This is a genomic window from Acinetobacter sp. YH12098, assembly GCF_013419235.1.
Taxonomy (GTDB): Bacteria; Pseudomonadota; Gammaproteobacteria; order Pseudomonadales; family Moraxellaceae; genus Acinetobacter; species Acinetobacter amyesii.
Window position 1 is genome coordinate 1 of the sequence record NZ_VPAO01000012.1, and the last position, 57671, is coordinate 57671.

Here is a 57671-nt window from a genome sequence, read left to right on the forward strand (position 1 = left end):
CCGAGTCGTAAAGCTCAGAAAGTTGTTATTGAACAAAGAAATTTAAATCCTGTGCTTGACTCTTGTAGTTAAAAACAGGACATTTTAAATGGTTTATCGCATAGACATTTCTACTTGGGAATAACAGCTCTTTTTTATTTCTTATAATTCATATTTTTATCGTATAGCAAAAAGCCCAATCATCTCTGGTTGGGCTTTTTTAATGATTTTTCACGTTCCACGTATTACATTTGATCAATATTCCACGTTAGTGTTTAGCTTGACTAAACACTGCTATGCTCAAAAACAAATGAAACAATAGGCTTCCGCTTCCTTTTTAACAACCTTAAAATATAAAAAATCTTAGATCCCATACTTCACACGGTACGCTTCCATTTTCGCTAAAGCTTCAGTTTCACCTTTAGCCTCTAAGAAAGTCATCAAATCTTTCATGGTAATTAAGGCATGAACTGGGATTTCGAGTTCTTTTTGTACTTCTTGAATCGCAGACAAATCACCTTGTCCTTTTTCTTGACGGTCTAGCGCCACCAATACGCCCGCAATTTGCGCGCCAGCATTTTTCAAAATAGTCACCACTTCACGAATCGCTGTACCCGCAGTGATCACATCATCAATAATCCAGACTTTTTTACCTTCAACAGACGCACCAACCAATACACCGCCTTCGCCATGGTCTTTCGCTTCTTTACGGTTAAAGCCCCAAGGTACGCTCACACCATGGTTCTGTGACAGTGCGACAGCCGTTGCTGCTACAAATGGAATACCTTTATAAGCTGGGCCAAAGACCACTTCCACATTATCGCATTCTGTTAATTTAGCTGCATAGCCAGAAGCCAATAATGATAAGGCTTCGCCATCGTTTAGTAGACCTGCATTAAAAAAATAAGGACTCACACGACCCGATTTTAAAGTAAACTCACCAAATTTAAGCACACCACGTGATAATGCGAGTTCGATAAAAGCTTGTGGATTAAATGCCGCTTGCGCTGTCATGAGGTGCTCCATTTTTTTAAGTTTGAGGTTAAACCTGAGCATGATACCAAAGAGTAGCTATCCAAGTGATCAAAAAATTTTACGTGTCGTTTCAATTAATGTGAATGGTCTGCGTTCCGCTGAAAAAAAAGGTATTTTTGACTGGATGGCAACTTCAGATGCCGACGTCATCTGCATGCAAGAATCTCGTATTAACCATGAGCAATGGACCGATAAATTTAAACCTGAAGGTTGGTATACGCACCTGTTTCCTGCTGAAAAACCAGGTTATGCAGGCACTGCCATTTATAGCCGCCTACCCTTTGTATCAGTGAAAGATGGCTTAGGCTTTGAATTAGCCGATAGCCAAGGCCGCTTTATTTCTGCTGAGTTCGATTTAGGACTTGGACAAACTGCACATATTTGCTCGCTCTACCTGCCTTCTGGTTCATCGGGTGAAGAAGCTCAGGCACGTAAAGATTTATTTTTAAACGAATACAAACAAATTTTGAAGCAATGGCGTGCTGAAAATAAGTCAGTGATTGTTTGCGGTGACTACAACATCGTGCATAAACGTATTGATATTAAAAATTGGTCTGGGAACCAAAAGGCTTCAGGCTGCTTACCACATGAACGTGCATGGCTCGATCATATTTATGATGAGCTTGGCTATGTCGACACCTTCCGTGAGGTACGTAAAGAAGCCGAGCTTTACTCTTGGTGGTCTAACCGAGGACAAGCGCGTGCCAAAAATGTGGGTTGGCGTATCGACTACCATGCATGTTCACCAGACTGGAAAGAACGTACAGTCAATGCTTGGATATTTAAAGATGAATGGTTTAGCGACCACGCCCCTGTCATTATTGATTATAAAATTTAAGCTTCCAACAATTAATTTAGTGAACGATTGTTTACTCAATTAGAGCTTATTTCTCACATTACATGACGAATTTGTGGATTTATCTCATAACTTGAACATAGCATTATGGTCGCACGGCAAAGGGACATGTCAGGATGACATAAAAGGATTGGACGCCGAAGGAAGTATAAAAACAAACTAAATGATTTAGCTTGTTTTCAAGGATGTGACAATGGACGTTGGATTGAGACCCGCATGATCAGGATGATTAAATGCGGGTTTTCTCTTATCTAGTCCCCACATCTATAGACTCAAACATCCCCCAAATAAAACAGCTAAAAATTCGATCTGCACAGCATTTTCTTATTCTCGCTTTCTTTCTACTTTTGACTGTGCAACCTTAAGCTGAATTTTCTTGTTATTGCATCGCTTTCTTTTCTGAGCATCGTTTTGTTCTGTAGGCTATTCTAAAAGACCAAAATGTCGTTTTGATGACAATACCCAATATTTATTACATGCGACTTTTACAGCAAAACATTTATTTCTCAATCCACATCCAGATCGAGCTTTGAGCATTGATGAATTAGCCTGTAGGATAATGCTGAATTGTATTTTTATCTTATTGTTTGAATAATTGAGGACACCTGTTCATGCTTAAAATTTATGGCATCAAAAACTGTAATACCATGAAAAAAGCTTTCGACTTGCTCAACGAATTAGGCCTAAGCTACGAATTTCATGACTATAAAAAACAAGCGATTGATGCTGAAACCGTAAAAAAATGGCTTAATGCCAAAGGCGCTGATGTGATTCTCAACAAAAAAGGCACAACATGGAAAAAACTCAGTGAAGAAGAGCAACAGACAGCGTTAGCCAGTGAAGAAAATTTGATTCAATGTTTAATAGCGCATAGCAGCATGATTAAACGTCCTGTACTCGATACAGGTAGCGATTTATTGGTTGGCTTTGATGAAAGCGCTTACCGTGCATTGAAATAAATTTTTTTATCACACTCATGCACGGCTCTAATTCAATTGTGGCTGAAAATAGGCTATAAAAAAGCCTGACATTGTCAGGCTTTTTTTGTTTGAATCATGTCAAATTAGTTGGCACGAATCCATGTTTGATTACGACCTAAAGCAGCAACGCCAATAAAGCCGCGAAGCTCTAGTTTTTTGCCACCATCAGCCAATTGACCTTTTAACTTGTAAGTTTTACCTGATTGAGGATCCAAAATTGAACCGTCTTCATAGCTTGTACCACCTACATTTTTAAGACCTGTCACAATACGTAAGCCTTTTAATGATTTGTTGTGATATGGGCCTTCACATTTTTTACAAGCGTTCTCTTCACCTGGTGTCAAAACTGACTGAATGCTCGCAGAAAGCGTACCATTTTTTTGCTCAGTGAATTTTACAATCGCTTTTGGCTGCTTGGTTTTATCATCAATGGTTTTCCAAGTTGTACCATTTAGCGGATCTGCAGCATTTGCAAATGCGGCTAAACTCATCAATCCTAATGCTAGTGCAATTTTTTTCATTTTTGTTTATTTCCCTGGTCTGATATAGACGACATTAGTATCCAAAAGTCACAACAATTTATCAATTTTTGTATGTGACCGTTTAGTGTAACCTTGTAATTTGTGTTGGTAAATATGCTCACACGATTCCAAAAATAGAAAAAGATGGAAAGACAATGAAGATATCGCCACTGACGAAACAACTGATTACAGAAAGTATTTTAAAAACCACAATTCGTGGGCCGAGCCAATTCAATTTACCGCCCAATACTTTAAGGTTTGCTTTGGAACAAATGTGTCGTGCATTTCCCCAAAACCCGGATGTACAAATTCGTCCTATTCGCTTAGCCGGCTTAAAAGCCGAAGAAATCAAACCTCAACAGGCATCGACCCAACTCATTTTTCATATTCATGGGGGTGCATTTTTCTTGGGTTCGATGAACACGCATCGGGCGTTTCTGACTCAAGTTGCGGCACGCACGCAAATGCAAGTGTTACATTTGGATTATCCTTTATCCCCTGAAGCACAGTTCCCTGAAGCACTCGATGCCCTTTTTGATGTGTATGCAGTGTTATTAGATCAAGGGGTTCAAGCCAAAGATATTATTTTGTCAGGCGACTCTTGTGGTGCAAACTTGGCGCTTGCCTTAGCCCTTAAAATTCAACAGGAACAACTTCCACAAGTCAGTGGTTTGGTGTTAATGTCACCGTTTTTAGACTTGACCCTGAGCAGTGAGTCTTTGCGTTATAACCGTAAGCATGATGCGCTGTTAAGCATAGAAGCCCTCGAAACAGGTATTGATTATTATGTACCACGCTCGGTCGATCGAGCTGATCCATTGGTTTCGCCTTTTTTTGCAGAGCTCAAAGGACTACCTCCGATTCATATTCAAGTGGGTTCTAAAGAAATTTTATTGGATGATGCGCAGCGTTTTAAAGTCAAAGCAGAAGAAGCCGGCCTAGATGTCGAATTCAAGTTGTACACTGGCATGTGGCATAACTTCCAAATGTTTAGCCCATGGTTTGAAGAAGGACAGCGTGCGCTGAGTGATTTAGCCGATTTTGCACACCGACTGGATCAGGACTAATCCCTGAAAACTAACTCCCTAAGAACCGATCGAAATCACCATAAAAAAAGGTCAGCATATGCTGACCTAAGAGGGAAATGTCAATCTGTTAAATGGCTTGAATTTGAGCCTGAGCTGTCGCCATTGCTTGTGCTTTCATGTCAGGTCCCATATTGACACCTTCTGCACGAATCACATCAATATCACTGACACCTGTAAAATTAAACACGGCTTTTAATAAACCTTCTTGATAATCTACAGGGCTGTTATCGCCATACACACCGCCACGACTGCTGGCAATATAGACTTTTTTGTCACCTGCCAAACCCACTGGACCTTGTTCTGTATATTTAAAGGTACGACCTGCAACACTGATACGGTCAATCCATGCTTTCAAAGTTGATGGCAAACCGAAGTTATACATAGCAGCACCAACTACAATCACATCGGCATCTAAATACTGTTGTAACAACTGCTCGCCTAAAGCCGATTGTTCTGCATTTTGACCCATCAAAATTTCACTGCTGAGATGTGGAATCTGCTGTACTGCTAAATCGAGATGTTGAACCTGTGCCGCATCACCATGTTTTTGCTGTAGCTGTTGTACAATTTCAGCGCTGAGTTGACGTGAAACTGAAGCGTCGCCCATGATGCTTGAATCAATATGCAAAATTTTCATGACTAAAACCTAAAGCTGTTGTTATTAACTTGAGCCTAGTGTAATCACTTTTCATAAATAGAATAATCCCGATCCTTATGACACTATGTTTTATTTTTAGAACAATCTTTTTGAACTCGTAAAAAATTTAAAATTACTGAGCGGTTCTTGACCGTTATCAAGTGTAAATTTTCATGCTAATGTAAGCCTATAAAATGATATCTATATAAACTTTAAGAAAAAAACTGATAACTCGAACAGGGCAAAGACACAGGATGACGGTGAAATCAAGCATACGTGACATGATCCTTCGCAATAGAATCGCCCAGTATTTACTGGAAGATGAAGTGGTCATGAATTGGAGCATCCTGAAAAAGTGTATGCTCATGCTGATGCTTGGCTCAGCCATTCATCTGCTTTGGATCATTTGGAAATTTTATGTTTATGTCACGCCAGAACTTTGGCAGTGGGTTAACCTTGATCTTATCCACTCTCAATTGTGGACCAATATCGTCTTTTTTAGCTTAATGGTGCTATTGATTTGGCCTTGCTATGCTGGAAAAGAAAACCCAAAAATTCAGCTTGTTTTACCTTATCTTTCAGTCGGTTTATTCGTCATTTCTTTATGTCGTGATGGTTATTTAATTGGTGTCATGAGCCCAGCCACCATGATCTCCTATGTGAGCCTAGTGACCGTTGGATTAGTGCTATTTACACGAAAAATCGTCTATAGCATGCTGATTCCAGCCACGATTTTTTTATCCATTTGTATGTATTTAAGCATCCGCGGCATTATCCCCTATGCCCCGATTTTTCAACCTCATGCCTATGGCTATCAAAATAGTTTTTGGCTCTTCTCAATGATCTTTTTCATTGTTCCTATTTTATTAACCTGTCTGGCTTTATTTGAAATCTTACTCAGCCAATGGCGTCACCGTGAGCATTTGATTCAAAAACTCAGTCAAGTCGACCCACTGACCAATTTATTTAATCGACGCAGTATCAATCAGTGTTTGGAACAGCTCGATAGTGCTAAAACAGATACATATGCACTGGTCTTGTTGGACTTAGACCATTTCAAACGTATCAATGATGAATATGGACACGATAAAGGCGATGAAACCTTAATTCTCGTCAGCCAAGTATTAAACCAACATTTACGTGGTAGTGATGTGGTTGGGCGTTTTGGCGGGGAAGAGTTTATTTTGGTGTTAAAAAACTCTAACTTAGAACAAGCAATTTTCATTGCAGAGCGCTGTCGAAAAGCCATTGAACAGCTTGAAATTTGGGGGCATGACGGTCAGTCGATTCATGTGACAGCCAGTTTTGGCATTGCGATTTCAACGCCTGAATTAGTACCACAACAATTACTGACCCATGCAGATCAAGCGCTATATGCAGCTAAAGCTGGTGGTCGTAACATGGTCATGGCGTACACAGAACAACAAAGCTTTAGCCATTTGGTTTAAAACTTTTATCTAGGTCAGACGTGGCGTTGAGCTTTTAACGTGGATACTGTTCCATACGACGGACTGGCTGTTCCAGTTGAGCAGCCGTGATCCATGCCACCACAGAAGGATGCTGCAAAATCTTTTGCATATAACGCTGTGTGTTGTCACTCACAGGTAGCTGGAAGGTCTGTAAACGTGTCACCACGGGTGCAAAAAATGCATCGGCAATACTAAATTCACCGCATAGAAAGCTATCCACCGCAGGACGACTCGACCAAATCTGCTCGATTCGAGTCACTTCAGCACGCAATTCAGCATGTTCAGACCATAATCTCTGACCATGACGACCATAATCCGCCTGTAGATTCATACTGCATAAGCTACGCAATTGCATAAAACTACTGTGCATTTCCGCGCAAATACTACGTGCCCATGCGCGTTGCGTGGGATCTTTAGGCCACAGTGGAAGATCTTGAAACTGCTCTGCCAAATATTCACAAATTGCCAATGAGTCCCAAATCATCACACCGTCATGTTGCAGTAGGGGCACTTTACCATTGGCATGTAGGGCTAACATTTGCTGCTTGAATGCTCCGCCATCTGCTTCTTCAGAAAAAGGAATCAAGATCTCTTGAAAGGGTAAATTAAACGCGTGTAACACCAACCACGGTCGCATAGACCACGTCGAATAGTTTTTATTGGCAATATATAATTGCATCATTTTTTATTCTCCACGCGATTTAAATTTTTCCAATTGCGCTAGCAATTCTTTCTCGCTAAATGCGCCCGTCAAACGCAGTCCACGTATCTCTTGATGCGCTGTATCTAAAAATAAATAGGTCGGTGGCCCTAAAATATCCCATTGATTGAGCAGAACTTGATGGGTTGCATCATACTGACTCAAATCCAACTTAATTAAGTAATACGGTGCCAAAGCCTGTTGTACCGAAGCCGATTTTAAAACTTTATGTTCAATCGGCTGACAGGCCACACACCAATCGGCATAGACATCAATAATCGCGGATTGACCTTGGGGAATTTCACTTAATAAACGTTGAAACTCTTCCGCTGTATGTGCCACATGCCAAGCACTTTGTTTTTGATTTTCTTCGACTAAAAAACGTTGGCTGTGTTGATATTGACTGTACACAATATAAGGTACAGCTGCACAGAACACCAAGATATATAACCATTTGAGCTGAGTACTGCGCCATAAAATGCGCCAAAGCACATAAGCGCTAAACACCAGCCCCAGAGCAAGGGATAACCACTGTAACCAAGCTTCACTGATCAATGGTCGAATAAAATACAAAGCCAATGCCAACATAATGAAAGCAAAGAGCACCTTGATTTGATTCATCCACAAACCCGCTTTAGGCAATACCCGTGAGCCAAGGACACTAGCCAACAATAGCGGGGTTCCCATGCCAAAGCCGAGGGTGAATAACAATAATGCACCTTGCCACTGACTTTGGGTTTGGGAAATGAATAATAATGCGCCTGCCAACGGTGCTGTCATACAAGGACCGACTAGTAATGCTGAAATTATCCCCATGACCCCAGCGCCAACGAGACTACCGCCCTTTTGCATCGACTGCGCTTGGTCTAAGCGATTGACCCAACTGCGTGGCAATTTCAGTTCAAATAAACCAAATAAATTCAGGGCAAAAACCACAAAGAGTACGCTAAAGGCAATTAAAGTCGAGGGTTGTTGCAACCAACGCTGGAAATTCAAACCTGCAGACGATGCCACCAAGCCGAGAATGGCATACACCATCGCCATACTGGTGACAAAAGTCAGTGCAATCATCCATGCTTTTAAACCTCGGCTGTCGCGGACAATCAGTGAGGTTAAAATCGGCAGCATTGGCAATGAACATGGGGTAAAAGCCAGCAAAAAACCCAGTCCAAAAAACAGTAAAAGTCCATAAAATATAGAGCTTTGTGCTAATTTTTCAGACCACATTTGGTCACTTGCGGTATAGCGTTCAGAAGCCAATGCAGCATTATCTGCCCGCTGCTGATCTAAACGATTCGCCATAGGCTGTTCGACAGTATTTTCTGCTGCGAAGTCGAGTAAGCGTTTATTTGGACTGGCAAGATTTTGCTGTGTGACCAAGCCAGAAGCATCCGTTTCAAAGCTGATGCTCTGTGGTGGATAACACACCCGATCCTTGGCACAGCCTTGCCAACTGACTTGATAGGTCTGCAGTTTTTGAGTCGGAATTTTAAAAATCAACTGTTGGTAATACACCTGCGTATGACCATAGTTATCGTCTTTTAAATCCTCAGCAGCAGGCAAATCCAAAGCTAAAACTTGATTGCCCTGCTTCACCTCTATTTTGTGCTGATACAGATAATAATGCGCTGGAATATCCCAACTCAGCTCCGCCTGATCTGCACGCTCAGAGACGACCGAGAAAGGAAAAGCATCTTCAGCTGAAAGTAATGCATCCTGAGCAGAGACGCCCATACTGAACGACAGCACAGCCGCTGCCGCAACATAAGTCCATTGTTTCATTCAGCTGAATTCATCCTCAGTCTGTATTTATACGTTTTAAAATTTAGGGTTCTTTTAGAATAGGTAAGATACGCCTAAACCTGACTGATAATTTTTATGACCGCCAGTGAGTTCTAGACCAACGCTCGCATCAAACTGCATACGATCCGAAACGGCATATGTCAGGCCTGAAGCCAAAGACACTTCCTGATCGGTACTCTCTGCTTTGCGATAAACCAGCTCAGAAAAACCCGATAAATTACCCGCAATGTGATATTCCATTCCCGGAATAGCACTCACAGCCCAATCACCATCTTGAACTTCATAACGCATGGTCATTGAAGTCCCAATTGTATCGCTATAATCATAAGCCACGGCTGAAGTCAGACTATAAATGTCATCTTCAGCACTAAAGCCTTGATTGCCTGTTGCAATAATGGCTTCTGCAAGAATGGCCATCGATAATTTCTCATCATTCAAATCAATGGCTTTTTTCAGGCCAATGCTGACATCACCCAAACCATCATCTTCAACTGAGCGACCCGCAACTTTGGTTTTAGACCATGCAGGACCTTGCCAACCCAATTGCAATTCCAAATCTTTTGCCAAACCAGTACGGAATAACATGTCTGCATTTAAAGTGGTGTTTTTTACTTTTTCACCATTGTCATCACGACTTTCACTATAGCTCGCTGCTGGCAAACTTTGTTCCCATGCCAAACGACCTACAGGGGTAATGCCTGTGCCCATACCCGCGCCCGGACGGTCAAATGAAAAATCCGCCGCAAATGCAGACAGGCTCAAACCGGATAATGTTGCAATGCTTAAAACTTTAAATACAGTCATGTTTTTACTCACAATTATGTTAATTCTTTGCTCATTTTTGCGCCATGGCTACGCAAAAGCTCCAAGGTTTGTTTTTCTTCTTCCAATGCTTCCGACCAATTTACCGCGTCAAAATCACAGTCAAAAAATAATTCACTAATCGACGATAAAATGGTTAAACCATCGCTATCAATCATATTTGGATTCACTTTTTCATCCAATAAGCGCTGTACCGCAGGGACACATGCTGCACTCGCGGCGTCCCATAATGGACCATAAATTTCTTCAGCATCCCATAAATGCACATTGGCTTTGGCTTGAATCAGCGCTTCCAAGATTTGCATATGTACGTCTAAATGTTGTGCTTTCTGTTCTGCTGTTAAGGGTTGACCTGCTTCATATGCTTCGCAAACCATTTCCCACCATTTAAACAAACCATCAGACCATACAGAAACCGCAGGTCCTTTTTCAAAGTCGATAAAATTTGGATTAAGACCATCTGCCAACAGGCGTTGCACCTGTGCAAGATCTTGTTCTTCTAACGCTTGCACAAAAAGCTGTTGTTGCGCTGTTAACATCGGGAAAGCTCACTTCAATTTATTTTGATCTATTATGCCGAATAAAGCTGCGTTTGTTTGAATTTCATGTAAAACAAAATACAAAACACACAAAAAAAGCCCCGCAGGGCTTTTTTAAATTTTGAGACTTATTCGTCGTCTACGCTGTCATCTGCTTCAGCAAAAGCAGGTTGCGTACTGCGTGGGTTCTCTTTCTTTTCAAACACATGTTCAAGACTACGTTTAAGTCGATCAATTGCACCGTGAATAGCTGTATCTACGTTATGACCACGATGGTTAACCACGACAGGCTTCAAACCCGCTGGACGCGCTTCAATCATACATTTAATGTCATCGCTGCCGCCCTTGTCCCCATTTTCATCACTTAAATGCACCGAAAAGTGGGTAATACGTTCACTATGGCGCTGAAATTCTTCATTAAGTTCTGCACGAACGTATGTAATTAGTCGATCACTGTTTATAATGTTTTTATCTGTACGGATTTCTATGTTCATAATATCATCCTCATATCTATCTGTAATATCTATAAATATTTGTGCAAAACTTATTATCTTGGCACGTTACATTTGCTGTAAAAGTTACAGCAATGACCATCTTCAACTTTGTATGGAACGTCGTCCTCCACATTGAATGATGAACACTTTAGAGTCTGCAGATCCGTGTCCTTATACTTCGAATATCGGTCTTAAGTTAGAATTTTGCAAGTGCTATTTTGATATTTTTTTAATATCCATACAAAAAGTAAGACTTTATTGTAGATTTGCATTGTTTTAATTGATTTGGGTCATATTTTTGTGCATTTCCTCGACGCCCACCTTCTATTTGTACAATTCCATTCCAACTCAAAATCTCGCTTTTACCGTCATCGATCATTCACGGCATATTTCCCCTTCAAATTACAAAACAATTTTGCCGTTGAGTAAAATTTGGCTTTATTTTTGCTTAATAATCTGTATGCTTTCAGTGCTTCTCGGGGGAGATATTTTTTTAATGAAACTTACACAAATCGTTGCATCATGTGCATTAGCATCTGCTGCTGCTTTCACTCAAGCTTCACCTATCGTATGGCAAGATTTCAGCTTAACTGGCTTATATGGTGAAAACTATGAAGTTGGTACTGAAGACCGTACAACGATCACAGCCGAATATGCAGCTAAACTGAAATATTCAGATGTATTCTTCTTCGTTGACCAACAATTGGATGGTAACGATGATCAATCAACTTATGCAGAATTAGCGCCACGTTTAAGCTTAGGTGAAGTTTCTGGTAAAGACCTTTCTATGGGTCCAATCAAAGACGTTCTTATTGCAACGACTTGGGAACATAATGCCGGTTACGATCACCACAACTCTGAATTTAACAACTTCTTGTACGGTGTAGGTTTCTCTCTCGATATTCCATATACACAATATGCGAATGTGAACTTCTATAAAGCGGCTAACGACAAAACTAAAGATGATTATCAAATGACAATCACTTATGCAGTGCCGTTCAAATTAGGTTCAGAAGAGTTTTTAGCAGATGCCTTCCTAGACTGGTCTACTGCTGAAGCAGACCATGCAAGTGAATTAAACTGGACATCTCAGTACAAATGGAATGTGGGTAAACACATTTCACCAAAAACTAAATTATATGTTGGTATCGAACATTCAGTTTGGAACAACAAATTTGGTATTAAAGGCGTAGACCAAAACGATGTCAGTGCTTTGGTGAAATACCACTTCTAAGTTCGACTCAGAACGCGATGAAGAAAAAGCAAGGTTCATCACCTTGCTTTTTTTATGCCTAAGTTTTTAAATTGACTTTATTTTTATCAGAAATTTGCGCATGTCTTTTCTCATTCGACCTGCAATTCTACAAGACTTAGCGGCCATGCTCGCAATCTATAATCATGAAGTTCTCAACGGCTTTGCGACATGGAATGATCAAGCTTATACCCTTGACTCTTTTCAACAGAAATTGCTGGAATTCCAAAAGCAAAATTTTCCATTTGTGGTGATTGAAGATCAGGATCAACAGCAAATCGCCGGTTATGCTGACTATGGTTCTTTCCGCCATTTTGCTGGCTATCGACATACTGTTGAGCATTCTGTCTATATTGACCCAAACTATGCTCGACTGGGTCTCGGTCAGCAATTATTAGAGCACCTAATTCAGCATGCCAAAAGCCAAAGTATGCATGTGATGATTGCAGGCATTGATCACGGCAATAGCGCCTCGATTGCCCTGCACAAAAAATTAGGCTTTAAGCAAACAGGTTATATGCCTGAAGTGGGACAAAAGTTTGGTGAATGGCGTGATCTCGTCCTGATGCAACTTCAGTTATAACCCGCGTTAAGCTGTGTTTATGGTAATTTATCCAAACGAATACCATCTTGAATTACACTCAGCACCGATAAGTTATGACGCACCGCATCGCGATAAAGATCTTGTAACTGTAAAAAAAGCAGTTTTAATTCGGCCAATTTAAGCTCTTGCTCAGGTGCGGTTTCTGCAATCGTGACCAAATAACGTTTTTTGATTTCATCCACGCTTAACTGTTGTAATGCCTGATGGATTTCTGCAACGCGAACTACAGTATTGTAATGCACTGCAAGGCTCAGTCCCGGGCGTCGCTCTGACAATGGATGTTCTGCCTGAATGGCATAACTCAGTGCCGCAACTGAATCACTGTTCACGCTTAATAATGGATTCAACTCTTGCCACGCTTCCCCTAAAAAAAAGGAGTGTTGTACAAAAGGTGAATCCAAGACATCTTGAGGGGTTTCTGCTTCTAAAATCAGAGTTTCCAAATCATTCGGTGGGATCAAATATAATATCGCGTCCATATTCTTATCTCCTTGTTATGTCGTACATTTAGATTAATGTAATCCACACAAAAATAAAGCAGATATTTTGTATATTCGACTGCAGTTGATCGAATACTGATGGATGCCCATTCGCCCTTTACCAAAGTTTCAGTACTGCACTTAGCATCACTGAAGCACGACATGCTGAAGCTTCAAATCACAATGCTGAGAACAACTTAAGCTTATGGCTTAAAACAAATTTTTTTTGAAGCCCCTCGTTTTTTTAATGCCACTGCCATGACCAGCAACGATTTTTTTGATCGTAGTAAATTGAATGAAAAGAGTAACGAGCTTGATTGATACAAGCCCGCCACACATCGCAGTCAACTAAATATTAAATCGCCACCAATTCCCGAATGCCTTTTTCAGGCATTTCACTACCGACACCTTGTGCAATCACTTGCCCCCGCGCCATCACGGTATATTCATCTGCCAGTTCTTCTGCAAAATCATAAAACTGTTCAACCAAAACAATCGCCATTTCTCCGCCATCGGCTAACTGACGAATCACACGGCCAATGTCTTTAATAATCGAGGGCTGAATGCCTTCGGTCGGTTCATCTAAAATCAATACCCGTGGTTCGGAAGCGAGCGCACGGGCAATCGCCAATTGTTGCTGCTGACCACCAGATAAATCTCCACCTCGACGATGTTTCATTTCATCCAATACGGGGAAAATCTCATAGAGATGTTCTGGCACTTTTCGGGTTTTAGCGCCTTTAAATTTTGCCATCCCAATCAAAATATTTTCTTCAACGGTCAAGGTTGAAAAAATGTCCCGTCCTTGCGGTACATAAGCCAAGCCTTCACGTACACGTTGCTCTGGACTCAGTTTAGAAATGTCTTTGCCATCCAGTAAGATCTGCCCAGACTTGATCGGTAAAATGCCCATTAAACATTTTAAGAGGGTGGTTTTACCCACACCATTTCGCCCGAGCACCACTGAACATGCCCCCACGGGAGCGGCAAATGTCACATCTCTTAAAATATGACTGCCACCATAAAACTGATTGACGTCTTTGACTTCTAACATGGTCTGCTCCTTAACGTCCGAGATATTTTTCAATGACATCTTCATTGGCTTGGACTTCGGCCAATGTACCCTCTGCCAAAATCGCACCTTGCGCCAACACGGTGACTTTTTCACTGATGGTGTCAATAAAGCTCATGTCATGTTCAACCACGATAAGGGTATGGTTCTTTTTCAACTCTAAACACAGCTCTGCGGTACGCTCTGTTTCAGCATCGGTCATTCCTGCTACAGGTTCATCCAGCAAAATCAATTTTGGACGCTGCATTAGTAGCATGCCTATTTCTAACCACTGCTTTTGACCATGTGACAACAGCCCTGCCGGTTTATGGATCAATTCTTCTAAGCGGATTTGTGCTAAAGATTCGTCCAAGGCGTTTTGCGCATCTGGATCGAGTTTGCTGAAAAAACTCTTTTTCACCCGTTTATCTTTAGGTGCAGCCAATAACAGATTTTCCATCACGGTAAAATTTTCAAATACGGTTGGCTTTTGAAACTTACGACCGATTCCGGCTTCTGCTATTTGCTCCGTGCTCATTTTTGCCAAATCATAGGTTTGCCCAAAAAAAGCCGAACCTTCTGTTGGGCGAGTTTTACCCGTAATCACATCCATCAGCGTGGTTTTGCCTGCACCATTGGGACCAATGATGCAGCGCAGCTCACCTTCTTTGATATATAACGACAAATCATTTAATGCGCGGAAAGAATCAAACCAAACGCTGACTTTTTCTAAATACAGGGCAATCCCGTGACTGAAGTCCGCACCCTGCTCTTTCGGTCGTCCATAACCTTCTGCGGCATGACCGCCATGCGGTTGAACCCATTGATCATTCATTCGCTGCGCTCCTTTTTAAACCGCTCTAATAGCCCAATCACGCCATTTGGCAGGAATATCGTTACCACAATAAACAGCGCACCTAAAATCAATAGCCATACCTCTGGATAAGCCACCGTGAAATAGGTCTTCATCCCGTTGATCAAACCTGCACCCAGTATCGGGCCAATCAGCGTACCGCGCCCCCCTGCAGCCACCCACACCGCCATTTCAATCGAATTGACAGGGTTCATCTCACTCGGGTTAATAATACCGACTTGGGGTACATACAGAGCGCCTGCAATCCCTGCGATCACGGCAGACAACACCCATGCAGAGAGCTTGTACCATAAGGTGCGGTAACCTAAATATTGCAAACGGTTTTCACTGTCACGAATTGCACCAAGTACGCGACCATAGGGTTTATTCATCAGGTGACGTAAACCGACAAAACAGATAAGCAAAGTCAGTGCCGTGAGGAAACACAAGGTTGCACGCATTGGTGCAGAGGTAATATCCATACCTAAGATGGTTTTAAAACCGGTAAAGCCGTTGTTACCGCCAAAGCCTGTTTCATTGCGGAAAAACAGTAGCGCCGCAGCAAAGGTCATGGCTTGGGTAATAATTGAAAAATACACGCCTTTAATTTTTGAGCGGAAGGCAAAGAAGCCAAAAATGAAGGCAATCAGTCCTGGGACCAAAACCACCAAAGCCAATGCCCACACGATATGTTCAGTACCCATCCAGTACCACGGTAGCTCGGTCCAACTCAAAAAGCGCATAAAGTCGGGTAAGCCATCGCCTGCCGCTTCACGCATGAGATACATACCGAAGGCATAGCCGCCCAAGGCAAAGTACAGACCATGCCCTAAGCTTAAAATGCCGGCATAGCCCCAAACCAAATCTAAGGCCAATGCCACCAAGGCGAGACACATAATCTTGCCAATGAGCGTGACCCAATACGCTGATAAATGCAGTGCTGAATCGGCGGGTAATACATGTAACCAAGGTAAAATCAGTAAAATGGCAAAGCACACGGCAATCGCCATACCGCTATAGGGTTTATCCGATAATAACGAAGTGATTTTCATGCGCTTACTCCACAAAACGGCCTTTGATGGCAAACAAACCTTGTGGACGTTTTTGAATAAACAAAATCACAAGAACCAGTAGAATAATTTTCGCTAAGACTGCACCCATGCCGATTTCCAGCACTGTGCCACTGACACCTAGACCTAAAGCCGCCAATACTGCGCCCCATACTTGGCCAACACCGCCAACCACAACCACCAAGAACGCATCGATAATATAGTTTTGTCCTAGGTCAGGACCGACATTGCCGACTTGTGCTAAGGCACAGCCTGCCAGACCTGCAAGCCCCGAACCTAAACCAAAAGCCATCATGTCAATGCGGCTAGAACGGATACCTACGGCCTGTGCCATTTGACGGTTTTGCGTCACGGCACGAACAAATAAACCAAAACGGGTTTTATTCAGTAAATAAACCAGCAACAACAGTACCGCAACGGTAAAGCCAATAATGGCAATGCGGTTATAAGGCAGCATCAGGCTCGGTGTCACAGCGACCCCTCCTGACAGCCAAGAAATATTTGACACCTCAACGTTCTGCGCACCAAAAACCATGCGCACCACTTGCATTAAAATTAAGCTCACACCAAAGGTGGCTAATAGAGTTTCCAATTGACGGCCATACAAGGGACGAATAACAGTACGTTCAATCAACATGCCGATCAAAGCACTTACAATAAATGCAGCAGGAATCGCGGCAATCAAGTACCAGTCGACATAGCTACTGAGATAACTCCTAAACAGGCTTTGCACCACATAAGTGGTATAGGCCCCGATCATGATCAGTTCACCATGCGCCATGTTAATCACGCCTAGCAGACCATACGTAATGGCTAAGCCCAACGCCGCCAGTAGTAAAATACTGGCCGTGCTGAGACCTGAAAAGACATGTCCAGTCCATTCACTGGCCTGAATACGAGTTTTAATATTGCTCTTGGCTTCTGTCAGTGCGGCTTTTAACTCAGGATGCAGGTTGGCTTGTTGTAATTCCTGTTCCACCATCGCCAACACATCGGGACGGTTAGAATCTTGCAGCACTTTGGCCGCCTGTATTTTTTGTAAAACATCAGGGTTTTGATAATCCAAGCGTGCTTTGAGCTGCGCTAAACGGGCTTTAACTTTGTTATTTTTTTCATTTAAATACAATTGATTAATATTTTTAACATCCAACTCAGCCAAGTTATTTTCTAAAATATCAATTGCATCCAAACGTTGGTTTAAATCATCCGATTGCAGCTTTTCTTTCGCTTGCGCAAACGTTAAGGCTTTACGAAGGGTATTCACCAAGGTGACTTGAGATAAATCGGCAGGCCAATCCGTCACGGTTTGCAAATCAGGATAGCTCAATAATTTTTCGTCAGTTTCTAAAATATAGGTTTGACCGCTTTGACCACTATATAACTGGTCTTTTTCGACCAATGCGGCCAACTGATCTAAGGATTCAATATCGCCCGGCCATTGATTCAGTAAACTGCGGCGCTCGGTAAAACTACCGCGAACAAATTGCTGAATGGCGTCACCTTGCTGCACAGATTGCACCGTAGGCACGACATTCGCTGCAGTTTCTGCATGCACGATTTGCAGACAGAATAATTGGCTCAGGAATAGAAAAAGGATCGGGAAATTGCGTAATTTTTTCATCTTATAAGCATCCCTATTGAGTAATAGAACAACCCCATCTAGGGATCACATCAAAACATGCCCACTACACAATGGCAGTAGGCATTTGGATTGAATTATTTCGGGATGTACGGGCTCCATGGCTCTGCAGCAATGGTTTTTGCGGTTTTGTGCACCACATCAAACTGACCATCGGCACGGATCTGACCAATCATGACTGGTTTATGCAAATGATGGTTCGACGCATCCATTTGCAAGGTATAGCCCGATGGCGCTTTAAATTCTTGGCCGGCCATAGCTTCACGCACTTTATCGACATCTGTGCTTCCTGCTTTTTCTACCGCTTGTTTCCACATATTGATGCCGACATAGGTAGCCTCCATCGGGTCATTGGTCACAAATTTATCGGCATTTGGCAGTTTGTATTCCACGGCATACTGCTTCATTTTATTGGTGAATTCAGTATTCACTGGATTTTTCACCGACATGAAGTAGTTCCACGACGCCAAGTGTCCTACCAGCGGCTTGGTATCGATACCGCGTAATTCCTCTTCACCCACAGAGAACGCCATCACTGGAATATCCGCAGCTTTGATGCCTTGGTTGCCCAATTCACGATAGAACGGCACATTTGAATCGCCGTTAATGGTCGAGATCACAGCAGTCTTTTTCCCTGCCGCAAACTTCTTCACATTGCCCACAATGGTTTGATAGTTGCTATGACCAAATGGGGTATATTCTTCCATGATGTCTGCATCGGCAATGCCTTTCGACTTCAAAAATGCACGTAAGATTTTGTTGGTGGTACGTGGGTAAACATAGTCTGTGCCCAATAGTACAAAGCGTTCTGCCTTACCACCCTCTTCACTCATCAGATATTCAACAGCAGGAATCGCTTGCTGATTCGGTGCTGCACCTGTGTAGAAAATATTTTTAGACTGTTCCTGACCTTCATACTGAACAGGGTAGAACAATAAGCCATTTAATTCTTCAACCACGGGTAAAACCGACTTACGAGATACCGACGTCCAGCAACCAAAAATCACGGCTACTTTGTCTTGGGTAATCAACTGACGGGTTTTTTCCGCAAATAGTGGCCAGTCCGATGCCGGATCCACCACCACAGGTTCTAGTTTTTTGCCCAATACCCCGCCATTGGCATTAATTTCATTAATCGCCATCAAGGCCGTATCTTTTAGAGAAGTTTCTGAGATCGCCATCGTGCCTGACAGCGAATGTAAGATCCCGACTTTAATAGTATCGCCACTTGCTGCAGCGGCTTTTGGTTCTGATGTAGCGCTTTCTGTTTTTTCTTCTGCAGGTTTTGAACAGCCCGTTAAAGCAATCGCCCCAGTCATCGTTGCCGCTAAAATACTTTTAGCAAATACATTGCGTTGAAACATTATTCACACTCCCAACCTAAGCTTGTAATTCACATTTTTAAAATGCATTTGTTGTCTTTCATCACAACAGAGCAATTCAATAACTGTGCCAAGCCTTATTTTTTATTTTGATTGAGTGCTTTTATTTATTTTTAAATGTTATTTTTCACATAGTTACAATCATAAAATTTGCTTTTAATTTTTTATGGGTCGATTCAAAAATCGTAAAATCACCGCAAAGATGCATACAAACTTGTATCCAACATTTGACCTATAATTGAACAATTTTGCGACGTTTTTCAAAAAACACGGTGTTTTGGCACACAAATCATGCAGCTTTTCCTAAATTTGAAGCAAAAAAAAACCACTTGCGTGGTTTTTTTCCTTGTTGCAATTTTAAACCGCTAAATCGGCCAAATTACCCTTCTGTTCCAACCAATATTTACGGTCTGAAGAGCGCTTCTTCGCCAATAATTTGTCGAGTAAACCTGAAGTAAACTGTACGTCATCCAAGTCCAGTTGCACTAAACGACGTGTATCGGGATCCATAGTCGTTTCACGCAGCTGACTCGCGTTCATCTCGCCCAATCCTTTAAATCGTGTGATTTGAGGATTTTTGGTTTTACATTTCTTTAAGATGCTTTCTAGTTCATCTTCATCCAAGGCATAGTGCACATCTTTATTGTCATCTATACGGAACAGCGGTGGCATCGCCACAAACAGATGTCCTTCCTCAACCAAAGTATGGAAATGTTTGACGAACAATGCGCAGAGTAAAGTCGCAATGTGCAAACCATCAGAGTCCGCATCGGCCAAGATACAAATCTTGCCATAACGAAGTTCTGACAAGTCGTCACTGCCCGGATCTACACCAATCGCAATCGCAATATCATGTACTTCTTGCGATGCTAAGACCTCATCAGATGACACTTCCCAAGTATTTAAAATCTTACCGCGGATCGGCATGATCGCTTGGAAGTTCTTATCACGTGCTTGTTTGGCAGAACCACCTGCAGAATCCCCTTCCACAATAAACAGTTCTGATTCTTCGAGGGTATGGCCCACACAGTCGGCCAATTTACCTGGTAAGGCTGGACCTGAAACGATCTTTTTACGTTCAACTTTTTTCGCAGCTTTTAAACGGCGACCGGCCTTGGCAATCACCATTTCTGCCAGTTGCATAGCAATATCGGAGTTTTGATTCAGCCACAGTGCAAAGGCATCTTTGGCAATATTTAACACCACACTAGAGGCTTCACGGCTTGAAAGTCGCTCTTTAGTTTGACCCGAAAATTGCGGCTCTTGGAATTTTAAAGACAGAATAAAGTTGACGCCATCCCACACATCTTCGGCAGACAGCTTCATATTACGCGGCAACAAGTTACGTAATTCACAGAACTCACGAATCGCATCTGTCACACCCGAACGTAAACCGTTGACATGTGTACCGCCTTGCGCAGTTGGAATCAAATTGACATAACTTTCTTGAATCTGTTCGCCGCCTTCAACGTTCCAGCAAATGGCAAATTCAGCACTAGCACGTTCAGCTTCACCAGTCGCCACAAATGCAGGAACTGGAACGATGTCACGGTCTTGCAGCTCATCCATCAAATAGTCGACTAAACCATTTTCAAATTGCCATTCGATCTTTTCGTTGTTGATTTGATCGATATAAATAATCTGCAAGCCTGCCGCCAAAACAGCCTTGGCTTTTAAGTTGTGTTTTAAGGCTTTCAGCGCAAATTTAGGCGAATCAAAATATTTGGCTTCAGGCCAAAAATGCACGGTAGTACCCGTTGCACGTTTAGCGCATTTACCTTCCAACACCTCAAGCGGTGCCACAGGAACGCCATGTTCAAAGGCCATTTTATATAGATTGCCTTGACGCTGAACTTCCACTTCAACACGATCTGACAGTGCGTTCACCACCGAAATACCCACACCGTGTAAACCACCTGAAAATTGGTAGTTATCGGTACTGAACTTACCACCGGCATGTAATTTGGTCAGAATAATTTCAATCCCGCTTTGGCCATACTCAGGATGAATATCAACAGGCATACCGCGTCCATTGTCTTCTACCGACAAAGAACCATCTTTATAAACCGTCACAGTAATTTTATTGGCATGTCCTGCAAGCGCTTCATCGACGGCGTTATCTATCACTTCCTGCGCCAAATGGTTTGGTCGTGTAGTGTCTGTATACATCCCCGGACGACGACGTACCGGATCTAGGCCAGATAAAACTTCAAGTGATTGAGCCGTATATTGCGTCACGTTGCAAAATTCCCTGCTTTTTGGTTAAAACATTTCTTTAAGCGCTACAGTATATGCTTTTTTATTAAAATGCATATCTCTTGCGATCAGCCGCCATTTTCTTAAACAATTTCAACGTCAAATGATGTCGTAACTGCCCATTATTTGTATGTTAGATCTAGCTAGTCAGCATTTGTATTGGATCATTTTATTTAGGCATATTTTTGACAGCATCGGACAAAAACTGCAAGAGCATCGGTATTTTTTCTGCAAAATCATCCATGCCATGTGTTCCACCCACCTCAGTAATCAACATGGCCATGCCGGCTTGAGCCGCACTATAAAAATCAGCGGCATCTCGATAATCCAAGGTTTCATCACCTTGTTGGAGCAAGACCAACAGTTGATCTGCATTCTTAACCTTAGATACCGCCAAAGCCTGCATTTGATTGAGCTGTGCATCATCTAAGCACCATGTTTCAGTCACCTGATAGGGCAATGCCGTCTCGCCAAATAAATCACGAAATAATTGCCATGGATAGACCGCAGGATTGATGAGCACCGCAGGAATGTGATGGCGTGCCATCAACTGCGTCGCATAAAAGCCACCTAAGCTGCTGCCCACTAAAACCACATCATCTAGACCGTCAATCAGCTCTGACATCTGCTGCATCACCTGTAGCGGTGGCATATTCAAATCTGGCAAATGCACATGCACACCATTTAAGTTTGCGCAATAGCACCGCAATATCTGCCCTTTCACTGAATTTGAGTTACTTTGAAAACCATGCAAATACACAATATTCATCATTTTGATTCCAAATTGATCTTTAAATTGCCTTAAAAGTGGCATATAAGTGCTAACTACATCACATTTTATAAATTTGAATTTTTAGCAAAATTGTCAGACAAAAGGCATTCACCGACAGGTCTGTTATCGGTATTGTAAAAGCTGTTCGTGAGAATTTTATAAAATAAACAATGAAACTTCAGACTATTCCAGTAATAAATACAATCGAGGAATAGCATTGAATGTAAGGATAGGAACATTATGCCTAGCTTAACACCATTGCATGAAACCTATTGTAAATGGGATCGCACACCACCCAGTCAAGCAGATGTACTGGAAGGTTTGGCACAGCTCGTGACAATGCGTTTTAGTGATGTCGTGCATGACTTGATCAAAAACATTCAACGTGAAATTTTAATCAGTATTTTTGGAATGAGCGAACAAGGCTCGAAAGCCTTTCATAAGCAGCCGACCATTGCACGGATTTATGAATTTTCTTACAACACCTTTTTCAACTATGGCAATTATTTACTTGCACCAACGCTGCGTAGCATTATTGAAAAATTCCCACGCTTACACGACAAACCCCTCACCCCGTCTTTACATTTTTTAGTGGGCGCGCTGAATGGGGTCTTGGGCGACTATTTACTGAAATATCACAACCCGATGGCCTTACCCATGGTGGTTTACGACCATTATGGTGCGGTACAAAAAGGCGAATTAACCGGTCGTATTACCCTGTTGATTCATGGGCTCTGCATGAATCATCTGTCATGGTCGACAGCCAAATATGGCGGCATTGGTGAAAAATTACTGTCACAACGTGACCACAACACCATGCTGTATTTAAATTACAACACGGGTCGTCGTATCTCGACCAATGGTCGCAGCCTAGCCAATACATTAGAAGATTTGGTCCGTCGCAACCCCGGCATTACCAGTATCGACTTAATTGGCCATAGTATGGGAGGCTTAGTGTCCCGTAGTGCCATTTTTTATGGCAAACAAAATATGTATCAATGGATTCATCAAGTCGAAAATCTAGTCTGCTTGGGCTCACCACATCATGGTGCTGTGCTTGAACGTGTCGGATTTCATTTGCAAGATCAATTGGGCCGTTTCCCTTTGGTCAAAATCGTGGGGCATGTGGTGAATATTCGCAGTAACGGCATTTTAGATTTGCGCTATGGCAGCGTGCGTGATGATGATTGGGAACATAATGATGTCCGTATTGGACTCATGGACGACAACCGTAAACCAGCCCCGATTCCATCGCATATCAATACCTACCTCGTTGCAGGGACCATCGAATATGAACATCGTCGCAATAAAACGCGACATGTGATTGGAGATTACTTGGTCAGTGTGAAAAGTGCGTTAGGAGAACACCCAAATGCCCGGTATCAACTGAAAGTGCCAGATTCACATAAAGCAATTTTTTATGGCTTGAACCATTTTGAAATTCAGCATCATCCGCAAGTGGCTGAGCAAATCGTGCATTGGTTCTATCCAAACAATGACGATAAAGCTTGTGATCATATCTATGAATTTATGATGGACTTGGAAAGTGTGGAAGGCATTGCCCTAACCTAACGTACCCCCATTCAGACTCATAAAAAAAGCCCTCAACTGAGGGCTTTTTTATGTATCAATAAATTAAAATTTATCACGTAAACGTGGCACTGGTCTGCTTGGATATTTACGCAATAACTGCCAAAGACTGAGCAAGGTTAATACCGCAAAAAACACCAATGACCAAACCGGTAACGATTGCCCCAAGAACGCCCAATCCACTTTGGCACATTCACCAGAACCCGTCAGTACTTGCTCAAAGACCGATTTTAAAGGCAGCGTTTCTACCCAATAATCCAGTCCCGGACCACAACTCGGTACTTTATCTGGCGGTAAGTTTTGCAGCCAAATATGACGCGCAGCCACCCCAGCAGACCATAGAATTGACAGTGTCCCCAACAATGCGTAAATTCGTTTACCCCAATTCGATGCTGGATTGTGAATCAATGCAATCAATGAAATGATGCCGAGTCCAATCAAACCAATACGTTGGAATACGCACAACGGACAAGGTTCTAAGCCTTGTACATGTTCTAAAAACAGCGCAAAAGACATACCGATCACGCTGGCTAAAAACAACAAACCACTCACGAAGCGGAAACTCCATTTCATGGTAAATCCTCTTAAAATTTTTTATCTAAAGTTTTTCAAATATTCTTCAAAACTCAAGGTGCAGTCTTGCTCAAGTTGAGCCTGTTTTTCTAAAGACTGCTCAGCAACTTGTGCAAAATATGCTGCAATTTCTGGGCTCAAGACATGCTGCTCATACACTTCAGCATGTTGTAAGGCCATCAAGCTACCAAAGCCCCAAGTTCCACCTTGTTCTAAAGTATCGCTAATCATACGTGCCGACAATGTTTCATCGACTTCATCGATGCGTGATTGCATCACAGCCATTGCCTGAGTGTAAATATCTGTATTGTAAGAATCATCCAGCAATTCAGCCAACGGTTGCATCGCAGCAACATGTGTACGACACCATGTTTCAATTGGAATCGCTTGGCCTTGCTGTAAAATCACTGCGTTTGGCGCACGGCCACGGTTTACTACTTCAGCCTGATTTTTCTCAATTTCATTTTGTTCGGCATCTAACAATGCTGGGCTGTCTTGCAATAAACAGTATAAAGCCACCACTTCGAGCAAGCCTGCCGTGTCTTCATTGATCCCAATTGGGCTATAAGGATTGACGTCTACTGCGCGTAATTCTACATAACCCACACCACGATTTTGCAGGGCTTCAGATGGTGTTTCACCATCCTGTGGCACTTGTTTCGGACGAACCAAACTGTAGTATTCATTTTCAATTTGCAACACGTGGTCATTAATTTGAATCGGTTCACCCTGTTCATCATTTAAACCTAAATGACTAAATGCGGCATACGGGGTATGCACCGCTTTTTGCAAACCTTCCAAATACGCCTGAATGTCGTTGTAGTGAATCCCTAACTGTTTTTGTGCTGAATTTTGATAGCCAAAATTTCCCATACGCAGCGCCGTTGCATAGGGTAAAAATAGCGTGCCTTTTAAGAGCGGTAACAGCTGATGTTCACGTCCAGTCATAAAACATTTACACACCGACGGACTCGCCCCAACCAAAAACATCACCAATGGCGTTAAACGAATAAAATTACGGATCAGGCCGAAATAACGATGACTGCGATAATCCTGTAAGCTCAATGCCTTGAGGGCGTCGTCAGTTTCATGCTGTTGAAGTGCTTCAAAGAAATGATCTGGGAAGGATAAATTATAATGCACCCCTGAAATGGTCTGCATCCGGCGACCATAACGCACCCCTAAACCACGACGGTACAAGGTTTTAAAGCGCCCAATATTCGAGCTGCCATATTGCGCTAAACGAATACTGTCTTCGTCTTTATCCAACATGCATGGCATCGACAACGGCCAAAGTTTTTCACCATGTTCTAAATGCGTATGCGCAACAGCATGTATATCTTCCAGATAGTTCAACGCCTCTGTAATGGTTTCTTTTGGCGGCGTGATAAATTCCATTAAAGCTTCAGAATAGTCTGTCGTGATATGCGGATGAGTCAAAGCCGCACCCAAAGCTTGGGGATGGTCGGCCTGAGACAAGAAACCGTTGCTTTGCATACGCAAGCTTTCACGCTCAATACCGCGCAACATTCCTTTAATCAGCGAAGAATCTACCCAAGTCGGTAAAATGTCTTGAGAGGTCGATTCGGGTTGACTCATTGCTATCTCGCTTAAATGGAAGAAACTACTAAAATAAAATCATCAGTTTATATCAGTATAACGCGATTTGAAGTGGGCAAATGACCCACTGTATAGTTTTGAGACAAACCGTGATTTTATTTTGGCAATTTTTTATCACAAACTTACTCTATATGACATTTGAAATTTGTGATTTTATAAACAAATATATGCTAATAATGCTTAAAACTTATGAATTATCAAGATATTCTCGAATTTTGGTTTAACCCAGAAAATCAGCCTAATTGGTTCGCTAAAAGCAATAATTTTGATGTTTTAATCGAAAAAAAGTTTAAAGACATCCATCAAGCGGCCAGTCAAGCAGAACTGTGGCAATGGCGCACCACAGCCGAAGGTCGCTTGGCTGAAATTATTGTTTTAGATCAGTTTTCGCGAAATTTATTCCGTGACTCTGGCTTGGCTTTTGCCCAAGATGCACTGGCTTTGGCGCTTGCACAAGAAGCCATCGCGCAGGGTTTAGATCTACAATTAAGCCCTGAACAGCGCTCATTTTTATATATGCCCTTTATGCATAGCGAATCGACAAAAATCCATCAAAGCGCGTTAAAATTATTTGAGCAACTGGGCAATCCGATCAACTTAGAATTTGAAAAAAAGCATAAAGTGATTATCGATCGATTTGGACGTTACCCGCATCGCAATGCGGTATTGGGCAGAACATCTACAGCAGAGGAATTGGAATTTTTAACCCAGCCCAATTCTAGCTTTTAATTGACGGCTTTTGGCCAGTATCTCCCCTTGTCAAGAACCGACTGAACAGGAGTATGCGCATGAACAAACTCATTATCGCAGCAGCCATGACCGCAGCACTGGGCTTCACCGGCTGTGCAAGCACCCCATCGAAGCCTTTAACCTTCGAACAATTGGGTCGTTATACTGCAACGCCATTAAATGCTCAAAGCTATCGGATTAGCTTCCAAGCTAGACCCAATATGAGCTATGGCACTGCCGAAGAAATCACCTTGGTTAAAGCTGCTCAAACCACCCTACACAATGGCTTTCAATATTTTAAAGTCATGGATGACCCGAGTAACCGGAGTCAAAAACCGCCGCGCCAAGCAGTGATTTACCCAGACCCTATGCCTTATCCATATGGCTATTACCGTCGCCATCCCGGCTTTTGGCCAGGCCCGTTTTATGACGTTCCACAGGTGGTCACACTCGATCCAACTCAAGTTTCCTACAGTATTACTTGCTATAAAGATCGTGCCAAAGCCCCTCAGGATGCCTTTGATGCTCGCTTGATTTTGCAGTCACTCGGGGCTAAATATGGTTTAGACAGCCAAGGAAATCCTTTGCCTGTAGCTGCTGAGCCTGCCACCAAATAAGTCAACCCATAGAGACCCGATCATTGATGAACCCAATTGAACAGCCCGCTGTTTCACCCAGTCTGCAACGCAGTAAACGCTTTGCCACCATTGCTTTGGTGGTGGCTGTGCTGGCGTGGATTGCATTGATGATCGCAGCTAAATTGCTGCCCGAATACGTCTGGCTCATTCATATTTTGATGCTTTCAGCAGAAGCTGGAGTGGTTGGTGGTTTGGCAGACTGGTATGCGATAACCGTTTTATTTCGCAATCCCTTTGGTCGGATTCCGATTCCTAAATTTTTACGTGACCACACAGAAATTATTCCTCGTAATAAAGCACGCATTGCCGAGTCAATGGGCCGCTTTGTTCAGGAGAATTTTCTTTCACCACAAGTGGTTGAAAAAAGCTTAGCGGAGACGGATCTCTCTCTTGCCGTCGGGAAATGGTTGGCCAATCCGCACAATAATGCTCAAGTGACCCAAGTCATTCAGCAAACGGTACCGAAAATTTTCGAATTTGTCGGTCAGGAACAAATTGGACGATTTATCCAAAATAACAGCGTGCAATGGGTACGCAATACGCAAGTCAACCATCTTGCCAGTGAAATGCTACGGGCAGTTTTAGAAAATGACTTCCATCAAGATGTCCTGCAACGTGGACTGGATTTAGCCCATGATTGGATGCTACAACACCCTGAACAAACCCGTGATTTATCACGTCAATTGTTTAAAGAACTTGGAGTTTGGAAGCTCGCCAAAGGTGCGAGTTGGATTGGTATTGATGTACAGCAGCGCACCATTGATTCACTGGTCAGTCGTGTCGAGTCCATGCTTGCTGACCATGAACATCCGTGGCGTCGAAAAATTGAAGAAATGGCACAGCAACTCATGCATGAGTTGGCAGACAATCAAAGTGTAGCCAGCCAACGTTTGAATAGCACCAAGGACGCTTTATTAGACAGCCCACAAATGCTTAACTTTTTAAGCGGCGCTGTTGTGATTTTATGTGATGCGATTAAATCTGATCTACAAAAGCCGGACTCAGGTATTGCACAAAACCTACGCGTCGCCATTCAACAAGTGGGCGAAAATATTGTCTCTAACGTTGCTGTACGCCAATTGCTGAATGAAAAAATGAGTGATATTGCCATCAATCTCTCCGACCAATACAGTGAAAAAGTCATTCGGTTTATCAGTGAACGTATACATGAATGGGATTCACGTGAAATGATCGATAAGATCGAAAACGAAGTCGGTGGCGACTTGCATATGATTCGAGTCAATGGTGTCGTGGTCGGTGGTTTTATTGGCCTCGCACTGGGGATTATTCGTGCCTGTGTAGAATGGCTGCTCTAGCCGCCTGCAGCAGTCCTCCTCAAAGGAGATTGGCCGCAGGTTTGAGCTTTATGCGTAGAACCGTTAAACTTTGCCGATCCGAAAATTTAATAGAACAATAAAATCTATGCATTTACCTGCCATCTATACACTACCATTCATTCTAATCATCAGTAGCTTAAGCGCTTGCCAGACCATTTCCAAAACCAGTAGCACAGTCAGCGACAAAGTGATGGGCATGCTCGGTAAAGAAAAAGCCCCTGAAATCGATAAAAAAGGCACTGTCGATATCAGCAAAAGTACCCAACAACAGTTAGAAACCCTACTGACCAATATGCCGAAAAATCAGTGGGTCTATATTGAAAATGATCAACAAGGCACATCTACCCTCAAAAATAAATCGGCAGACAATTTCACCTTGAGCCTCAAATTGAATTGCAAAATCAGCACTCAGCGCCCAACTTTCAGTATAAGCAACGCGGATGGCCAAGAGATCCTAAAAGCACATGATACAAATGTGGGGCAAATTCAAATTCTGCTCGACAATAAAAACTTTGGAAATCCGTTTGAGACAGCCCATCAGCAAAAGTTCCAAAGCTTTAAAACCGCTGTCGCTCAGGCCAAAGTCATTAAAGTGTTTAATTCCTCAAAACTCTATACCTTCCAAAACAACAAAGCAGAATTACTCTCTAAAGCAGTAAGTTGTCGCGATAGCCTATAAATATTTAAAGCGAAATGCAGTAAGTCACCGTTTTACTCAACTGTGACTTACATGCAGTCTTATTTTGCAGGTGGCTGTGGCCCTGACATATCAACCAGCAGGCCTGTAAACTTTCGAACAAATGGCAATAAAATCAGTACAATGGGAAAAGCAATTGCCCATGAAATCATCCAATTATGCAGCCATAGTGTCAGAAATCCCTCAAACCACCCTAAATTTCTGAGCATATTAATAAACGAAATAATACCGCTCATCAGACAGGATAAAATAAACGGCACGATAATCAGCGCCCAGCGTGCAGCTAACTTCGGCACATTGCCAAAAATTTTAGGGGTGGGTTGTGACATGTCCATATACTCAAGCAATGATCCTGAATCTCTAAATCACTTATATCGTTTTACTTCGATATAAGCAATGCTTCACTTTTATCGAATATTTTTTATTCGCAACAAATGGGTTCACCTAAAGAGCCTGAAATTTGCTATATTTACCGTTTTTCTGCGACATTTATTTTTCGACTGATTATGAATACGGCAATACAAGCAGCGCTCGATCATGCAGTGCAATCCCTTCAAGCTGAAGGTGTACTCCCAACTGACTGGAACAATACTAGCAATTTGACCCGAACCAAAGACCGAAGCCACGGTGACTTTGCGTCAAACATTGCCATGATTGCCTCTAAAGCTGCAGGTATGAAGCCGCGTGATTTAGCCGAAAAAATTCTGGCAAATCTTCCAGAAGTCGCAGATATCAGCAAAGCAGAAATTGCAGGTCCTGGCTTTATTAACTTCTTTTTAAATGCTGACCAACGTTTTGCTGTCTTAGACCAAATTCAAGCTCAGAAAGATCAGTTCGGTCGCACACAGGCCAATGCTGAAAAACGTGTTCAAGTGGAATTCGTTTCAGCGAATCCAACGTCTAGCCTACATGTTGGTCATGGTCGTGGCGCAGCTTACGGTATGACCGTTGCCAATCTTCTTGAAGCAACAGGTGCCAAAGTTGACCGTGAATACTATGTCAACGATGCTGGTCGTCAAATGGATATCTTGGCGACATCGACTTACTTGCGTTATTTAGAATTGACCGGTCAACAACTGATCTTCCCTAAAAATGCATACCAAGGCGACTACGTTAAAGAAATCGCACAAAGCATTATCGACAAAGATGGCGATGCTTATGTACGCCCTGTTGCCGACATCTACAAAGATGTTCCTGAAGATGTGCAATATGCTGCCGAACTCGATAGCGAAGGCAATAAAGTCGTTGTTTCAGGTGATAAAGAAAAACACATTGATGGTTTGATTCATAATTCACAAAACCATTTGGCTGCGGGTTACCGTGTGTTCCATCAAGCTGCGCTGAAAGCCATTCTTGATGACATTAAAGATGACCTCGGTGAATTTGGCGTGACTTTCAATCAATGGTTCAGCGAAGCAACCTTGACTGAAAAAATTGATGAAGCATTACAAATGCTCGATCAACGTGGTTTCTTATACGAAAAAGATGGCAACATCTGGTTCAAATCAACTGAATTTGGTGATGAAAAAGACCGTGTTGTGAAACGTCGTAATGGTCAGACTACATACTTCGCATCCGACATTGCTTATCACTTAAATAAACTACAACGCGGATATACCGATATCATTGATATCTGGGGTTCAGACCACCACGGTTATATTGCACGTGTGAAAGCAGCGATTGATGCGCTTGGCTATGATTCTAAAAAATTGACGGTGCTTTTGGTTCAATTTGTGAGCCTATGGCGTGGCGGCGAGATGGTTCAAATGTCATCTCGTTCAGGTCAATTCGTGACTTTACGCGACTTACGTAAAGAAGTAGGCAACGATGCTGCTCGTTTCTACTATGTCATGCGTAAATCAGAACAACACATTGACTTCGACTTAGACCTTGCTGTGTCTCAAAGCAAAGACAATGCGGTGTACTACATCCAATACGCACACGCACGTATCTGCCGTATGCTCGAAAAAGCCGCTGCGACAGACGTTCAATTCTCTGCTGAAGCTGCGCGTCAATTTGCAGCTAAACTTGAGTTAGAAGCTGAAACTGAAGTTCTTGCTAAACTTGCGGCTTATCCTGAAATTGTGGTGCGTGCTGCAAACAGCTATGAACCACACCAAGTGGGTAACTACTTGAAAGAATTAGCGGCGTTGTTCCATGGTTGGTACAATGAAAATAAAGTCTTGGGTGATGATGCAGAACTGACTCAAGCACGCTTATTACTGTCTGTAAACGTACAGCAAGTTTTACGCAATGGTCTTGAATTATTGGGTGTGAGTGCGCCTGAATCAATGTAAGCCATTCTTAGTATACGTTAGAATCCGTCCATGTATGAACCATATACATTGACGCATATACAGGCTCTTTATGAGCCTGTATTTTCATGGATATTCAGTCATCTTTAAATGAAAACTTGAAGATGTTGAAATTGTGAAAATTAAACATAAACAGCATGACAGTCATGTAATATATAATAATCAGAACTTGGTTTTGGGTCAGTTCCCACTAGGTTCGTAACAATTAAAATTAAAGAGGTTTCCTCGTGTTTGGAAAAACGCAACGCGGTGTATCAGAGCGGCCAAATCAGCCTAAAAAACCATTGATTCCTGCATGGTTAGGTACACTTGTGATCATTTTAATCGTGTTGAGTTTCTTAGTGGCCTTAATGTTATGGAAGCCATGGGAGCCAGTAAAACCGAAAGGTCAAATTACCTCTGAACACTACCAAGAAGAAACCAATAAAGATTACCGTTTTTATGATCTGTTGCCTCAGCAACAAGTCACCCCGATTCCAGATCAAGCTGTGCCTGAAACAGATACTAAAGAAACCGTGGTGATCGTTGAAGCACCTGAAACGGATACCACTACACCGACTGAGCCGGGTATTGAAGCCACAGAAACAACACCTGCCCCTGCAAGCTATATTTTGCAAGTGCGTAGCTATGATGACCCTGACCAAGCCGATGCCCGTCGTGCAGAAATTATTTTAAATGGCTTATCTGCCGATGTGATCCAAAGTAATGAAAATGGCAAAGTTTGGTATCGCGTCGTGTCTGGCCCCTATGATTCACAAGAAGCTGCTGTGATTGCACAACAAACTTTACGTCATAGCAGTATCGACTCGATCGTCGTAAAACGCTAAATTTTGAATTTAAAAAAAGCGCCTGATGGCGCTTTTTTTTATTCATTCCTTTAATAAAGGGAGGTTAGAAGGGATTCTTTTTTGAATACATCAGCTTAGCTCAAAAACCTCTCCCTAACCCTCTCCTAAAGGGACAGGGAATTCATTAAATGGTATGCCCTAAAGCTTCGCCCATCACCACAGTCGAGTTGGCTTTAAAGGTCGCATCCCATTGCATTTTGTTTTCTTCAAACAACACAACCGCTGTTGAACCTAAATAGAAACGGCCCAATTCTGCACCTTTTTCTAAGAATAAATCGTGTTGATTCAGTTCCAAACGCCCTGTCGGTTTAACTTTACCTGTAGCCACGGTTTCAATACCTGCCACGATCATTGCACCTACCAGTACGACCGCCATACGACCAACTTCTGTATCAAATAAGCAGACCATGCGTTCATTACGAGCGAATAAACCCGGAATATTTTCAGCAGTGGTTTGGTTTACAGAGAATAATTCACCCGGTACATACAAAGTTTCTGTCAATGTCCCTGCAAATGGCATATGTACACGGTGGTAGTCTTTTGGAGACAAATAGACCGTAGCAAACTGACCATTTTTAAACGGCTCAGCCAATTGTGGATCGGCAATCAGGTTTTCAACAGTGAACTTCTGCCCTTTGGCCTGAAATACATCACCATTTTCAATTTTACCCAGTTGTGAAATCGCACCATCTGCGGGTGAAACAACACTGTTGGCATTTGCATCAACTACACGTACGCCTTCTTTTAAAGAACGAGTGAAAAATTCATTGAATGATTTAAATTTCAGGGCATTACTTTGCTCAGCAATCGACATGTCGATGCCATACTGTGCTTTAAATGCGGTAATCACAGCATTTTTCACCACAGGGTTTTCACTCGCAGCCAATTTACCCACGATACGTGATAATTTGTGCTGCGGAACAACACGCTGAGCTTGAATAAAAATTTGTTTTTTTAACTGAGATGTAAGGCTCAAGACGGCAACTCTCCGGTGATCACAGGACTATCGAGTCGGTTGCCCCACTCGCTCCACGCACCATCATAAGCTCGAATATTCCAACCGAGTAAACGTCCCAGTATATAAGCTAGGCCCGACCGATGATGGGACTGACAATATACCACCACAGGTTCGTTTAAATTGAATCCCAATTGTTCTAAGCGTTGTTGTGTGCGTTCTAAAGGATGCAATTTTAAATGATTTTCCCGGTTAAGGGCAGTACTCCATTCGAAATGTCGTGCCCCCGGAATGTGACCGCCGCGTCGCGCAGCCAAACGTAGGCCTGTATATTCATCTTCGGTACGGCAGTCCCATACTTGGATTTGCTCCTGCTGCACACGAGCCAATAGCTCATCATAATCTGTTTGATACTGAGCACGCGCCTCTGCACTTACTTCAACCAATGGGCTCACGGGTTCAAATTGCTCAATTTCAGACGAGGTCGGTAAGCCTGCCCCAAGCCAAGCATGGATGCCACCATTCAGTAGACTGGTATTTTCAAAACCGAGGCAATGTAAGTTCCAAATCAGTCGACCAGCCCATGCCCCACCTTCATCGTCATACACTACTACATGATGTTCTGGACTGATATTCAGATAGCTGATGAGCTGTTCTAAACCGGCTTGGTCAGGTAAAAGCCCCATCGCTTGTTCTTCTTGGCGCACTAACAGTTTCGGCTGCACATGCAGTGCATGTGGAATATGCAATTGGTCATAAACCGAACGACGACTCAAATCGACGATCCGTAGTTTTTCATTGCCCAGATGTGGAACCAATTCTTCCGCTTCAATCAGCAGACCAAAATTCAGTGTAGATGCTGTCATCGTTGTTCGTGTTGTATTTTGTGCGATTAAATTCGATCTTAGCATAAGTCATTTTCACTATTATTCTGAATTTTTGCATTCCTTTAGCAATATTTTAGATATAAAAAAGCCGAATCATTGATTCGGCTTTTTTATTTTTATCTAATGCTGTGTTTAAGCGCTAACTTCTGGGATGTCAAATACCTGACGTAGATACGCTAAGAAAGTATCATTATCCGTCATGGTTTTACCCGGACTATCTGAAATTTTTGCCACAGATTGACCATTACATTCAACCAGTTTCAGTACGATATTCAGCGCAGTTTGCCCCATATCATTGGTCAAGTTGGTGCCAATACCAAAGCTAACTTGGAAACGGTCTTTGAAGTAATTATGCAAATCCCACGCTTTTTCGATATTTAGACCATCACTAAAGGTCAGCATTTTACTTTTGCTATCGACTTTAAGCTTTTTGTAATGTGCATAGGCTTTATCGCCCCATTCATACGGGTCGCCACTGTCATGACGTAAACCGTCGAATAGTTTGGCAAAGTACAAATCGAAGTCACGTAGGAACGCATCCATACCGACAACGTCCGTTAAGGCTATTCCTAAGTCACCGCGGTATTCCTGTACCCATGTTTCTAGCGCAGACTTCTGGAAGTTACGTAGACGAACATCAAGCGCTTGGAACGCCTGCAAGAATTCATGCGCCATTGTACCAATTGGAGTAATGTTCAAGTCTTTGGCAATCAGAACATTACTTGTACCGCGGAAAATATACGGTGAAGCCTGATTTAATTCTTCAATTACATGCTTTTGCCATGCATAACTATAACGACGACGCGTGCCAAAATCAGAGACCAAGAATGGTGGATCATTTGGATTTTGCCGTGCTTCATACTGCTTCAGCAAGGCAATCTTATGTTGCAAACGGCGCTCACCTTCGGCTAAAACTTCGGGTGTACGAATACGTTGGAAATATAATTCATTGACGATGGCTAAAACAAAGATTTCAAACATCATCGCTTGAACCATTGGGCCTTCTACCCAAATGTCGAGTCGACCTTCATCATCAATACCCGCTTTAATAAAACGGCGTTTAAGCTGAAATAATTCAAGATAATCAACAAAATCGCTTTTAATAAAACGTAAACTGCGTAAATACTGCAATTCATCTTCTTTAAACTTCAACTGACAAAGCATGTCGAGCTGCATGTTTAAATCATCCAAAATTTCAACCAGTGGATAGGCTGTATCATCCAAGTTACGGCAACGAAAGTGATACACACTATGGGTTTGCGGAAATTTGTGTAACACTACCTGAAGCATGGTGAATTTATACAGATCTGTGTCTAATAAGGATTGGATGATTGGAGACATAAAGACTTTCAGTTTTTATCAACTCTTTGCATTAAAGCATACTTTATTGATAAAAAGCCGATTGATTTAGTGGAATAACTTATAAATCACCGCGATTCATCGACTTTTTTCAATTTTTTTGCTGAAGCTGAGCGCGATCAAGCTCACTATTTTTTGAGTAACTGTCGATATTTTTCTTCTTGACCAAATTCACGCGCAAACTGTTCTGCAGTCTTTTGCCCCATTTTTTTGGCATTTGCATCGCAATCCACTTGGCGTAATTGCTTTGCAATCGCCCATTCTAATTTAAACATGGCACCCATCAATGCGGTGTTGCCTTTATTGTCACGTGCGCAGCGGTCTGCACCTTGTTCTAGCAAACGAGTCACAATATTTTGATGACCATAATAGGTCGCCATCATCAGTGGTGTAAAACCCGAAGCATTGCGCACATCGACCGGAAAACCGTGCTTAAGAAATTCATTGATGACTTCTTCATTGCCAGTTTTGGCTGCAGCAAAGAAAATTGCGATCAATTCCTGTTGTGAGGTCATCTGATCGCTTGCAGTTGCTTTAGCGGGGGAGATATCTTCCGCGATTGCCACGTTTGCGAATGCGGAACCAAACGCTAGAAGACTGGCTAAAGTCAAATGTTGCATAACTTTCATGATGAACTCCAACAGAAATCGAATGTAGAATTGAATTAGAAATAATTCATTTCATAAAAATGAATATTTAAGGAGTGCCTATGAAACTCCCCCTAGGGTGCAGGAAAGGTATGGAGCTTCATAGGACTTTTTTGAGGTAACGTTCTAGACCCTAGTTACCAATCCTTCAGACTGATCGAAATTAGTCTTTCAGTTGTGCTGCTTTAGCTTTTACTGTTGCAAGGTTGCCGTTTACTGCTTTAGTCATACGCATACCGTAGTCTGCATCTGCTTTGTAGAAGTAAGACAACATGATGTGCTTGGTTTCAGAATCTTTTACGTTGCCAAGATCCGCAGCCAAGTTCATGATTAAATCGTCTTTTTCTTTAGCAGAGTATGAACGGTAAAGCTCACCCGCTTGCTTGAAGTTTTGCTCTTTGGTACCGATCTGTTGAACTGTGCCTGTCAGCGGAGTTTGAACAGCGCGTGCTTTCTCAGTGGCAGCTTTAGGCACTTTACGGCTTGGCTCGTAGTTCACGTCAGAATCACGCTCGCTAACATTCATGTAGCCATCTTGGTTGTTGTTGTTAACAGCAACAAGCGGACGGTTGACTGGAATTTGCTGGTGGTTCGCGCCTAAACGGTACATTTGAGTATCTGAGTAAGAGAAGATACGACCTTGTAATAGACGGTCTTCTGAAGGCTCGATACCTGGAACTAAGTTACCTGGAGCCAATGCCACTTGTTCAGTTTCATTGAAGAAGTTTTTCGGCATACGGTTCAGCGTCAATGTACCGACTTTAGTTTCTGGAACTAGGTTCGTCGGCCAGATTTTTGTTGGATCAAGCGGGTCAAAATCAAAGCTGTTTAAATCTTTAGGATCTAACACTTGGATATAAAGATCCCATTTCGGGAATTTACCAGCGTTGATGTTGTTATAAAGATCGTTAGTCAAGTGGTTGAAATCTTTACCTTGTTGCTCAGCAGCTTCTTTAACGTTCAGACCTTTCACGCCTTGTTTAGAGCGGAAGTTGAATTTAACGTATTTGTATTCGCCTTTGTCGTTATAAAGCTTGTACGCATGTACACCAAAGCCGTCTTGTTCGCGGTAGCTGGTAGGCACGCCTTGGTTACCATACACATAAGTCAACATGTTGGTTGCCCATGGCTGGCTAGACAAGAAATCAAATACGCGGTTTGCGTCTTGAACGTTGTTGATTGGGCTAGGCTTCATGGCATGGATGAAGTCTGGGAATTTGATCGCATCACGGATGAAGAATACTGGAGTTTGGTTACCCACTAAGTCCCAGTTGCCTTCTTGTGTATAGAACTTGATCGCAAAACCGTGCGGGTCACGTAAAGTTTCTGGAGAACCTTTACCATGAATTACAGTCGAGAAACGTAAGAAAACTGGAGTCTTAGTACCTGCTTTGAACAATGAAGCAATGGTGAGATCAGATAAATCTTTAGTTGCAACGAATTCACCATACGCACCTGTGCCACGGGCATGTACCACACGCTCAGGAATACGCTCACGACCAAAACGTTGTAATTTTTGAACCAATTGTACGTCTTGAAGTAGAACTGAACCATTTGGACCCGCAGTAATCGAGTTTTGGTTATCGCCTACTGGTGCACCATTGTCTTTTGTTAATGGCGCTGCTTGAGTCGCCGCTGTTGCTGTTGCTAACATCGCAACCAATAAAGAACGCTTAAACATCGTCTTAATCTCTCTGTTAAATACCTTTCCTGCCCCGCAAAGATACTGGCATTCAATAAATAGATAAAAACAGATTATTTTTATAAATTTAATCGTATTATTAGATTTATAAAAAATATACAGTTTATTTTCAAATGTTTGAGCCCAAAAATTTCTACACATTGCCTCGAAAGAATGCTGTCTTTGCTACAATCCCTGCCCTATGTTCAATTTTCTACTCGGAAGAAGTTATGCGGGCCTTGTTACAACGTGTTTTGGAAGCCAAAGTGGTGGTCGATGGTGAGATCACGGGTGAAATTAATCACGGTATTTTGGTGTTTTTAGGCCTTGGCAAAGCTGACGATTTAGAAAAAGGCAAAAAGCTGATTGATAAGATCTTGAAATACCGCTTTTTTGATGATGAACAAGGCAAGATGGGCTGGAATGTCAGTCAAGCCGGCGGCGGTATCCTCTTGGTGTCTCAATTTACCCTGATGGCGCAAACGCAAAAAGGTCTGCGCCCCGATTTTGGCCCTGCCATGCCGCCAAACGATGCCAAAGCACTGTATGAACAGCTGGTCGATTACACCAAGAGCCAATATGACCATGTACAAACAGGCATCTTTGCCGCCGACATGAAAGTGCATTTGGTTAATGACGGTCCAGTGACCTTTAATTTAGAAGTTGAATAACCACTGAAGCATTAAAAAAAGCCCTCAAAAGAGGGCTTTTTTTAATGCTCCTCCTTTAGGAGGAGAACAAGGCGTAAATCTTACTTACCTGTTTTTTCTTTAATAAACGCACGTGCGATTTTGATTTTTTCTTTAACCGGTTTTGGAAGTTTAGGTGGAATTAACTTCGCCACTTGGTTAAACCAGACCAGTAGACCAAAATCACCTTCCATTTTAATACTGCCATTTTGCATACCCGTCATAAATGCAGTTGGGTCACCTTTCATCAAGGTTTTTACACCCTGTTCGCTGTCCGCAAATTGCAAAATAAAGTCTGCTTTTTCAGCATCGCCTGAAACAGTATCAATCTGTCCATTATTTACAATAATTTGACGTGCAACACCTAAATCCGTGCCGATTTGAATACGGAATTGACGTTCATGAACCAATTCAATGAATTTAGGGCTAGTACGTGCAAGCTGTTTCATACGAAGCGCTAAACCTGCCACGAGTAAATCAAGTGGATCCGTACTGACATCAACTAAAGGTAGTTTTACGACAGGAATTGATGATAGTTTCATGACTTAAAGCCTATTGTAATTGTTGGAAAATTGACTGGCTTCATCCTACCATAACTTGGCTTTTGAGAAGTAAGGCTTTGTATCTCAAATCGGACTAATACGTTCATAAAAAAATGCGCCCTCAGGCGCATTTTCATTGAAATTTTGTTCTGGCACTTATCGGCTCGAACATTGCTGTTCTTCATCATATACAGGCGTGTGCTCTATACATTGGCGCTTTGCCATCGCACGCTCTGCACGGCGGTCTTCACGTAACAATACTAAAGTGAATACCACCATTGCGGCCATTAATGCCGTTAAATAACTATAAGTCACTGATAATTCAAACATGGTTTGTGTGCCAAATCGAATCACTTCAATGAGTCCCCACACCAGCATCCCCGCCAGCATAAAACTTAACCAGCGACGATAAGGCGAGAAGAAAACAGCAATCACAGCCGCCGATACCAAGCTCAGGCCAACGATTGTTGCTAAATTCGCTGTTAACATAAAAACCTCCGTCATTTGACAGCTGACATCTCTTGTCTTACAGGATGCTGAGCCGTCTCACTACTGTATCTTCAGTAAATAGATTTGGTCGATCTCAATCTCTTGCAAGCATTATGCTGAGTTTTTTGCATAAAAAAAGTCTCGTTTTTTGTCCATGCGACACACCTTGTCGCAACATTATTTTGTCATTACATTTTTTCTTTTTAAAGAATTTCTAGAACAATGATGGCATCTCGTTTCGAGTGTCATTACAAAAAAAACAGCTGATTTTAGGCTAAAAAAATTAATTTTTCGAATGCTGTTAATCGTTGTTTTTATCGACAATTTTCTTCTACCGTTCATCGGATGAGCTGAATTCTTGGCATAAAAAAACGCAGCCTTTTGGCTACGTTTTTTAGTATGACTTAAATGGTTTTAAGCACGATTTAAATCTTTATCGTGCACACCAAGCAGGTAAAGAACACCATCTAAACCCACACTTGAAATGGCTTGATTGGCATTTTGACGCACCAAAGGTTTCGCACGGAAGGCAACGCCTAAGCCAGCTAAAGACAACATTGGCAAATCATTCGCACCATCACCGACTGCAATGGCTTGTTCTAATGAAATCCCCATTTCTTCAGCGATTTGTGTCAATAAGAAGGCTTTGCGGGCACCATCCACAATATGGCCTTTCACTTCACCTGTTACCGCGCCATCTTGTACGTCCAGTACATTGGCATGGACTTCATCGATACCCAGTTTTGCTTGTAGATATTCGGCAAAATACTGAAAACCACCTGACAAAATAGCCGTGCGATAACCCAATGATTTAAGCGTTGAAATCAGACGTTCCGCACCTTCTGTAACAGTCAGACGTTCTGCAATTTTAGGCAATACCGAAGCATCCATACCTTTGAGCAGTGCCACACGTGCACGGAAACTTTGTTGGAAATCGAGCTCGCCTTGCATAGCACGTTCAGTGATTTCAGCCACTTGAGCCCCGACACCCGCTTCAATCGCCAATTCGTCAATCACTTCTTGCTCAATCAGCGTTGAGTCCATATCAAAGCAGACCAAACGACGATTACGACGGTAAGCATTGTCCTCTTGAACGGCAACATCTACCCCTAGTTCGGTAGATAGACGTAAACATGCTGCACGCATCGCAGTGGCATCCAACATCTGGCCTTTTAAACCAAATTGAACGCAGGCACGGCGTGGACCTTCGCTTGATCCATCTAACTCTGGACGGCCAGATAAACGAGTCACAGTTTCAATATTAAAGCCTTGGCTCGACACAATATTTGTAACTGCCTGTAAATGAGACGCCTGTAATTCTGGCGCAAGTGCCGTAACGATATAGCGTGTGCGGCCTCCCTCATTTACCCATTGTTGATATTCTGTTGTAGAGATTGGTTTAAAGCGCACAGTTAAGCCAATATCATGTGCTAAAATCAACATCTCCTTCATGGCTAATGCTGTCGCAGTCTGGTCTTCCGACGAAACAACAATACCTAAAGTCAGCTGATTGTGGATGACTGCTTGTCCGACATCTAAAATCTGTAAGGAATGTGCGGACAAAACCTGCATTAATCGTGTAAATTGATTAGGTTGGTCAGGTCCTAAAAGTGATATAAGAATGATTTCTCGCATGAATTGACTCGGGTCTGAGCTACAACTAATGTAAGAATCATAATCTAAATTGAATAGAATTGCCTTGGAAGTTTACGTTGAATGCGCCTAGACAAGGGCTATTTGCTAGCCTATTAGTAGTTTGTTTTGCTTTGCATACCTTTTTATTGGTATTGGCAACAACCCACCAACTGAACGAAAACCGTGCCAGTCAGGGACAACTGATGACCAGTCAATTGGTTACAGACAGCCTATCTGAGCTTGAGCCGGCCAATACCGTATCATTAGCCTTACTTGCTGACCGCTATGCAACCAACCCGAGCGTGGCTTCCATCCGCATCTTAAATGCCAATAATCAAGTTTTGGCCACAGGCGGTTTGACCAAAACCCGTGACGGTGAAATCTTTGTTCGTGATGCGTTGCAAAACGAAAAGAAAGTCGGAACGGTTGAAATCACTTTAATTAAACCAAGTATTGGTGAAATCTTACGTACGCAATGGGCCGCGATTCTATTTTCATTATTCCTACATGGCTTGTTGTGGTTAGCGTATCGTGCCATTGCTCGCCCTAGTCGTACTGAATATTTAGCGCGAATCAACAATGAATCACGTCTAAAACATGAAATTCAAACGCTAGCGCAAGCCTTAGAACAAGAAAAACATAATGCCGCTGTGGCGATTGCTCAAGCGCAGCAAAATGCGCAAGCAAAAGCAAAACAGCATAAAGACATGAAACCAGTGGTTCTCGACAGCAACAGCTTGGCATTAAATATTCAATTTTATGATCCGAAACAGCTGCTCGATAGCGTCAACAAAACCGTGTCTGTGCCGTATTTTAATCTCTGCCAAATTTTCTTAAATAAAACCACAGAACTCTGTGTTCAACATTATAAATTGAACAGTTCTGACATCAGTACGGTACATAAGTTTGATGAACATGGCGCAACCATCAGCACGACCGCTGACACTCCAGATGCGCTGCGTTGCCTCACCATGATCAGCTCAGTATTCCAATTGCTTTCAGATGTTTTATATAAACGCTACCGTGAAGAAAAACGTTTCGTTTTACAAACCCGTAGCGCGATTTCAAGCTCTGTCGAAGCCATGCAATTGTCTTCTGTACAAGCGGCTGAGCGTTTAGTCCAACAATTGGTTGCCAAAGAAAGTGCCATTCATGTGCCGACAACTTTGCTCAAAGAGATTTCAGATCATTTCCAATTGGTCAGCTTGCCAAATCCGACCAATGTGTTGACGCGTCATGCGTTTATGCTCAATGGAATGGACAGTGATGCCGCTGAATTGGCTCAAAACTTCAGAACTGAAATTTTAAAATCCAAACAGTCAAAAGCCTCGTAAAGGTTTTAGCGCAATCAAAAATCCCGACTTGAGTCGGGATTTTTTTTGTCTTAAACAGTCGAAATTTTCTGTGCAATCAAATATTTTTGCGCGTTATGTGGTTCGGCACCTGCTTCCACCGCGACTTTCTCCCATTGCCCATTCGACTGCATTTCCCATGCATTTTGATTATCGTCCAAATAGTTAAGTAAACCATCTTTCATAATGCGTTTTTTCAAACGGCTTTCTAAAATTGGAAAACAGGTTTCGACCCGTGAAAATAAGTTACGTCCCATCCAATCGGCACTGGCACAGTACAATCGTTTTTCGCCTGCATGCTCAAAATAATACACTCGAGTATGCTCTAAGAAGCGTCCGACGATAGATCTCACATGAATATTCTCAGACATCCCTTTGACCTGAGGAATCAAACAACAAATCGAACGGATAATTAAATCTACAGATACCCCTGCTTGCGATGCACGATACAAAGCAGCAATCAGTTGCGGTTCCGTGAGTGCATTGACCTTCACAATAATTCGTGCGTATTTTCCCGCTTGCGCGGCAATAATTTCCTGTTCAATCAGTTTCAATAGTTCGGTATGCAGGGTAAATGGTGCATGCAGTAAGGCTTTTAGTTTCGCCATCTTGCCCATGCCTGTCAGTTCCTGAAACATGCGATGCACATCCTCGCAAATATCGGGATGCGTCGTCATCAGGCCATAATCGGTATACATCCGCGCATTGCCTGCGTGGTAATTACCTGTTCCCAAATGGGCGTAGCGCAATAGTTGATTATTTTCACGGCGCACAATCAGAATCATCTTGGCATGGGTTTTATAGCCCACAATGCCATACACCACGACAGCCCCAGCTTCTTGCAATATATTGGCCACGGTAATATTGGATTCTTCATCAAACCGCGCCCGAAGTTCGATAACTGCGGTTACTTCCTTACCGTTGCGAGCCGCCTCCGCCAAAACTTGTACGATGTCCGAATCTGGCCCACTGCGATAAAGCGTCTGCTTAATGGCTAAAACCTGAGGGTCTTTTGCAGCTTCACGTAATAGGTTAATAACCGGTTGAAAGGAGTCAAACGGATGATGTAACAACACATCTTGTGTTTTTAATACATCAAAAATCGCGGTTTGTTTACGAAAAACTTTAGGAATAATCGGTGTATAGACCGGATATTTCAGTTCAGGTCGATTAAAACTGGCACTGAGACGCGATAAATTGATCGGGCCGTCAATGCGATAGAGCTCCTGCTCACTCAAATCAAATTCATCTAACAAATAATCAATAATGCTTTGCGGACAATCATCTTCAATTTCTAAGCGAACTGCCCGACCAAATCGCCGCGAAGACAATTCATCTTTTAATGCCACCGCCAAGTCATCCACATCTTCAGCCAGAACTAAATCTGCATTGCGTGTCACTCGAAAGGCATAACAGCCCGTCGCTTTCATCCCCGGAAATAGGTCATTGATGTGTTGCTGAATAATGGCGGTCAGGAAAATTTGTGTCTCTGCACTGCCTTCAACCTCGGCGGGCATTTTGATTAAACGCGGCAATGAGCGTGGCGCAGGCACAATTGCCATTTCAATGGCACGACCAAAGGCATCTTTGCCTTCTAGACTCACAATAAAGTTGAGGCTTTTATTGACCAAGCGTGGAAACGGATGCGATGGATCTAAGCTAATTGGTGTTAAGACTGGTTGAACTTCTTTACTAAAATAATGGCTAATCCACGCCCGATGTTTTTCTAAAATATCTTTAAATTGAATAAAGCGAATGCCTTCACTTTGTAATGCAGGCAATACAGCATGATTGAGGGTCTGGTATTGCTGTGCAACCGTGTCATGAATCACTTGGGAAAGTTCATCTAAGACCACTTCAGTCGGAATGGCATCTGGCGTCCGTGCAATCGCATTCAAATCTCGTTGTTTCATTAGCCCCGCAATGCGAATTTCAAAGAATTCATCTAAATTGCGTGAAAAAATGATGAGAAAATTCAAGCGTTCAAGTAAAGGTAAACTTGAATCGAGTGCCTGAGCCAAGACCCGCCGATTAAAATCTAAAAGTGACAATTCACGATTATAATAGGTCTCTGATGAATGCTGAAAATGTTGCATACCCTCTCAATGCTGTTTGAAACAGTCTATATCTAAAGTGTTTGCCGGCATGTTAGGCAGCGGATATGACACTTATGTTACAAATAGCATTAATCAATTAAAAAAGCATCCAATTCTCTAAAGCCGTATTCATCAAATCGTAAAATTTATTTTCGACATCAAAAAAGAGGGACATTGCCCTCTATTTTACTGAATTGTTTTTTCGTTTATTGCACAGGCTTGTCTTGTTCCGATGCTTTGGGCTCACTCGTCCGTGCTGCCCAATAGGTTGCTAGTGCTGGGCCCGAAATATTGTGCCACAAACTAAAAATCGCACTCGGCACAGCGGTCAGAGGTGAAGCGGCAAAATGGGTGGCCGCCAATGCCACACCTAGACCGGAGTTTTGCATCCCGACTTCAATTGACACTGCTTTACAGTCTGCATAGGGCAATTTAAAGAGTCGGCTGGCCCAAAAGCCCAATAGATAGCCCAAGCCATTATGTAAAGCCACTACCCCGAGAATCAGTAAACCTGATTGCAAAATCTGTGTTCGGCTACCTGCAATGATGGCCGCCACAATCGCCACAATTGCCACAACAGAAACCAGTGGCATGACCTGTATATAGGCATCCACTCGGTGCTTAAAGACAGTTCGAATCATTAACCCCACAATGATCGGAAATAAAACCACTTGTAAAATTGAAACCAACATCGATGCCGCATTAATTTCAATCCATTGGCTTGCCAGCAAATAGAAAATCGCAGGGGTTAAAACCGGTGCGAGTAATGTCGAAACAGAGGTACAGGCAACAGATAATGCGGTATTGCCTTTTGCCATATAGGTGATGACATTAGAGGCCGTTCCACCCGGACAGCAACCGACAAGAATGACCCCGATTGCGATTTCTGTCGGCAGTTGTAATAATTTACACAAGAAAAATGCCAATCCCGGCATCACAATAAACTGTGCCAAAACCCCGATCATCACAGCTTTCGGACTTTGCAATACACTTTTAAAATCTTGCAGTGTCATGGTCATGCCCATACCCAACATAATGATGCCTAGCATCCATGGGATATATGCTTTTAACCAAACAAATACATCGGGAAAAAACATGGCGAGCGCTGCAAACAACACCACCCAAATCGCAAATGTTTTCTGCACAAATTGAGTGAATTTTAAGAAAGCCGACATAGGCATCTTCCATTTAAAAACAGGGACAAAAAAAGGCACACCCTTGTGCCTTTTCTCAACTGAGCCCACTGGGTCATGCCAAAGATAATGCCTGTGCATGCTGCTGCACAATATCTTTCAGGTAAATACGCTTCACCCCATTCGCCAACATGTCTTGCCATGCATGCTGAAGCGAACCCTGTAAATCGATCCCTTTGGTCAAATCAGCAATCACAAAAGTTTCAAAACCAAGCTTACGCGCATCCATTGCCGTCCATGCAACACAGAAATCCGTGGCGATCCCCACCACAAAGACCGTATCAATACCACGTTCGCGCAAATAGCCCGCCAAACCTGTTGAGGTTTTCTGATCTGCTTCCATAAAAGCAGAGTAGCTGTCGATATGCTGATGAAAACCTTTACGGATTATCAGCTGCGCCGTCGGTAAATTTAAATCAGGATGTAATTCGGCATCCTGTGTACCTTGTACACAATGTGTTGGCCACAATACTTGCGTTCCATAATTCAGCTCTATGCTGTCATAAGGTGCATGCTCAGGATGATTTTCAGCAAAAGAAATATGGTCGGCTGGATGCCAATCTTGAGTCAGCACAATATTCGCAAAGTATTGTCCCAGTTGATTAATCCCTGGAATAATTTGATCGGCATTGGCAACAGCCAACTGACCACCTGGGGTAAAACCATTTTGTACATCGACCACAATCAGCGCTGTATTCTTTTGCATATCTCTCCATCCGTTGTCATGCATTGTCGGCGACTCTACTGATTCGCTCATATTTTAAAAGCCTTAGTATTCAGTCCTGTGCATAAAAATAAAATGACTGTCCTTCCTGACAATACCGATACTTGGGCAAATGCTCAACCAAACGCTGTGCAAAGCGTGGGTAAATACGGGCTTTTCGCCGAGTCGAGGCATGAAAATAAAAATAGCGCGGTTGATGTTGAAAGATATATTTTAATAAATGGCGGCGTGTCTGTTGCATGACCTCAAACGCATTAATATTTTCAGCAACATCTTCTAGGGTAGGTTCATCGGCAAAGGCCAACCACGCATTTTGTCTCGGCTGTTGGAGATGTCTTTGAAATACAGGTTTGAGTTCCAAGATAAATTCGTATTGATGTAGATACAAACTGAATTCACGTTGATCAACTTTAAAAATTGCGACCCGTTTTCTTGCTGACATAGCCCCTCTACGTTGATTTTTTATTTTTTCATTCTGCTGTATTTTTACATCAAATACGTTTATTTATCTTGGCTTAAAGCATTAGTGCGACTTCTATTGTCGCCATAAAAAAAGCCCGCAATATGCGGGCTTTTTTTGATATGGCATGTTCCTTATGATGGAATACGACGTACCAATAACAACATAAATATTGCAGAGATTGCGATACATGGAATTGCCGCGGTAATCACCCCTGCCGCACCAAAACCTGCTGCCAATAACTGACCCGCAATTGCAGGGCCTAACATTGCACCGACACGACCAACGGCTGAAGCTACACCAACACCCGTACCACGTAACTGTGTCGGATACACGATACCACCGAAGGCATACAATACACCTTGGCAACCAATCACAAATGCACCGACTAAAGCTGACGCCATGTACATTTGAGTCAATGAACCTGCACCATTCAGCGCAAATAGACCTGCCAAAATACCGCCGTACATCAAAATGATCACATAAGCTTTCTTCCAACGATCAGTCAACATACCTAAAATGATCGTACCAATGGTTGCACTCACCATGAAGTAGAACTGCGCAGTTGCACCATCTTTACGAGTGAAACCGAGTTCGGTGAACAACGACGGTAACCAGCTCAACATGATGTACACCACCATCAAGGTGAAGAAGTAGCTCACCCAAATTGAGAAAGTACGTAAACGGTTTTCTGTGTTAAAGAGGTTTTTGAAAGCACCTTGTTGCACTTCGCCATTGGCGGTCGCTTGAACCGCTTGATCTTTGGCTTTCAAGAATTCACGCGATTCGGGCAGGAACCAAATCATCAATGGAATCACAACAATCGGTAATAAACCGCCTAAATAGAAAATATTTTTCCAGTTTGCACCGAAGTCCGTCATTGCAACTAATGACAAGATTGCCGCACCCACAGGCATACCACAGTACATCAAACCGACTGCACGACCACGATTTTGTGGCGTTACCGCTTCAGATGCCAAGGTAATTAAAATTGGCATTGCTGCACCTAAACCTGCACCTGCAAGAAAACGTACAGCGAGTAAGCTATGGAAGCTATTTACCCATACCGTACATAAGGTAAAGATGGCGAACATCCCCGTAGACCAAATTAATACTTTTTTACGGCCCATTCGGTCTGCAATCCGACCACCCACCAAAGCACCAGGTAATAATCCTAAAATACCGGCACTAAAAAACACCCCTAGCTGCGAGCTATCCAGCCCGAAATATTCACGAATCCCTGCTGCTGCAATACCTGCAGCCTGAATATCCAGACCTTCGATTACGGCAATAAGGAAGCAGATTGCTACCGTGACAATAGCATGCTTATTATCTGACTTTTCCATTGGAGAATCCTTGTTGTCATCAGCGTTCAAATTAAGTCGCATCATCGCTGAGCCTTATAAAGGATATAACTACCAATAAGTTGAAGCCTTTCGTCCAAAATTGGATTACGTGCATGGTGTAATAGTTTTTGTGCTTTAAGTCACAAAGTCGTAAAAACAATTAAAAATTTAAAATAAAAAAATATGAATCGTGCAATGAACAGTCAAATCAAGCGATCTTTTTAAACACTCATAAAAACATGTCTATTTCTATTAGATATAAAAAAGATTATTACCCAAGTTTTTAACAATCATTTGTAATAAAACCCGAGCGAATTGATATAGTTTTTAAATCTTTAGTCATTGTTATTTAATCTTAAATTCTGATTAAAAAGCACGGAATACACATAGATCAACCTTTTGCTGATGATTTAATCAATCCCATCAACCATGCCAACCCTCTCGATTGAATAAAACATTTTCAAGATTCAGCCCCTGCTGAACAATTTTCAGGCTGCAAAAAAACCGCTATTTTACACTTGATTGTTTTAAGTTTGATTTGTATAAAGAATTTTATGGCTTTGACCAAAGCATATTGTTCTTATGCGTTTGATCAGTCATAATTTGCGTAAGCATTATTCAATTTGGGTATAGCCCAATGAACATGCTACAAATCAAAATTCGAAACCATCCAGAAATCAATATTTCATCTTGTCGGATGGACAAATAGGATAGCTTTTCAAAATGACTCAGCAAGCTCAGACCATTCAAGGTTCAATTGTCGCAATCGTCACCCCAATGTTTGAAGATGGCAGCGTAGATTGGAAGAGCCTCGAGAAGCTGGTTGAGTGGCATATAAAGCAAGGCACCAATAGTATTGTTGCTGTAGGGACTACAGGTGAAGCTTCTACCTTGAGCATGGCCGAACACACTCAGGTGATCAAAGAAATCATCCGTGTGGCGAACAAACGCATTCCAATTATTGCCGGCACAGGTGCAAACTCAACCCACGAAGCGATTGAACTCACCAAAGAAGCCAAAGAGTTAGGTGCAGATGCGGCATTATTAGTTACACCATACTATAACAAACCTACCCAAGAAGGCCTGTATCAACACTACAAAGCGATTGCTGAAGCTGTTGATTTACCTCAAATTTTATACAATGTACCTGGCCGAACCGGTGTAGACATGCACAACGACACCGTGATCCGTCTTGCTGATATTCCACAAATCGTGGGCATTAAAGACGCCACTGGCGATGTTCCTCGTGGTCAAGAACTCATTGAAGGCCTTAAAGGCAAAGATATGGTGGTGTACTCAGGTGATGATGCAACGGCTTATCAGTTAATGGGTTTAGGTGCTAAGGGCAACATTTCGGTTACTGCGAACGTGGCGCCAAAAGAAATGAGCGAAGTGTGTGCAAGCGCTTTGGCGGGTGACGCAGTCCAAGCCGAGCAACAAAACAATACTGTTGCAAATTTACATCAAATTTTATTTTGCGAATCGAACCCAATTCCTGTGAAATGGGCACTTCATGAGATGAACCTGATTGAAACAGGCATTCGCTTACCATTAACACCCCTTGCAGAACAATATCGCACTCCGCTTCGTGAAGCACTCATCACTGCGGGCGTTATCAAATAAAGAAGAGCAAACATCATGCAATTACGTTTAGGACTTAGCCTGGCACTTTCAGTGTTTACATTAGCCGGTTGTAGTTCACTTGCCTTTAATAATGGCACACTGGACTATAAACAAACCACAGATGTTGAACCACTGAAATACCCTGAAGGGTCGATGGTTCGTCCTGCAACGCCTTTGTATCCTGCTCCATCTGTTGACCCACTAGCAATTGAGCATGCACCAAAGCTTGAAAATAAGCGCGGCAATCGCTATGCCCTTCCGCGTCCAGCCGCGGAAAAAAATAATGTCGTTGCAGATTCCTCAACAGACAGTACAAATATTAGCCGCCCTCAACTATTGGTGGATGGAAATCAAAATCCACTGATCAAAGTTGAAGGAAATTCTGCTACAATTTGGCAATACACACTTGCTACCCTCAGCAGCCTTAACCATACCATTGTTGGTCAGAGCAAAAACCGTTACGAAGTAACCGTCAAGGTCGATCAACAGACCTATGTTTTAAGACTTTCTTCTGTAGGTTCAAGCAATAACATCGCTGTGTTCAATGCCGATAACAGTTTTGCAGACAAAGAAAAAGCTGCAGATCTGTTAGCTCAGATTTACCAAAATTGGCCAGCCTAGTCGTACTAGGCATTTTTTCTCGAAAAAGGTTCCCTCATGTTAAAACAAACCTTGCTCTATACTGGTAAAGCGAAATCTGTTTATGAAACAGATAGTTCTGACCACCTCATCCTAGTTTTCCGTGACGATGCTTCTGCATTCAACGGTGAAAAAATTGAACAACTGGATCGCAAAGGTAAGGTGAACAACCGTTTTAACGCCTTTATCATGGAAAAATTGGCTGCGGCTGGTATAGAAACTCATTTCGAAAAACTTCTTTCTCCAACTGAAGTTTTAGTGAAAAAATTGACTATGGTTCCTGTAGAGTGCGTAATCCGTAACTATGCAGCAGGTTCACTTTGCCGTCGTTTAGGCGTTGAAGAAGGTAAAGAACTTACTCCGCCAACTTTCGAATTGTTCTTCAAAGACGATGCGTTAGGCGACCCAATGGTGAATGAATCACAAGCGATTGCATTAGGTTGGGCGACTGCAGAACAACTCGCTCAAATGAAAGAATTGACTTATAAAGTAAACGAAGTACTTAAAGGTCTATTCGATGCAGGCAACATGCTGCTTGTTGACTTTAAACTTGAATTTGGTGTGTTCCACGACCGTATCGTACTGGGTGACGAATTCTCTCCAGACGGCTGCCGTCTATGGGACAAAGACACTAAGAAAAAACTCGACAAAGACCGTTTCCGTCAAGGTTTAGGCGGTGTAGTTGAAGCTTATGAAGAAGTTGCTGCACGTTTAGGTATCGACCTTTCTGATATCTAAGTCGTTCATCGATGTAAAAAACCGAGCTCTTTAGCTCGGTTTTTTAATGAAATATTACTCGATTAATCTATGATCGAAAAAACAAATGTTAACGATAAAAATCCTCTGTTTCACATTTACCCACGTTCACACTAAGATAGCTACATATCAAGCAGCACCAGGATCTATACTTCTCCAATGTGTATGCCGACCAGATTTTCCATCTACCCTCTAGGATGTATCTCCCCCAAAGACATCCTATTTTTTCAGCCCAGCTCGCCTTGAGTTGGGCTTTTTTTTGCATGAAATAGACATAAAAAAGGGCGCCGAAGCGCCTTGCCATTATGATCATTCAAATCATTGTTGCTGTTGTTGCATCCAACGTCGTTGCTGCAAACGCTCACCTTCAACTTCACGTTTATTACGTGCAGACTCATACAGCTTAGTGCCTTTCAGTTCAGGCGGCATATAATCCTGCATGACAAAATGCTCAGGATAATTATGTGGATATAAATAGTCCACGCCATAGCCTTGCTCTTTCATCAATTTGGTTGGTGCATTTCTCAAATGTAGTGGCACAGGTAGATTCGAGGTTTTTTCTGCCAAATCTAAGGCTTTGTTGATGGCCAAATAAGTACTGTTACTTTTAGCACTGGTTGCCAAATACACCGCACATTGCCCCAAAATGATTCGACATTCAGGCATACCAATTGCCTGCACAGATCGGAAACATTCTCCAGCCAACAGTAAAGCATTTGGATTTGAGTTGCCAATATCTTCAGATGCCGCAATCAACATACGACGTGCAATAAAGACGGGGTCTTCACCACCTTTGAGCATACGTGCCATCCAATACAAAGCGGCATCTGGATCACTGCCTCGAATCGACTTAATAAAAGCCGAAACTAGATCATAATGCTGTTCGCCCGATTTGTCATAGCGTGCAATATTTTGCTGCGCAACTTTGACTACCACCGCATTGTTAATGATATTCTCTAAGTCTGGCTCAAACGTACTGGCGATTAAATCTAAAAGATTTAATGCTTTACGAGCGTCACCTGCGGCAAATTGAAATAAAGCTTCATATTCTTCGATTTGAATATAACGCTCTTTTAAAAACGAATCTTGGTGAATGGCTTGATCCAGTAAGCGCTGAATTGCATCATTATCCAGAGCATTTAAGGTATACACCTGACAACGGGACAATAAGGCATTATTAACTTCAAATGAAGGGTTTTCTGTGGTTGCACCAATCAGGGTAATTTTGCCCTTTTCAACTGCATTCAGTAATGCATCTTGTTGTGACTTATTAAAACGATGAATTTCATCAATAAACACCACAGGTGTCAATAAATCTCCACCATCGGCGATGATTTCACGTAACTCTTTCACCCCAGTATTGAGCGCAGATAAACTAATAAATGGTCGGTCAACAGCCTGCGCCAACAACAACGCAATCGTGGTTTTACCTACACCTGGAGGTCCCCAAAAAATAATCGATGGCAAATGCCCTTGGTCAATCATCTGGCGTAACGGTGCATCTTCACCCAGAAGGTGATCTTGTCCAATAATTTGAGATAAATCATGAGGACGCATGCGTTCAGGAAGAGGAATTTGGCTGTCTGACATCTTATTATTTCGTTTCCGGCAATTGGGGACGTTTTTTCTATTCTAACACTGCCTTGGCAGAATCTTTGCTTTATTCGATATTCAATTTAAGAGGCTGGTTTGATGTCGTTATTTAAGTATCTTGCATGTAAAAATCCTTAGGCGAATGTTAACTATAATGTAACAAGAGATCTTATCCCTTATCGATCAAATTAAAGTATGATCGGCTAGATATCCCATTTTTAGCTTGCCTGACCCAATTGGACAGATTGTATGAAGCAATCATTAAAGCAAAAGCAAATACCTCAAGTTCAACAAGGCATTGATCTATCTATATATTCATTTCAACAAATGCCTCAAGCCAAGAATATACAATTACAACATACCCAATGTGCAGAATTACGAGAAAAACTCGACAGCCGTAATCAAATGTTAGATGCCAGTGTCGACTGTATTAAATTATTAAGCCTAGACGGTCATATTCTGCATATGAACCGCGCTGGTTGCTTAGCTCTCGGTGTGTCGCCGACTGAAACTGAGTTTGGTATGTCATGGCACAAATTATTGCCTGAAGAAGTCCGCGACGCGTGTCTGAATGCTTTTGCAGAAGCCAAACAAGGAAAAACTTCTCGCTTTGTCGGCATGAGCCAAGTGGCCGATGAACCCATGGCTTATTGGGATAACATGCTCAGCCCAGTATTCAATGAATATGGTCAAGTCAAAGAAATTCTCTGTGTCTCCCGTGATATTACGGTACAGCGACTGGCGGAAAATAAACTCCAACGGATCATTGAACAGGATGATTTAACAGGTTTATTAAACCGCCGTGCGTTTAGTCGAGTCTTTAAAAGTCACTTAAGAGTGGCACGAGAACATCAGCAACAACTGGGTTTGTTATTGATCGATCTGGATTATTTTAAGCATATTAATGACACCTTAGGGCATAGTGCCGGAGATCATTTACTGCATACCCTTGGACAGCGTTTTCAGCACTGTTTTGATGCAAATATCGTGGTTTCACGCTTAGGTGGCGATGAATTTGCCATTTCTATTCCTAACTTAAAATCGCAACAACAATTAACAGATATTGCCAGCATCGCCTGTCAGCAAATGGATATGCCGATTTTCTATAATGGACAAAGCATCAATATAGGTATGAGTATTGGCTGCGCGATCTACCCACGCGATGCACAAAATTCCTCGAATTTACTTAAATGCGCAGATATTGCACTGAATGATTTAAAAGGCAGTGGTCGTGGTGGGGTGCGAATGTTCAACCACACCATGTTCAAAATCCTTGAAAATACCACTCGTCAATTAACGCTAGCGCGCAGCCTGATTAAGTCCAATCAAATTATTCCGTTTTATCAACCCAAAGTTCGCCTTTCTGACAGTCAAGTGGTCGGCTTTGAAGCTTTGCTGCGTTGGTACGATAAAGACCAACAATTACAATTACCTTCTCAAATTTTTGCTGCATTTCAAGATTATGAATTGGCTTCACGCATTAGTGAAACGATGCAAATTAAAATCTTTCAAGATATTCAAAAATGGATTGAACTCGGACTACAACCGCTACCGATTTCAATAAATGCTGCACCTGTCGAATTTTTACGTGATGATTATGCGGAAAAACTACTGAATCGCTTAAAGCAGTTTGGTATTTCACCGGACATTATTGAAGTCGAAATTACCGAGCAAAGCCTGTCGGAACGTGGCTCAAATTATGTGATTCGCGCCCTCAATTTATTGAAAGACCATGGCATCCACATTTCTTTAGATGATTTTGGTACAGGTCATTCATCATTAACACGTCTAAGTAACTACCCTGTCGACTGTATTAAAATCGACCGTAATTTTGTGGAACGCATGCATACCGACTGTTCAGCACTGGCCATTGTCAAAGCGATTACCCAAATTGGTGCCAGTGTTTCCCTGAATATACTGGTCGAAGGTATAGAGAAACCTGAACAGGTCGATACCTTAAAAGAATGTAATTGTCATACTGGACAAGGTTTTTACTTTTATCGCCCGCTCAGTTATGACCATGCGATGGAACTTTTGAGTCACTAAAACTTGTGGAGCAAGACACGATGACACTGAAGTATTTAGTCAGTGCCTGTCTGGCAGGCCAACCCGTTCGTTATGATGCAAAATCAAATACACAACAAGCGATTTGCCAACTGATGCAGACTCACCAAGTCATTACGGCCTGCCCAGAAATGATGGGCGGCCTGAGCTGTCCACGTTTTCCTGCAGAAATTCAAAATGGTCAAGCCACTGATGTGCTCAATGGTACAGCTCAAGTTAAAGATGTTTTGGGGACAGATGTCAGTGCTGAATTTATTGCAGGTGCTCAACGAATGTTAGAATTGGCCCAATTACACAAAGTTGATGTTGTTGTCTTGAAAGATCGCAGCCCGTCTTGCGGCAGCCATTATATTTATGACGGTAGCTTTACCCGTACGAAAATTGAAGGCTATGGAGTAACCACAGCACTCCTCAAACAGCACGGTTTTCAGGTTCTGTCAGAACAAGACTTTCTGACTATGATACAAGATCAACTCTAGATCCAAGATAGAGCGTATCTGTGTCCTTTAGCGTACCCAACGTACAATATAATCTTCAATATCATTAGGGTTGACGTCTTCTTCACTGATGCAACGCCCTGCGGCAGACTTTCGTGCCTTCAAAATACTGTCACGATTTCCCGTCACGAGATGATGCCAACGTGGTAAATCTTTACCTTCAGAAATTCTACGATAAGCACAGCTCGGTGGTAGCCAATGAAATTGGTGAATCTGATGTGGCGTCAGCTGTATACAGTCTGGAACATGTGATTGACGATTTGGATAATCGGAGCAAGATGCCTTTTCACAATCTAAAAGTTTGCATGCCACTTTGGTGTAGGCAACCTCATGAGTATCTTCATCTTCAAGCTTAATTAAACAGCAAAGCCCGCAACCATCACAGAGTGACTCCCACTCCAAATGGTTGAGTTCAGTCAAAGGATGCTTTTTCCAAAAATGTGGGCGTAGAGTATCGGTCATCTTCTCGCTCGCAACAAAGGTGGCAGGCATATTAACTGAACCTGCACATTAATTCCTTGTTTAAGTTACCGAATATTGAACATTAAATAAACAAAAGACTACAGAGTAGGTTTTTTTAGCCTCTTATAATGAGCATACAGAATAAAAAATCACATGGAGATAAAACTATGTTCCGCTGGGCTATTATTTTCGCTGTAATTGCATTGATTGCGAGTCTGCTAGGTTTTGGTGGTGTGGCAGGCTTATCCAAAGACTTTGCTGTTATTCTTTTGGTTATTGCAGTTATTCTCGCAATTGTTGGTTTCCTCTCTCGAGGAAAAGTTTAGACGACGGATTGTATGTCGTTTTAAACTACAAATTACCCCCTTAGACTCATGGATAAGAAACGTAGGTTTTTATCATCTTGAGCGTCAATGAAAAGAAATAAGAGCCTATGGGCTCTTATTTTTTTTTCATCCAAGTAAACTTACTATGTTGTATGGTTTTAGCTTTATGGTTTTAAATGACGTGGTCTAAAGCCTGTTGCAATTAAGGCAATACCATAAGCAGCAACACCTATCACACATAAGATGATCACTTCCGCGACACGCATCCACGCAGACACATCACCGTTGTACCATGTTAAGCCGTACCACAGTGCAGCAATCATCACAGCATTGGCTATCGCAAACTGAATCACCAACTTTTTCCAATGTGCACCAAAGCGAAAAATATTGCGCTTATGTAAATAAAAATACAGCATCCCTGCATTCACTAATGCGGAACCAGAGGATGCCAATGCCAAGGCCATATGCTCAGCATGCCAATCAATCAGTTTAAAGAATCCAATAAACACCACATTAAGAATGGCATTCGCTGCGACCGCCATTAAACCTACACGTACTGGAGTTTTGGTATCTTGTTGCGCATAAAACCCTGGTGCAAACACTTTAATGAGCATGAATGAAATCACACCGGCACTCATACATTGCAATGCCAATGCGGTCATCTGTGTATCTTCAAAGCTAAATTGACCACGTTCAAATAAGGCCTGAATAATAGGTGTAGAGAGCATGAAAAGCGCAATACTGGCAGGCACACCCACCAAGATAATGACCTTAGCTGCCCAATCAATCATACGGCGGAATTTGTCCTGATCTTGTTCAGCATGGCGTGCAGACAATGACGGTAAAATCACGGTACCAATAGCTACCCCAATCAAACCTAAAGGTAGCTCGGTCATACGTTCAGCACTATACAGCCATGATACTGAACCATCTTGCATGAAAGACGCCCAAATGGTGTTCAACAGCAGGTTGATCTGCGTCACTGAGACACCAAACAGTGCTGGCAGCATCAACTTCATGATCCGATC

General features: G+C 42.3%; 56 protein-coding genes (1 of these 56 running past the window's edge). 21 read left to right on the forward strand and 35 right to left on the reverse strand.

The features are described from left to right. Nucleotides 1–342: 342 nt before the first annotated feature. On the reverse strand, nt 343–993 hold the full coding sequence (pyrE, locus tag FTU38_RS04975; protein WP_078190583.1) for an orotate phosphoribosyltransferase: 651 nt from the start codon (nt 991–993) through the stop codon (nt 343–345). A gap of 40 nt (nt 994–1033) precedes the next feature. On the opposite strand from pyrE, the gene FTU38_RS04980 reads away from it, so the two are divergent. Both FTU38_RS04980 and FTU38_RS04985 read left to right on the forward strand, forming a co-directional pair. Beyond that, nucleotides 1034–1852: an exodeoxyribonuclease III gene (locus tag FTU38_RS04980; protein ID WP_180004389.1), complete on the forward strand. Its 819-nt coding sequence runs from the start codon at nt 1034–1036 to the stop codon at nt 1850–1852. A gap of 629 nt (nt 1853–2481) precedes the next feature. Further along, a complete protein-coding gene (locus tag FTU38_RS04985; protein ID WP_180004386.1) occupies nt 2482–2829 on the forward strand; it encodes a Spx/MgsR family RNA polymerase-binding regulatory protein in 348 nt (115 codons plus the stop codon). A gap of 104 nt (nt 2830–2933) precedes the next feature. Here FTU38_RS04985 and FTU38_RS04990 read toward each other — a convergent pair whose 3' ends face one another. Next, nucleotides 2934–3371, reverse strand: a complete 438-nt coding sequence (locus FTU38_RS04990) for a DUF2147 domain-containing protein (RefSeq protein WP_078193227.1) — start codon at nt 3369–3371, stop codon at nt 2934–2936. A 155-nt stretch (nt 3372–3526) separates the two neighbouring features. On the opposite strand from FTU38_RS04990, the gene FTU38_RS04995 reads away from it, so the two are divergent. Next, the gene (locus FTU38_RS04995; protein ID WP_078190587.1) at nt 3527–4438 is read left to right on the forward strand and encodes an alpha/beta hydrolase; all 912 of its coding nucleotides are present in this window, start codon (nt 3527–3529) and stop codon (nt 4436–4438) included. 88 nt (nt 4439–4526) lie between these two features. Here FTU38_RS04995 and FTU38_RS05000 read toward each other — a convergent pair whose 3' ends face one another. Then, a complete protein-coding gene (locus FTU38_RS05000) occupies nt 4527–5096 on the reverse strand; it encodes an FMN-dependent NADH-azoreductase (protein WP_180004384.1) in 570 nt (189 codons plus the stop codon). A 254-nt stretch (nt 5097–5350) separates the two neighbouring features. On the opposite strand from FTU38_RS05000, the gene FTU38_RS05005 reads away from it, so the two are divergent. After that, entirely contained in the window at nt 5351–6544 is a 1194-nt protein-coding gene (locus FTU38_RS05005) for a GGDEF domain-containing protein (protein WP_180004382.1), read from the forward strand. Nucleotides 6545–6578: 34 nt separating this feature from the next. On the opposite strand, the gene FTU38_RS05010 is transcribed toward FTU38_RS05005, so the two are convergent. The 5 genes from FTU38_RS05010 to FTU38_RS05030 all read right to left on the reverse strand — a co-directional run bounded on the left by FTU38_RS05010 (nt 6579) and on the right by FTU38_RS05030 (nt 10923). Next, nucleotides 6579–7247, reverse strand: a complete 669-nt coding sequence (locus FTU38_RS05010) for a glutathione S-transferase family protein (RefSeq protein WP_180004380.1) — start codon at nt 7245–7247, stop codon at nt 6579–6581. A gap of 3 nt (nt 7248–7250) precedes the next feature. After that, nucleotides 7251–9047 carry a protein-disulfide reductase DsbD gene (gene dsbD / locus FTU38_RS05015; RefSeq protein ID WP_180110684.1) on the reverse strand — a complete coding sequence of 599 codons (1797 nt, stop codon included), beginning with the start codon at nt 9045–9047 and terminating at the stop codon, nt 7251–7253. A 54-nt stretch (nt 9048–9101) separates the two neighbouring features. Further along, nucleotides 9102–9872 (reverse strand): transporter, encoded by a 771-nt coding sequence (locus FTU38_RS05020; protein WP_180110685.1) that lies wholly within the window; start codon nt 9870–9872, stop codon nt 9102–9104. Between the two features lie 14 nt (nt 9873–9886). After that, nucleotides 9887–10429, reverse strand: a complete 543-nt coding sequence (locus tag FTU38_RS05025; protein ID WP_180110686.1) for an ankyrin repeat domain-containing protein — start codon at nt 10427–10429, stop codon at nt 9887–9889. 128 nt (nt 10430–10557) lie between these two features. Continuing rightward, nucleotides 10558–10923: an HPF/RaiA family ribosome-associated protein gene (locus FTU38_RS05030; protein WP_078190593.1), complete on the reverse strand. Its 366-nt coding sequence runs from the start codon at nt 10921–10923 to the stop codon at nt 10558–10560. Nucleotides 10924–11419: 496 nt separating this feature from the next. Here FTU38_RS05030 and FTU38_RS05035 point away from each other — a divergent pair, with 496 nt between their 5' ends. Both FTU38_RS05035 and FTU38_RS05040 read left to right on the forward strand, forming a co-directional pair. Continuing rightward, entirely contained in the window at nt 11420–12157 is a 738-nt protein-coding gene (locus FTU38_RS05035) for an outer membrane protein OmpK (protein WP_078190594.1), read from the forward strand. 100 nt (nt 12158–12257) lie between these two features. Then, the gene (locus FTU38_RS05040) at nt 12258–12758 is read left to right on the forward strand and encodes a GNAT family N-acetyltransferase (RefSeq protein ID WP_180110687.1); all 501 of its coding nucleotides are present in this window, start codon (nt 12258–12260) and stop codon (nt 12756–12758) included. 17 nt (nt 12759–12775) lie between these two features. Here the strand turns inward: FTU38_RS05040 and FTU38_RS05045 are convergent, their stop codons facing one another. From FTU38_RS05045 to FTU38_RS05080, 8 genes are all read right to left on the reverse strand, one after another. Beyond that, nucleotides 12776–13258, reverse strand: a complete 483-nt coding sequence (locus FTU38_RS05045) for a DUF1877 family protein (RefSeq protein WP_168379686.1) — start codon at nt 13256–13258, stop codon at nt 12776–12778. A 355-nt stretch (nt 13259–13613) separates the two neighbouring features. Then, entirely contained in the window at nt 13614–14312 is a 699-nt protein-coding gene (gene urtE, locus FTU38_RS05050) for an urea ABC transporter ATP-binding subunit UrtE (RefSeq protein ID WP_068532840.1), read from the reverse strand. A 10-nt stretch (nt 14313–14322) separates the two neighbouring features. After that, nucleotides 14323–15144 (reverse strand): urea ABC transporter ATP-binding protein UrtD, encoded by an 822-nt coding sequence (urtD, locus tag FTU38_RS05055; protein ID WP_068532837.1) that lies wholly within the window; start codon nt 15142–15144, stop codon nt 14323–14325. Next, on the reverse strand, nt 15141–16214 hold the full coding sequence (urtC, locus tag FTU38_RS05060; protein ID WP_180004373.1) for an urea ABC transporter permease subunit UrtC: 1074 nt from the start codon (nt 16212–16214) through the stop codon (nt 15141–15143). Before urtC ends, urtD begins: the two co-directional genes overlap by 4 nt. Nucleotides 16215–16218: 4 nt before the next feature. Continuing rightward, nucleotides 16219–17853: an urea ABC transporter permease subunit UrtB gene (gene urtB / locus FTU38_RS05065; RefSeq protein ID WP_180004372.1), complete on the reverse strand. Its 1635-nt coding sequence runs from the start codon at nt 17851–17853 to the stop codon at nt 16219–16221. A gap of 95 nt (nt 17854–17948) precedes the next feature. Continuing rightward, the gene (gene urtA / locus FTU38_RS05070) at nt 17949–19235 is read right to left on the reverse strand and encodes an urea ABC transporter substrate-binding protein (protein WP_180004371.1); all 1287 of its coding nucleotides are present in this window, start codon (nt 19233–19235) and stop codon (nt 17949–17951) included. Nucleotides 19236–19610: 375 nt separating this feature from the next. Then, nucleotides 19611–21491, reverse strand: coding sequence for a DNA topoisomerase IV subunit B (gene parE / locus FTU38_RS05075; RefSeq protein ID WP_180110688.1), 1881 nt, complete (start codon nt 21489–21491; stop codon nt 19611–19613). 187 nt (nt 21492–21678) lie between these two features. Then, entirely contained in the window at nt 21679–22278 is a 600-nt protein-coding gene (locus FTU38_RS05080) for a YqiA/YcfP family alpha/beta fold hydrolase (RefSeq protein WP_180110705.1), read from the reverse strand. 243 nt (nt 22279–22521) lie between these two features. Here FTU38_RS05080 and FTU38_RS05085 point away from each other — a divergent pair, with 243 nt between their 5' ends. After that, the gene (locus FTU38_RS05085) at nt 22522–23853 is read left to right on the forward strand and encodes an alpha/beta hydrolase (RefSeq protein WP_180110689.1); all 1332 of its coding nucleotides are present in this window, start codon (nt 22522–22524) and stop codon (nt 23851–23853) included. Between the two features lie 63 nt (nt 23854–23916). On the opposite strand, the gene FTU38_RS05090 is transcribed toward FTU38_RS05085, so the two are convergent. Together FTU38_RS05090 and gshA are read right to left on the reverse strand one after the other, a co-directional pair. After that, on the reverse strand, nt 23917–24444 hold the full coding sequence (locus FTU38_RS05090) for a disulfide bond formation protein B (protein WP_180106736.1): 528 nt from the start codon (nt 24442–24444) through the stop codon (nt 23917–23919). Between the two features lie 21 nt (nt 24445–24465). Beyond that, nucleotides 24466–26043, reverse strand: a complete 1578-nt coding sequence (gene gshA / locus FTU38_RS05095; RefSeq protein WP_180110690.1) for a glutamate--cysteine ligase — start codon at nt 26041–26043, stop codon at nt 24466–24468. Nucleotides 26044–26253: 210 nt separating this feature from the next. Between gshA and FTU38_RS05100 the strand changes: the two genes are divergently transcribed. From FTU38_RS05100 to FTU38_RS05115, 4 genes are all read left to right on the forward strand, one after another. Next, on the forward strand, nt 26254–26793 hold the full coding sequence (locus tag FTU38_RS05100) for a DUF924 family protein (protein WP_078190604.1): 540 nt from the start codon (nt 26254–26256) through the stop codon (nt 26791–26793). Nucleotides 26794–26852: 59 nt separating this feature from the next. Then, nucleotides 26853–27410, forward strand: coding sequence for a hypothetical protein (locus tag FTU38_RS05105; protein WP_180108874.1), 558 nt, complete (start codon nt 26853–26855; stop codon nt 27408–27410). A 26-nt stretch (nt 27411–27436) separates the two neighbouring features. Continuing rightward, nucleotides 27437–28747 (forward strand): DUF445 domain-containing protein, encoded by a 1311-nt coding sequence (locus tag FTU38_RS05110; protein ID WP_180110691.1) that lies wholly within the window; start codon nt 27437–27439, stop codon nt 28745–28747. Between the two features lie 106 nt (nt 28748–28853). Next, the gene (locus FTU38_RS05115) at nt 28854–29447 is read left to right on the forward strand and encodes a hypothetical protein (RefSeq protein WP_180036023.1); all 594 of its coding nucleotides are present in this window, start codon (nt 28854–28856) and stop codon (nt 29445–29447) included. 59 nt (nt 29448–29506) lie between these two features. Here FTU38_RS05115 and FTU38_RS05120 read toward each other — a convergent pair whose 3' ends face one another. Continuing rightward, entirely contained in the window at nt 29507–29794 is a 288-nt protein-coding gene (locus FTU38_RS05120) for a DUF2798 domain-containing protein (protein ID WP_372491143.1), read from the reverse strand. 177 nt (nt 29795–29971) lie between these two features. Between FTU38_RS05120 and argS the strand changes: the two genes are divergently transcribed. Together argS and FTU38_RS05130 are read left to right on the forward strand one after the other, a co-directional pair. Then, the gene (argS, locus tag FTU38_RS05125) at nt 29972–31762 is read left to right on the forward strand and encodes an arginine--tRNA ligase (RefSeq protein ID WP_180073346.1); all 1791 of its coding nucleotides are present in this window, start codon (nt 29972–29974) and stop codon (nt 31760–31762) included. A gap of 245 nt (nt 31763–32007) precedes the next feature. Continuing rightward, on the forward strand, nt 32008–32607 hold the full coding sequence (locus tag FTU38_RS05130; RefSeq protein ID WP_078193250.1) for an SPOR domain-containing protein: 600 nt from the start codon (nt 32008–32010) through the stop codon (nt 32605–32607). A gap of 145 nt (nt 32608–32752) precedes the next feature. Here the strand turns inward: FTU38_RS05130 and asd are convergent, their stop codons facing one another. The 5 genes from asd to FTU38_RS05155 form a co-directional block, all read right to left on the reverse strand. Continuing rightward, nucleotides 32753–33604, reverse strand: coding sequence for an archaetidylserine decarboxylase (gene asd, locus FTU38_RS05135; protein WP_078193251.1), 852 nt, complete (start codon nt 33602–33604; stop codon nt 32753–32755). Next, nucleotides 33601–34449 (reverse strand): sulfurtransferase, encoded by an 849-nt coding sequence (locus tag FTU38_RS05140; RefSeq protein WP_180008663.1) that lies wholly within the window; start codon nt 34447–34449, stop codon nt 33601–33603. The genes asd and FTU38_RS05140 overlap by 4 nt, the downstream gene beginning before the upstream one ends. A gap of 153 nt (nt 34450–34602) precedes the next feature. Then, nucleotides 34603–35811: a nicotinate phosphoribosyltransferase gene (gene pncB / locus FTU38_RS05145; RefSeq protein WP_180088689.1), complete on the reverse strand. Its 1209-nt coding sequence runs from the start codon at nt 35809–35811 to the stop codon at nt 34603–34605. 146 nt (nt 35812–35957) lie between these two features. After that, nucleotides 35958–36458: an ankyrin repeat domain-containing protein gene (locus FTU38_RS05150; protein ID WP_078193253.1), complete on the reverse strand. Its 501-nt coding sequence runs from the start codon at nt 36456–36458 to the stop codon at nt 35958–35960. 181 nt (nt 36459–36639) lie between these two features. Continuing rightward, entirely contained in the window at nt 36640–38157 is a 1518-nt protein-coding gene (locus FTU38_RS05155) for a catalase (protein ID WP_180101689.1), read from the reverse strand. A 230-nt stretch (nt 38158–38387) separates the two neighbouring features. Here FTU38_RS05155 and dtd point away from each other — a divergent pair, with 230 nt between their 5' ends. Further along, nucleotides 38388–38828: a D-aminoacyl-tRNA deacylase gene (gene dtd / locus FTU38_RS05160; protein ID WP_168379709.1), complete on the forward strand. Its 441-nt coding sequence runs from the start codon at nt 38388–38390 to the stop codon at nt 38826–38828. 80 nt (nt 38829–38908) lie between these two features. On the opposite strand, the gene FTU38_RS05165 is transcribed toward dtd, so the two are convergent. The 3 genes from FTU38_RS05165 to serB form a co-directional block, all read right to left on the reverse strand. Continuing rightward, the gene (locus FTU38_RS05165) at nt 38909–39388 is read right to left on the reverse strand and encodes an SCP2 sterol-binding domain-containing protein (protein ID WP_078190615.1); all 480 of its coding nucleotides are present in this window, start codon (nt 39386–39388) and stop codon (nt 38909–38911) included. Nucleotides 39389–39544: 156 nt separating this feature from the next. After that, nucleotides 39545–39877: an AciT family ciprofloxacin tolerance protein gene (gene aciT, locus FTU38_RS05170; protein WP_078190616.1), complete on the reverse strand. Its 333-nt coding sequence runs from the start codon at nt 39875–39877 to the stop codon at nt 39545–39547. A gap of 414 nt (nt 39878–40291) precedes the next feature. Then, nucleotides 40292–41512: a phosphoserine phosphatase SerB gene (serB, locus tag FTU38_RS05175; RefSeq protein WP_078193257.1), complete on the reverse strand. Its 1221-nt coding sequence runs from the start codon at nt 41510–41512 to the stop codon at nt 40292–40294. A 77-nt stretch (nt 41513–41589) separates the two neighbouring features. Between serB and FTU38_RS05180 the strand changes: the two genes are divergently transcribed. After that, on the forward strand, nt 41590–42846 hold the full coding sequence (locus FTU38_RS05180; protein WP_180110692.1) for a hypothetical protein: 1257 nt from the start codon (nt 41590–41592) through the stop codon (nt 42844–42846). Between the two features lie 50 nt (nt 42847–42896). Here FTU38_RS05180 and ppk1 read toward each other — a convergent pair whose 3' ends face one another. The 5 genes from ppk1 to mhpT form a co-directional block, all read right to left on the reverse strand. Further along, nucleotides 42897–44960, reverse strand: a complete 2064-nt coding sequence (gene ppk1 / locus FTU38_RS05185) for a polyphosphate kinase 1 (RefSeq protein ID WP_180110693.1) — start codon at nt 44958–44960, stop codon at nt 42897–42899. Nucleotides 44961–45166: 206 nt separating this feature from the next. After that, on the reverse strand, nt 45167–46135 hold the full coding sequence (locus tag FTU38_RS05190) for a bile acid:sodium symporter family protein (RefSeq protein ID WP_078190620.1): 969 nt from the start codon (nt 46133–46135) through the stop codon (nt 45167–45169). A 73-nt stretch (nt 46136–46208) separates the two neighbouring features. Further along, the gene (gene pncA / locus FTU38_RS05195) at nt 46209–46859 is read right to left on the reverse strand and encodes a bifunctional nicotinamidase/pyrazinamidase (RefSeq protein WP_180054339.1); all 651 of its coding nucleotides are present in this window, start codon (nt 46857–46859) and stop codon (nt 46209–46211) included. A 70-nt stretch (nt 46860–46929) separates the two neighbouring features. Continuing rightward, nucleotides 46930–47319 carry a hypothetical protein gene (locus FTU38_RS05200; RefSeq protein ID WP_180110694.1) on the reverse strand — a complete coding sequence of 130 codons (390 nt, stop codon included), beginning with the start codon at nt 47317–47319 and terminating at the stop codon, nt 46930–46932. Between the two features lie 152 nt (nt 47320–47471). After that, the gene (mhpT, locus tag FTU38_RS05205) at nt 47472–48683 is read right to left on the reverse strand and encodes a 3-(3-hydroxy-phenyl)propionate transporter MhpT (protein WP_180004342.1); all 1212 of its coding nucleotides are present in this window, start codon (nt 48681–48683) and stop codon (nt 47472–47474) included. Between the two features lie 723 nt (nt 48684–49406). Between mhpT and dapA the strand changes: the two genes are divergently transcribed. From dapA to purC, 3 genes are read left to right on the forward strand one after another with little or no spacing between them, the layout of a single operon-like run. Further along, nucleotides 49407–50306, forward strand: coding sequence for a 4-hydroxy-tetrahydrodipicolinate synthase (gene dapA, locus FTU38_RS05210; RefSeq protein WP_078193262.1), 900 nt, complete (start codon nt 49407–49409; stop codon nt 50304–50306). A 15-nt stretch (nt 50307–50321) separates the two neighbouring features. Continuing rightward, on the forward strand, nt 50322–50927 hold the full coding sequence (locus FTU38_RS05215) for a lipoprotein-34 precursor (NlpB) (protein WP_078193263.1): 606 nt from the start codon (nt 50322–50324) through the stop codon (nt 50925–50927). Nucleotides 50928–50963: 36 nt separating this feature from the next. Next, nucleotides 50964–51683, forward strand: a complete 720-nt coding sequence (gene purC / locus FTU38_RS05220; protein ID WP_078190626.1) for a phosphoribosylaminoimidazolesuccinocarboxamide synthase — start codon at nt 50964–50966, stop codon at nt 51681–51683. 336 nt (nt 51684–52019) lie between these two features. On the opposite strand, the gene FTU38_RS05225 is transcribed toward purC, so the two are convergent. Further along, complete coding sequence (locus FTU38_RS05225; RefSeq protein WP_078193264.1) at nt 52020–53291, reverse strand: replication-associated recombination protein A; 1272 nt, start codon at nt 53289–53291, stop codon at nt 52020–52022. A gap of 252 nt (nt 53292–53543) precedes the next feature. Between FTU38_RS05225 and FTU38_RS05230 the strand changes: the two genes are divergently transcribed. Together FTU38_RS05230 and FTU38_RS05235 are read left to right on the forward strand one after the other, a co-directional pair. Beyond that, the gene (locus FTU38_RS05230; RefSeq protein WP_180004336.1) at nt 53544–55340 is read left to right on the forward strand and encodes an EAL domain-containing protein; all 1797 of its coding nucleotides are present in this window, start codon (nt 53544–53546) and stop codon (nt 55338–55340) included. A gap of 20 nt (nt 55341–55360) precedes the next feature. Next, the gene (locus FTU38_RS05235) at nt 55361–55837 is read left to right on the forward strand and encodes a DUF523 domain-containing protein (RefSeq protein ID WP_180110695.1); all 477 of its coding nucleotides are present in this window, start codon (nt 55361–55363) and stop codon (nt 55835–55837) included. Between the two features lie 27 nt (nt 55838–55864). On the opposite strand, the gene FTU38_RS05240 is transcribed toward FTU38_RS05235, so the two are convergent. Then, nucleotides 55865–56317, reverse strand: a complete 453-nt coding sequence (locus FTU38_RS05240) for a YcgN family cysteine cluster protein (RefSeq protein ID WP_180110706.1) — start codon at nt 56315–56317, stop codon at nt 55865–55867. Nucleotides 56318–56484: 167 nt separating this feature from the next. Between FTU38_RS05240 and FTU38_RS05245 the strand changes: the two genes are divergently transcribed. Continuing rightward, nucleotides 56485–56643, forward strand: a complete 159-nt coding sequence (locus tag FTU38_RS05245; protein WP_005006601.1) for a DUF1328 domain-containing protein — start codon at nt 56485–56487, stop codon at nt 56641–56643. Nucleotides 56644–56807: 164 nt separating this feature from the next. On the opposite strand, the gene murJ is transcribed toward FTU38_RS05245, so the two are convergent. Next, a protein-coding gene (gene murJ, locus FTU38_RS05250; RefSeq protein ID WP_180092649.1) for a murein biosynthesis integral membrane protein MurJ crosses the window boundary here: on the reverse strand, nt 56808–57671 show its 3' portion. 678 nt of this gene lie beyond the right edge of the window; only the last 864 of its 1542 coding nucleotides appear in the window; the start codon falls outside the window, past its right edge; the stop codon is at nt 56808–56810.

Coding starts and splice junctions, on each gene's coding strand:
- pyrE (WP_078190583.1), bottom strand. CDS start 993: ATGACAGCGCAAGCGGCATTTAATCCACAAGCTTTTATCGAACTCGCA.
- FTU38_RS04980 (WP_180004389.1), top strand. CDS start 1,034: ATGATACCAAAGAGTAGCTATCCAAGTGATCAAAAAATTTTACGTGTC.
- FTU38_RS04985 (WP_180004386.1), top strand. CDS start 2,482: ATGCTTAAAATTTATGGCATCAAAAACTGTAATACCATGAAAAAAGCT.
- FTU38_RS04990 (WP_078193227.1), bottom strand. CDS start 3,371: ATGAAAAAAATTGCACTAGCATTAGGATTGATGAGTTTAGCCGCATTT.
- FTU38_RS04995 (WP_078190587.1), top strand. CDS start 3,527: ATGAAGATATCGCCACTGACGAAACAACTGATTACAGAAAGTATTTTA.
- FTU38_RS05000 (WP_180004384.1), bottom strand. CDS start 5,096: ATGAAAATTTTGCATATTGATTCAAGCATCATGGGCGACGCTTCAGTT.
- FTU38_RS05005 (WP_180004382.1), top strand. CDS start 5,351: ATGACGGTGAAATCAAGCATACGTGACATGATCCTTCGCAATAGAATC.
- FTU38_RS05010 (WP_180004380.1), bottom strand. CDS start 7,247: ATGATGCAATTATATATTGCCAATAAAAACTATTCGACGTGGTCTATG.
- dsbD (WP_180110684.1), bottom strand. CDS start 9,047: ATGAAACAATGGACTTATGTTGCGGCAGCGGCTGTGCTGTCGTTCAGT.
- FTU38_RS05020 (WP_180110685.1), bottom strand. CDS start 9,872: ATGACTGTATTTAAAGTTTTAAGCATTGCAACATTATCCGGTTTGAGC.
- FTU38_RS05025 (WP_180110686.1), bottom strand. CDS start 10,429: ATGTTAACAGCGCAACAACAGCTTTTTGTGCAAGCGTTAGAAGAACAA.
- FTU38_RS05030 (WP_078190593.1), bottom strand. CDS start 10,923: ATGAACATAGAAATCCGTACAGATAAAAACATTATAAACAGTGATCGA.
- FTU38_RS05035 (WP_078190594.1), top strand. CDS start 11,420: ATGAAACTTACACAAATCGTTGCATCATGTGCATTAGCATCTGCTGCT.
- FTU38_RS05040 (WP_180110687.1), top strand. CDS start 12,258: ATGTCTTTTCTCATTCGACCTGCAATTCTACAAGACTTAGCGGCCATG.
- FTU38_RS05045 (WP_168379686.1), bottom strand. CDS start 13,258: ATGGACGCGATATTATATTTGATCCCACCGAATGATTTGGAAACTCTG.
- urtE (WP_068532840.1), bottom strand. CDS start 14,312: ATGTTAGAAGTCAAAGACGTCAATCAGTTTTATGGTGGCAGTCATATT.
- urtD (WP_068532837.1), bottom strand. CDS start 15,144: ATGAATGATCAATGGGTTCAACCGCATGGCGGTCATGCCGCAGAAGGT.
- urtC (WP_180004373.1), bottom strand. CDS start 16,214: ATGAAAATCACTTCGTTATTATCGGATAAACCCTATAGCGGTATGGCG.
- urtB (WP_180004372.1), bottom strand. CDS start 17,853: ATGAAAAAATTACGCAATTTCCCGATCCTTTTTCTATTCCTGAGCCAA.
- urtA (WP_180004371.1), bottom strand. CDS start 19,235: ATGTTTCAACGCAATGTATTTGCTAAAAGTATTTTAGCGGCAACGATG.
- FTU38_RS05080 (WP_180110705.1), bottom strand. CDS start 22,278: ATGAATATTGTGTATTTGCATGGTTTTCAAAGTAACTCAAATTCAGTG.
- FTU38_RS05085 (WP_180110689.1), top strand. CDS start 22,522: ATGCCTAGCTTAACACCATTGCATGAAACCTATTGTAAATGGGATCGC.
- FTU38_RS05090 (WP_180106736.1), bottom strand. CDS start 24,444: ATGAAATGGAGTTTCCGCTTCGTGAGTGGTTTGTTGTTTTTAGCCAGC.
- gshA (WP_180110690.1), bottom strand. CDS start 26,043: ATGAGTCAACCCGAATCGACCTCTCAAGACATTTTACCGACTTGGGTA.
- FTU38_RS05100 (WP_078190604.1), top strand. CDS start 26,254: ATGAATTATCAAGATATTCTCGAATTTTGGTTTAACCCAGAAAATCAG.
- FTU38_RS05105 (WP_180108874.1), top strand. CDS start 26,853: ATGAACAAACTCATTATCGCAGCAGCCATGACCGCAGCACTGGGCTTC.
- FTU38_RS05110 (WP_180110691.1), top strand. CDS start 27,437: ATGAACCCAATTGAACAGCCCGCTGTTTCACCCAGTCTGCAACGCAGT.
- FTU38_RS05115 (WP_180036023.1), top strand. CDS start 28,854: ATGCATTTACCTGCCATCTATACACTACCATTCATTCTAATCATCAGT.
- FTU38_RS05120 (WP_372491143.1), bottom strand. CDS start 29,794: ATGTCACAACCCACCCCTAAAATTTTTGGCAATGTGCCGAAGTTAGCT.
- argS (WP_180073346.1), top strand. CDS start 29,972: ATGAATACGGCAATACAAGCAGCGCTCGATCATGCAGTGCAATCCCTT.
- FTU38_RS05140 (WP_180008663.1), bottom strand. CDS start 34,449: ATGACAGCATCTACACTGAATTTTGGTCTGCTGATTGAAGCGGAAGAA.
- pncB (WP_180088689.1), bottom strand. CDS start 35,811: ATGTCTCCAATCATCCAATCCTTATTAGACACAGATCTGTATAAATTC.
- FTU38_RS05150 (WP_078193253.1), bottom strand. CDS start 36,458: ATGAAAGTTATGCAACATTTGACTTTAGCCAGTCTTCTAGCGTTTGGT.
- FTU38_RS05155 (WP_180101689.1), bottom strand. CDS start 38,157: ATGTTTAAGCGTTCTTTATTGGTTGCGATGTTAGCAACAGCAACAGCG.
- dtd (WP_168379709.1), top strand. CDS start 38,388: ATGCGGGCCTTGTTACAACGTGTTTTGGAAGCCAAAGTGGTGGTCGAT.
- FTU38_RS05165 (WP_078190615.1), bottom strand. CDS start 39,388: ATGAAACTATCATCAATTCCTGTCGTAAAACTACCTTTAGTTGATGTC.
- aciT (WP_078190616.1), bottom strand. CDS start 39,877: ATGTTAACAGCGAATTTAGCAACAATCGTTGGCCTGAGCTTGGTATCG.
- serB (WP_078193257.1), bottom strand. CDS start 41,512: ATGCGAGAAATCATTCTTATATCACTTTTAGGACCTGACCAACCTAAT.
- ppk1 (WP_180110693.1), bottom strand. CDS start 44,960: ATGCAACATTTTCAGCATTCATCAGAGACCTATTATAATCGTGAATTG.
- FTU38_RS05190 (WP_078190620.1), bottom strand. CDS start 46,135: ATGTCGGCTTTCTTAAAATTCACTCAATTTGTGCAGAAAACATTTGCG.
- pncA (WP_180054339.1), bottom strand. CDS start 46,859: ATGCAAAAGAATACAGCGCTGATTGTGGTCGATGTACAAAATGGTTTT.
- FTU38_RS05200 (WP_180110694.1), bottom strand. CDS start 47,319: ATGTCAGCAAGAAAACGGGTCGCAATTTTTAAAGTTGATCAACGTGAA.
- mhpT (WP_180004342.1), bottom strand. CDS start 48,683: ATGGAAAAGTCAGATAATAAGCATGCTATTGTCACGGTAGCAATCTGC.
- dapA (WP_078193262.1), top strand. CDS start 49,407: ATGACTCAGCAAGCTCAGACCATTCAAGGTTCAATTGTCGCAATCGTC.
- FTU38_RS05215 (WP_078193263.1), top strand. CDS start 50,322: ATGCAATTACGTTTAGGACTTAGCCTGGCACTTTCAGTGTTTACATTA.
- purC (WP_078190626.1), top strand. CDS start 50,964: ATGTTAAAACAAACCTTGCTCTATACTGGTAAAGCGAAATCTGTTTAT.
- FTU38_RS05225 (WP_078193264.1), bottom strand. CDS start 53,291: ATGTCAGACAGCCAAATTCCTCTTCCTGAACGCATGCGTCCTCATGAT.
- FTU38_RS05230 (WP_180004336.1), top strand. CDS start 53,544: ATGAAGCAATCATTAAAGCAAAAGCAAATACCTCAAGTTCAACAAGGC.
- FTU38_RS05235 (WP_180110695.1), top strand. CDS start 55,361: ATGACACTGAAGTATTTAGTCAGTGCCTGTCTGGCAGGCCAACCCGTT.
- FTU38_RS05240 (WP_180110706.1), bottom strand. CDS start 56,317: ATGACCGATACTCTACGCCCACATTTTTGGAAAAAGCATCCTTTGACT.
- FTU38_RS05245 (WP_005006601.1), top strand. CDS start 56,485: ATGTTCCGCTGGGCTATTATTTTCGCTGTAATTGCATTGATTGCGAGT.